Raw genomic sequence first — 53,866 nt, 5'->3', positions numbered from 1 at the left:
ATATACAAGGAAACTATGGTTTAGATATTTAAAGAGAAAAACGAAGAGGCGAGGGTTCACTTCATCCCCTACCTAAAGGAAGGGGTATTCGTGACCCTCTGCGCTCCCGTTGTAATAAACTTTTTTCTAACATTTCTATTTTCCATTAGCTGGAAAATAAGGAAATTTGTGAGAGGCAAAACTCAATTGAATTAATATAAAACCGTAAAAATATATCTAAATTGGACAATATAATTAATACCAACTCAAAAACATATTAAAATTAATAAGTCTATTCGCCTCTGTTCGCAATTTCCGGGCTAATTACTATCTAATTATGTGTTTTATTAACTTTCATGGATTGAAACTGAAAATTAAGTTTAATTGGCAACTGGATGCTAGAATTAAGAGTAAATAGGAGATGAAATAAGTGACCGTAGAAGAAAACCTGCAACTGATGGTAACCCTGGACGATGCATGGAACTCACAGGACTGGGATACCTTCAAGAAACGTCATGCTGAAGAGGTCGCCGTGTACTGGCCGGGTCAACCGGAGCCGACGAGAGGAAAAAAGGCGCACCATGAAGAAGCTGTACAATTTTTTAAGACTTTTCCAGACAACCATATCGAGAACAAACCATATAAGGTGCTTTTTGGCCAGGGCGACTGGACCTGTTCAGTAGCCACGTTCACAGGTACCATGAAAGGCCCTATGAAAGGAGCTGATGGAAAAGAAATTCCACCTACAAATAAGAAGTTTAAAGTGGAATTCTGTACAGTCGCTCACTGGAAAGATGGTGAGATCATCGAAGAGAAACTTTTCTATGACCTTGTGGGATTGATGAGACAGATTGGCCTGATGTGAGGGAAGAAATAATCAATTGTTCAAATCTACCATTAAAATCTACCTGGAGCTTTTGGTATCTTCTGTTTTTGATATTTTCTTCATTTTTTATTTCTCCTTTTTTGGCGGGTCCATTTTTTGCAAGTCCATTCAATTAAAGATATATATTTTCACAGTTCTCTTCCTTAATTAAGGGATAAAACAAATGGTAAACACACTCTCCCATCTGGGAATAGGACTTCTGATCGCACTGGCTCTCGGCTTCAGGGGAAAAAAGCGAAATACTCTGGCATTCCTGGCAATCCTTCCTGACCTGGATTTTATTCCATACGCTATATTTGCCCTGGTTGGCGGCAGCGTGAGCCACGAGGCGCGAAACCAGCTTTTCTACATGTTCGGCCACAGGGAGTTCATGCACTCAATCCTTTTCATCCTGCTTGTTACGCTTTTGATCTGGCTTAAAACAAAAGACCGCCTGTTCACAGCCGCCGGGCTTGCAGCCATCGTTTCCCACGTCTACCTCGATTATGTGACAAGCTGGAAAATGCGTCCCTTCTACCCCTTCAGCACCGAAACATCCACTCTCGGAGCCGTTCACTTTTTCGACCCGCTGGCAAACCTCATCCCCCTTCTGCCCGTTTTCATCGTACTTGTGGGATACCTGAAAAACCGGGGAAAGTGGAACGGAAAATTCGAGAATTTCTGCGCCTTTGTCACGAACAACCGGAGCAAATTTTATACAACCCTCGCAGTCGTGCTTGTTGTCTGGCTTATTGCAGTCCTGCCTGTGGGAAAACTATTTCTTGTGAAAAATGTTTCCGGCGCGGAAGGCGCAAAAATAAGCTATCAGGACACCTATCCCTCGTCTTTCGGGAAATTCATTACTGCATATCCGTATAACTCCACTCATTACAAAATCATGGAAGTGAGCTACTGGTCAGGCATCGAAAGAAGTGATTATATCGAAAAAACTAACGTGACCGGCGCCGTTCCCGATGCCTCCGCCTATGTCGAAAGAGCCGGAAAACTCTACAGCACAGCCGTTCCCCAGGAAATCGATTATCCTGTCTACAATGTTTCGGAAGAAAACGGCTCGGTAACTGTCATGCTGAGCGATGCAAGAAATCCCTATGTCAAATACTGGGCTTATTTTAAAACGGTTTACAGGTTCGTTTTTGATACTGAGAGCGGGGAATATGTGGCATATGCGAGTATGCAGGGGGGAAGGGAGAGGGAATTGGAGGAAAACTGGTTTGGATGAACCTTTCCGTAAAGCATAGGTGAAGTGTTTTTAGATTTCAATGAATTTTTTAATCTATTAAGATTTAAACAGTCAGACCTTTCGTTTTCTCGTCACAACAAGCAGCAAAACAAGAACTGCAATCGCTTCAAAAATACCAAATCCAGGAGACTCTCCAGTTCCAGTAGCCGTGGGGGTTTCCGATGGGACTCCGAGCGTTGGCGCTGTAGGTGTTTCGGTAGTCAATGCCGGTGTCAGAGGCAGGTAAGCGGTAGCAGTTGCGCCCGGAGTTACCGTAACGCTTGTGCTGCTGGTATTGTATCCGGTTGCGCTGGCTGTTACGGTATATGTGCCAGCATCTGTTTCTATAATGTAGTTGCCAGCGTAATCCGTAGTTGCTGTTACACTTCCTGCTGTTACCGTCGCACCAGGTATTGCTGCACGGGAATTGGCATCAGTAACCGTACCTGTTATTTTTCCAAGGGGAGCAGAAACCGGTGTAAGGGCCAGATTCCCGAAAGCAGTTGTGCCTGGAGTTACCGTAACATCTGTACTGCCCGAATTATACCCGTCTGCGCTGGCTGTTACGGTATATGTGCCGGCAGCGGCTTCTATGGTATAGCTGCCAGAGCTATCAGTAATTGCTGTTATGCCCCCTGCTGTTACCGTTGCTCCGGATATTGCTGCGCCTGAATAGGAATCGGTCACCGTGCCTGTTATTTTACCGATAGAAGAAGTCACTGGTGTAAGGGTAAAATACGCAGTAGCAGTTGCACCTGGGGTTACTGTAACGTCTGTGCTGCTTGAATTATATCCGCCTGCAATGGCTGTTACGGTATATGTACCAGCAGCAAGCTCTATAGTGTAAGTGCCCGAGAAATCCGTAGTTGCGGTTATGCCTCCTGCTGTCACAGACGCTCCAGGTATTGCTGCACGTGAAACGGCGTCAGTTACCGTGCCTGTAATTTTTCCGGGAGGAGCGGATACCGGTGTAAGAGCCAGGTTTCCGGGAACAGTTGTACCTGTAGCTACTGCAATGTTTATGCTGCCTGTATTGTATCCGTTTGCGCCGGCTGTTATGGTATATGTTCCGGAAGCAACTTCTACTGTGTAACTGCCAGAGTTATCAGTAGTTGTTGTTATGCTTCCTACTGTTACAGTTGCTCCGGGTATTACCGCGCCTGTATAGGAGTCAGTTACCGTACCTGTTATTATTCCGGTATCAATAGCACTCGCTGGCCATACCGCAGCCCCTGAAAGCAGCAGTACTAAAATCACAATTTTTATATTTTTAAAGCTATTCGATTCTTTAGTCATAACTACTCCCCCTTCCAGGAACCTATCCGAAAACAGTGTAACTCCTGGTTATCCGTTTCTATATTGGATATATAATTTCCATTATATAACGTCAGCTAAATACAAATATAGGGGATCGAAAGAAGCGATTATATCGAAAAAACTAACGTGACCGGCACCGTTCCCGATGCCTCCGTCTATATCGAAAGAGCCGGAAAACTCTACAGCACAGCCGTTCCCCAGGAAATCGATTATCCTGCTTACAATGTTTCGGAAGAAAACGGCTCGGTAACTGTCATGCTGAGTGATGCAAGAAACCCGTATGTCAAATACTGGGCTTATTTCAAAACGGCTTACAGGTTCGTTTTCGATACGGGGAGCGGGGAATATGTGGCTTATGCGAGTATGCAAGGGGGAAGGGAGAGGGAATTGGAGGAGAACTGGTTTGGATAAACTTCATATTTCAGAATCAGTTAACTCATAATTCCAGAACCAAGGTAGATCATCCACTGAGAAACCAATAAAGTCTTCATCACGAGAAATAGCTCCTATGTTTTGGGCTTCTTCCCAATATTCTTCTATCGCTTCGTAAAATTCCTGAAATATTTGCGGATTATATTTTATAATTCCAACTAACGCATAATTAATATTGGCACTTTCCTTGAATCTATGATTTCGTTTCAAAGAAGGTGAATCGATTCTCTCCCACAAGTGCTGTAAGCATCTTTCAATTTGGTAAATTAATAATTTCAATGCCTCTGAAGAAATTTCATCTTTTGGTTTATCATCATTGAGAAGTTTTGCAAATAGTGGATGATGAGCATTGTAAATGACGTCGCTAAACAGATTAGGATCTTCTGGCGGCCAATTAATATCTGGAGGGTGAACAAAAAGCGGTTCTTTTTCTATTTGGTCACCATGCATTCGGTACGTGAAGTTCGTATTATAACAGAGAGAAAAAGTACCTTCACTTATTTGATCACTGAATGATATAATTACTAATCCAGGAATGGAAGTGATATAAATATCAGAAAAACTTCCTAGTATTTTATCTAAGAAGTAATATCTTGGGAAACTACCTTTTTCTTCATCCATTAAAATAACTGTCTCTTCACCAACAAGGCGTGTAGTCTCTTTTAATATAACTGCATCAGGTATTTTCTCTTCCCAATCATTGATACCAACAATTGCTAAATTAACTTTATTCAAATTTTCCATCACTTTGTATGTCCTTTGTCCATCGTCAGAAATTGTCAATAAAGGCGCATAATTCAGAAAAATATACTCAATAAACTTTCGAACTTCTATCTCTTTGTAGACAAAGCCACCAATCCGATGTTTATCAGGAAAACTATGAATATTCACTTCCAATAATTTATTGACAATTTCAACATATTCACTAATTGAACTTGAATCTCTAAGCTTTTTTAAATATTTTTCATATGCCTGCATAATTCCTGATTGTATAATATCAATTAATTTTTCATACCTTTCATCCCTCACTATGTCCAATCTGTTTGGTGACAATGATAATTTAGATTGACCCGAGAGATTGATTGATGCTTGAATGTTAAAAAATAAATTTTCAGGTAAGAGTTTATCGCAAGGAATTGAAAATCCATTTTGTGCAAAAACACTGTATTCTGATTTACCAAAGATCGTATTAGAATTATCAATAGGTCCAAAAATTCGCAATTTTCCTTCAATGCCTTTTGTTTTATCATCGAATACGATTTCAAAGTATTCTTTGGTATCCTTTACATTATATATGTTCTCACCTGGTAAATAAGGCTTATATGTCACTGTTTTTTCGCTTGTCTCAATGATTATTGAGTACTCTATAAAAGGAGCAATCTCTGATATTTTTTCAACTAAATATATAGAAGAAAAAGGATGATTAGATTTCAGAGACAGGGTTATTTTAGTTCCGATCTCAACACGATAAGGAGGCCTTCTAACAAAGTAATCATAAGCAGTAGGAATTTCAACGTTTATTGGGGCAGGTGGATTTAGTGGATCTAATGGTTTTCTCCTGCTTTCTACTCTAAAACTGGAAGCGACCATAAAAATAGATAGAATACCTATTCCAAACTCACTGACTGGATCAATTTCTACTCCGCTTGAACAGCATTCTGAACTGTTGTAATAACTTTTTCCAATTTGCAAAAAGTAATTCTCGAAAATATACTCATCCATTCCAATTCCATTATCTTCAATGATAAGTTCTTGATCTTTCAAAGTAATTTTTATGAATGGTGAGAATGGATTCCCTTCATTCTTTTCCATCGATTCACGGTAACGAACAGCATCTACAGAGTTCTGCAAAAGTTCACGGAGAGTTAAAGTAGAGTCTCCATATAATTTCTCCCCCATCAAAAGATCAATAACTCGATGAAAATCAAGTTTGAAATGGAAATCTGAATATATGTATTCTTCATTTGACCTAATATTCTCTTTTGTAACTGGTTTTAAAAGATCTAGTCTATATATTTCTGCTAAGTCATCTTTATAGCGTGACGTTAAAAGGATGCTTTCTTTGCGCTCGGTTTCGATCATATCAATAAATTCTCGGAGTGCACGTTCATAGATAGGATGTTCGCATTCTGCTTCTATATTTATTTCTTCTGGAGATATTTTACATCCAATAATTGAAAGATGTTTTTTCCACTCCTTGATGCTTGTCTCATCCTTTGGGTTAATAAAATCAAGTAAGCATCTGGGTGTGCGTTCTGGATCAAGATCCAGAATGTCAGCTAAACGAAGAATAACAGATAAATACTGCACATTAACATTCTGATCTCCAACCAGAGCATTACGACGCCAATGTTTTGTATCGTAAAGATCTCTCACAGGCAAACCGTGACTATCGCAAACTGCTTGCACTAGTTTATAATAGGGAATCCCGTTCCATGATATGGGTGTTTCTTCTAACCTATACTTTTCTTTGATATCTTTGATATATTCGTGAGAACGTTCTACGTGATTTCTACGGAGAAATTCCGTAAACAGTTTATCTTCAATAAATGTCGCTGTACGATGATCCCCATTCTTTTTTGCTTCATCAAACTTAAGGCTCAGTTCTTCATCGAAAATTCGAAGTTTAGCAAATTCGGGGCTATTGGCAATGATTTTCTCTCTTTCGTCTCTTGAGGCTGTCATACCTATATCATGAAGGTATGCAGAGTAAATGAGTATCGAGAGTTCGATAATATTTAAGTGATCAAGAGTGTCTGAAGGTATTATTTTGCCCATCAGTTCAACCACTTTTGCACTATGGTTGGCATTATGCAAAGTGAACTCAGGCATGTTTTCAGGAATTCTTTCTAATAAAGGAGCAGTCTCACGAACAACTGAAATTATATTTTTTGAAATTTCGTGTTCTTCGAGTAAGTCTTCTTTCTCAAGAAGCTTTTGAAAAATAACTGTTTTCTTCAATCTTGCAATCGCAGTTTCAGGCATCTATTTGCTCCTTTCTCTTTGCGAATCCTTTTGACGTATCACCTGATTAATTTTTTGTTTTTAGTTCGGCATGTCAATCACGTACTTCTACTTTTTTTAGGTCTCCTCCGCCTGCTCCGCAGGCGTATACCTGCCCTGTTTTAAGAAGCATCAAAACTCAAACCGACCTTGAATAATGAAAATTCTGAAAAATTATTCCTTAAGCATCTAATTATTAAAAATATTCCAAAGTAGTCCGTTTTTTGGAAAATTTAATCTATGAGCACCTACATTTAAAATAATACAAAGGTGTTTTTGTGAATTATTTTACTGCATTCACGGATGTATTGCTGAAACCTTCAGAGTTTTTCAAAAGAATGCCTCGTGAGAATAATTTACTTCATGCTTTGATTTTCAGCATAGTGTTTCTGTTAATTACAGCATTAATCGGGAACTTTTTTGAAACCATCTATATAAGTCCATATCTAACAATCCCCGGAACGATCTTTATTAAAGAAGTTTTTGTGATTTTTACTGTTTATTTATTTGTTACGGTAGGTAATATTCTCTCTTTCACACTGCTTGGAGCCAAAGGAATATATAAAGACACTTTCATTATTTTTGCTTACTCAACCGCAGTTATGCCTCTCGAATTTTTACCTGTATTCCCAATAAATACAATAATGAGCATTTACTGGATACACGTTTGCATTCGAGGCGGACAGTTTGTTTATAATCTTAGCTATTGGAAGTCATGCCTTATTGTGTTGATAGGATCATTCATCTTTCCTATTCTGCTCGCCTTTCTAATAATTGACATCGTATACGCTCTGTGAAACCGGAAATGTTCATGTAGCTTGTCACTCCGACAGAAGTTAACTGACTTTTCTCAGAAGTTACAGGGAAAAGGCCAAAAGTTTTACTGCATTTTTAAACCTTACACTGCGATTTCACATTCATTTATAAAGAGTAGTAAAATACCAACGAAAGCTATATAACTAAACTTCCAGATCCGCAGCATAAGGCTCTAAAATTCTAAAAAAACCATACCTTCCGGTACTCAATCTCCCAAAAAGCCTATTCAAAAAACCCGCCCCGAAAAATAAGTCCCCGCCCGGCTCCCCTCCGGACTGAAACCCGCCGCCGGAAACCAATCCCCCAAAAATCTTTACTCCGGCAGCAGTTTGAGTGAAGAACTATTTTTCTTCACCCACGTAAGTTAATCAGTCTTCTTCAACTTCTTCAACTTCTTCAACTTCTTCGGCTTCATCCTCTTCTGCTTCTTCGGTTTCTTCTGCTTCTTCGGTAGCTTCGAGGTCTTCAAACTCGTCAGGCTCTTCAAAATCCTCGGTTTCGTCCTCCGGAAGCTCAACTTCCTCGCCGGATGCGGCTGCTTTTGCGGCTTGCAGGGCTCTGGAGGCTGTAAGTTTCAGTTCCTCTTCGGCTTTTCCGTTCTGGATCCTGGCAATGCCTGCGACTGTATCGCCGGATTTGAGATTAATGATTCTTACACCCTGGGTATTTCTGCCCTGGATTGAGATCTCTTTGGCCGGGATGCGGATAATGATGCCTTCGGCACTGGTGAAGATAAGTTCGTCATCTTCGGCTACGGATCTAACTCTCGAAACCGGGCCGTTCCTGATGTTGGTCACGATTGTAATCACACCTTTTCCGCCGCGGCGGTGGGGTGGGTACTGGCTGTATTCCGTACGCTTACCAAAGCCGTTTTCCGTCACCGTCAGGAGGGTCGTGGTTTCGTCGACAAGGTCCGTGCTTACTACCTCGTCGTCAGGGCCTTCGAGGGTCATGCCGCGAACTCCTCTCGCAGTTCTGCCCATAGGTCGGACGTCTTCTTCGGAAAAGCGGATAGCTTTGCCTTTCTTTGAGACCATGACCACTTCCTTTTTCCCGTCGGTCAGAAGAACTTTTACGAGCTCGTCGCCTTCGTCCAGGCTGACTGCAATTATGCCGGCTTTCCTCGGGTTCCTGAACTCGGAGAGAGGAGTCTTCTTGATTGTGCCTGCCCTTGTTGCCATAAGCAGGTACCTGTCTTCGGCAAACTCTTTTACCGGGATCATGGCATTGACCACTTCGCCTTCCTGGAGTTCCAGGAGGTTTACTATGGCTTTGCCTCTGGACTGCCTGGAGCCTTCCGGGATCTCATAGACTTTCTGCCAGTAGAGTCTGCCCCGGTTCGTAAAGAACAGGATATAGTCATGGGTTGAAGCAATGAAGAGATTTTCCACAAAGTCTTCTTCCTTCATCTCCATGCCGATAATACCCCTACCTCCACGGCGCTGCATAGTGTAAGTACTGAGAGGCAGGCGCTTTATGTAGCCTCCGTTCGTAATCGTGACCACAACTTCTTCTTCATGAATCAGATCTTCGTACTTAACCTCAGCAGCATCCTGCACAATTTTTGTCCTGCGGGCATCTCCGTACTTTTCCCTGAGCTCCAGGAGTTCGTTCCTGATTATTTCGTACTTGAGTTCATCGCTTTCAATAATTCTCCTGAGTTCGCCGATCAGCTTTGCAAGACCTTCAAGTTCATCAAGGACTTTCCTTGTCTCAAGCCCTGTCAGGCGCTGCAGGCGCATATCAAGGATAGCCTTTGACTGGACTTCGTCAAGGGCGAAGTTCTCCATAAGGCCCTGCTTTGCTTCATCCGCATTTGCCGAGCTCCTGATAAGAGCAACCACCTCGTCTATATTGTCCAGGGCAATTCTCAGCCCTTCAAGGATATGGGCTCTCTCCTCGCTCTTCCTCAGGTCATAAAGCGTCCGCTTCTGAACAATCTCAATCCTGTACTGCAGATAGATCTCAAGAAGTTCTTTCAGGTTCAGCTCTTTTGGCTTTCCGTCAACAAGAGCCAGATTGATTATCCCAAAGGTAGTTGCCATTTGCGTGTGCTTATAGAGCTGGTTTAAAACAACCTTTGGATTCGTGCCTCGAGAAAGCTCGATAACAACCCTGATCCCGTCCCTGTCGGACTCGTCCCTGAGGTCGGAAATTCCAATAATTGTCTTTTCCCGAACCAGCTGGGCAATATTCTCAATCATCCTGGCTTTATTCACCTGATAGGGAAGCTCGGTTACGATAATCTGCTGCCTGTCTTTCTTTAACTCCTGAATCTCGGCAACTGCCCGAATCTTTACAGAGCCTCTTCCGGTAAGATATGCCGATTTTGTACCTGCGGTCCCAATAATATGGGCACCTGTGGGGAAATCGGGCCCTTTGACTACATTCATGAGCTCGGGAACCGTAGATCCGGGGTTCTCGATAAGCATGAGGGTTCCGTCAATTACCTCCCCTATATTGTGGGGAGCCATGTTTGTTGCCATCCCGACTGCAATACCTGTAGACCCATTGATAAGGAGGTTCGGAAGTTTTGCAGGAAGGACCTCGGGCTCCTCCAGGGACCCGTCGTAATTGGGCCTGAAAGGCACGGTCTCCTTGTCGAGATCTGCCAGCATCTCCTCTGCGATCCTATCCATGCGGACTTCAGTGTAACGCATGGCAGCAGCCGAGTCCCCATCTATTGACCCGAAGTTTCCCTGTCCATCAATTAAAGGATAGCGAAGGGAGAAATCCTGGACCATACGCACGATACTGTCATAAACCGCAGAATCTCCGTGCGGGTGGTATTTACCGAGCACATCTCCTACTACACGGGCTGACTTCTTATAGGGCTTGTCATGCGTGATCCCTGCCTCTTTCATGGCAAAAAGGATCCTGCGGTGAACAGGCTTTAAGCCGTCCCGGGCATCAGGAAGAGCTCTTCCGACGATTACACTCATCGCATAATTGATGTACGAGCGTTTCATCTCATCATCGATAAGGATGGATGTTACTCCTTCTCTTTCGGGTTCCGGTTCTTCGCCCTCAAGCTCTTCAGGTGCAGGCTCTTCAGGTGCAGGCTCTTCAGATGCAGGATCGGATTGGGTTATTTCAGAATCCTCTTCCGACTCCTCGGGTGCAGGGTCGGGTGCAGCTTCCTGTTTTTCTACTTCGGGCTCTCCATCCGGCCCGTGAGGGATAAGAGTAGTTTGATAAAATTTTTTCATTTCAGTTTCGGATTTATTTTCGTCTTGGTCATTTGCCATTTTTAGCCACCTCAGATGTCCAGATCCACAACCTCTTTTGCATGCGTTTCTATGAAGTTCCGACGTGGCTCCACTTCATCTCCCATGAGGATCCGGAAGATTTCATCAGCCCGGATAGCGTCATCCAGGGTTACCTGTAAAAGGGTTCGGCTCTCAGGATTCATTGTGGTTTCCCAGAGCTGTTCAGGATTCATTTCTCCAAGACCTTTATAGCGCTGGATAGCGAGCCCCTTTTCTCCAATTTCTTTCTGCTTTTCAGCCAGTTCCCTATCCGAGTACACGTAGTACTCTGCCTTTCCCTTCTTTATGCGGTAAAGAGGCGGCTGGGCTATGTACACATACCCGGCATCAATTAAAGGCCGCATGTAACGGAAGAACAGCGTAAGGAGAAGAGTTCTTATGTGCGCTCCGTCCACATCGGCATCGGTCATAATGATTACCTTGTGGTAGCGTGCGTTCTCCAGGTCGAAGTCCTCGCTGACACCCGTGCCTATGGCTGTAACAAGGGAAACAATCTCATTGTTTTTCAGGATCTTTGCAAGCCTGGCTTTTTCCACGTTCAGGATCTTTCCCCGCAGAGGAAGAATCGCCTGAAAACCTCTGTCTCTACCCTGCTTTGCCGAACCGCCTGCGGAATCTCCTTCCACAACGTAAATCTCGCAGGCTGCCGGGTTCTTTTCCGAACAGTCCGCAAGTTTTCCCGGAAGGGTGCTGACTTCAAGGGCGTTCTTTCTCCGGGTGAGTTCTCTTGCTTTTTTTGCAGCTTCCCTGGCTCTCTGGGCAAGGAGGGCTTTTTCAAGGATAACGTTTGCTACCTTGGGATTTTCCTCAAAGTATTCTGCAAGCCCGTCGGTTACAAGTGAGTCCACAATTCCTTTGACATCACTATTTCCAAGCCTTGTCTTGGTCTGCCCCTCAAACTGGGGTTCCATGAGTTTGACGCTTATGATTGCAGTCAGCCCTTCCCTTACGTCGTCGCCTGTGAGCTTTATGTCCTCTTTTGAGAGCTTGTTAGCTTTGATATAGTCGTTTGCAACCCGTGTCAGGGCGGTCTTGAAACCGATAATGTGGGTTCCGCCTTCGTGAGTATTGATATTGTTTGCAAAAGAGTACACATTCTCTGCATAGCTATTCGTGTACTGCATTGCAATTTCGACTACCATGTCGTCCCTTTGCCTCTCGAAATAAATCGGCTTTTCGTGGAGAGGCTGCTTTTTCTTGTTCAGGTACTCAACGAATTCGACTATTCCGCCACTGTAAGTGAAAATCTCGGCCTGCCCGTCGGGGGTTCTTAAGTCCTTGAGGCTGATAGTAAGGCCCCGGTTCAGGAATGCGAGTTCTTTTAATCTGTTTGAGAGGATATCGTAATCGAAATCCATTGTCTCAAAAATTTTTGCATCCGGCTTAAAAGTTGTTTTTGTGCCTGTAGCCTCAGATATTCCGATTTCCTGGACATCAGCCTCAGGCTTTCCACGGGTGTAGCGCTGGAGATACTTTTTGCCCTCTCTTGACACCTCTACTTCGAGCCATTCCGAAAGTGCATTTACGACCGAAACCCCTACCCCATGCAGCCCCCCTGAGACTTTGTAGGTGTTTTTGTCGAATTTCCCTCCTGCATGCAGAACCGTCATCACGACTTCAAGGGCTGATTTTTTGTGAAATGGATGGGGATCGATAGGGATACCTCTCCCATTGTCCAGGACTGTCACACTCCCGTCCGGGTTGATCGTGACATCTACCCTGGTACAGAAACCTGCAAGGGCTTCATCAATACTGTTGTCTACTACCTCATAGACTAGGTGGTGGAGCCCGCGGCTATCCGTGCTCCCTATGTACATGCTGGGACGTTTCCGGACAGCTTCCAGGCCTTCCAGCACCTGGATGCGCGAAGCATCGTAAACCTGTTTATCACTCATCTTGGGTTATTCTCCGTAAAAATCTAATAAAGTTATTTAAACCATACAACATTCTGATCTTTTTTTAAAATTCGCGGGAAAACTTTTGTCAAAATAGGACTTTAGAAATCGTATCAAGTCTGTAAGCCTTCAATTTTTATTGAACAATTTTTATATTTAATCTTTATCTTTTCTACCACGAACCAAATTCAATATGCGCTCATACATTTTAAGCCTTTAGATTCCCTGAAAATTATACAAGATTTCTCGGTATCAATCCTCTCAAAACAAGGGGTTTTTAGCATAATTTTGCGCCCAAATATGCGCTTTTCATATTAATTTTTTAGTACGTCTTTAGTTTAAATAAATATTTTATGTTTCGCTCGGAAAAATTCGTCTCTCATAAGGATCAGGACAGGAGTCGCGGCATTTAGACGGATTTACAGCAGACCTTTACATCCTCAGTTATACTTTATTTTTCGACAGCTCAAAAAGTAATTCCCGATAAAAAAATCATCTCGAATATACCCTGCTTATCACAATGAAATAATCAGACATCCTGCTGTACCAAACAGATATCCTGCTGTACCAAACAGATATCTTGCTGTACCAAATCCTATAAAGACTTGCTTGCAGTTTACTTTAAAGCCCGGTCTTATATGAATAATTTACAATGTAACTATATAAACTTAACCAGTTTCAGTTCAGACTCCAAAATCATAGAAAACAACCACATAAAAAACCGAATGGCACAGAAAAACCTGCTTTAAATCCCGTAACTGCCAAAAGCACGGAAAAAGGTATCCATCGTCGCCTTACTCGATATTCTTCCCAGCCCTCAACAACTCATAGAACTTTTCATAAACTTCCCGCCTGAGCAAATTGAAAACAATTTATCTCACCCACGAGTCGACCCTCCTGGCTCAGCTAAATATCTTCATTATAATTCTACCATCTTGAGCTCACTTCAGTATCTTTATTATAAATTAGCCCTCTTGAGCGAACGAAGTGAGCGAAAAGGGCCGCGTACTCCCGAGGCGCAATTCGGGCGTTACACCATACCCAGTTCTTTGAGCCTGTCGGGCAGGTATACCTCGGTTACAAAATCAAGGCCTTTTCCGGCAAATGCCTGCTGTTCGGCCTTTTTCCCTATATCGAGCTGGAGCTGGATTTGCTCTTTCCAGTAATCGGATTCGAAACGCGGGTCGGAAAGTTCGCTCCGTAGTGCATTTATATCCTGTTCTGTAAGCTTGTCAGTCGAGAGTTCGTACTCGACTATATCCGAGGGCTGGAGGCCGAGAAATTTGGCTGCGGGTGTTGCCATGAATTCCGAGAGATGAGCACTTTTTATGGCCCCGTAGGCAACCGAAGCATAGATCCTGTAAGACCAGGGGTCGCCGTCCGTAAAAACGGCTACAGGGATACCCAGTTCTTCATTCATACGTTTGATAATCCTGCGGGTTGACCGCGCAGGCTGGCCTTTAAGGTGGACAAGGATCGCATTGTGGGCTTCATCAAACCCATTTTCCATCAAACGTGCATACATACCGCCGGTTTCTATGGCAATGATCATGCTTGCATCATGGGCTTTGAATTCGATATTTTCCACATTGAAGGGGATCTGGTATCCTCCTTCTCCCACATCTTTCTGGCAGTGGATATTCCGTTCTCCCCGTTTTGTCTGTTCTGAAATTTCAACAGGGCCGAACATAGTAGCTCCGTCTTCTTCAGGACGCATATGGAAAAACTCCCTCTGAAGAGCCGTAAGGAGCTCAAGGTCTTCGATCAGGCGGTCGCTCTCAGCCTGTTCTTTGAATTTCGCAGCTTCCCAGCCTTCCGAGATGTAGTAAAGTTCTCGAAGCGTTGAGCCGCGATTATGGGCCAGGTGCTCGTTTATAAGGAAGTCTGTCGCATAAGTGGTCTTCAGGAGCTGGAATGCCCCTTTTACGGTCTTTGCACTCCTTTCGCTTTCCCTATCCCCGTAGACCCAGACATCGCTCTCATCGGAATATTCTATGTTTGCTTTTGTTCGGCTTGGAAGGCTGACGCTTGGAATAACCTCATTTTCGAACTGGTTGTAAATCTTCTCTGCAAGCTCAAGCAGCTTTTCCCTTGCCAGGGCGTCTCCCTGAATTGTTTTGCTATTTGTCTCTCTGGCCATTTTATGCCCCCTTAAAGGCTTTTGCCCCGGTTACAAGCTCTTCTTCAAGCCCTTCCACAATCAGGTCAGGAAACTTTCCGAGTGCTGTGTCGGTTGCGGATTCTATCCTGTAGCTGAGCACCTTTGAAGACCCGACTGTTGCGGAGATGTCCCATACATAATCGTAATCATTGCCCAGATTCACAACCTTTGGCTCGGGCTTTGCCCTGCTGATTGTCCAGGGCAGCATTTCATGAACCCTGAAAGCGTATGCCGAGGTTCCGAAATTCTTGACCTTTATTACAATATCCGCAGTCCCATCCTCATTTCTTTTCACTTTCCGGTGTACGAGCAGGTTTCCCATAATTTTTGCAACAACAGGGTTGATGTCAGGGACATCTTTCTCCAGAATATTTGCAACCTTTGCAGCCATTTTAGGGAGCACCTTTGTAATGATAATTTCTTTTTCCCGGCGCTTTTTGAGGTTGCTCTGCTTGCTCAGATAGTGCTTAAGCTTCCTTGCGACATCTTTGATTGCAAGGTCTACCTCGTCTTTGATTACGGGAATATCGGCAATCGCGTCCTTTGATTCCGAGGTAAAGGGCACGTTGATAGAAGCAACATGGATAAGGAGGATAGCCGGGCCTGAAGGAATTCCCCCACCTGGCTGGTTTAAGCCATACTGCTTCCATTTGATGTCTTCTACCGCATGTGTGGTCACGCAGCCTCCCTGCTGGTAAAGCAAAGGCACACGGTTAGCGAAACGCATTATGCTGATTTTGTCCTCTTTTGAGAGGTTTCCCCCGTAGGCAAGCCCGACTTCTACTACAAAGGGGTTTCCGGAATATACGGCAGGTTTTCGTGTGCTCGTGGCAATAAAATCCACGTTTGTTTCTTTCTCAAGCCCCCTGTAGATCAGCTCTTCCCCAATTGGGGAAAGGCAGTCTGTGGGAGGAGCCATGATCTTTACCTTTTCAAAAGCCTCGATTAGCTTTCTTGCTTCATGGCGGCCCAGGACTTTCGGGTCAATTTCGGGGTCAAGCCCCGCAGCTTTGCAGATTTCCTCGGCAGTTAACAGACCTATTTTGCAGAAAGAGTATCGGAGGAACGGGGCAAGTTTCTGGCGCTCGGTGTAATGGAGCATTTTCATAAGAGTGCCAAGTTCTATGCCTTCAGGATGGGGCAGGATTTCTTCGGCTGGCTCAGGTATTTTATCCGTAGCCCTTTCAAAGACCTCCTCATTGCCATCAGGATCTATGAGGGTAATTCTTGCATGGGGATTCACAATTGCTGTAGCTTTGAGGTACTCGTAAATGGATTGCCTTCTTCCTTTTACGTAGGCAGCCTTCATCTCCAGCTCGATCTGGGTCCCATGCGGGCGGAACCAGTCCTTGATCTCGTCTTTCAGGATATCGGGCTCATTCGTGCTGGTATTGATCATAAGCTCGTAATAATGGGCAGGGGTACTGGAGCCGGTTTTGGAGAGAATTTTTGTATGCCTGCCCGCAGTCATCTGGGCATAAAGTACGGCTGCGGAAATCCCTATTCCCTGCTGTCCCCGGCTTTGCTTGAGGGCATGGAATCTGGAACCATAGAGAAGCTTTGCAAAGACTTTCGGAATTTGCTCTTTTACAATTCCGGGCCCGTTATCTTCTACGATCACAGTTACATAATCCTGCCCGGTTCTTTCGATCTGGACAAGAATGTCAGGCAAAATACCTGCTTCTTCGCAGGCATCCAGGGCATTGTCAACAGCTTCTTTTACGGTTGTTATAAGGCTTCGAGGAGCCGAGTCAAAACCCAGGATCTGCCTGTTTTTTTCAAAAAATTCTGCGACACTTATTGATTTTTGGTTTTTGGCAAGTTCTTCTGCAATGGTGAATTCCATGAAATTTTACCTCAGGTTGAAAAATCAATGTAACTTTATATTATTTTACGGGTAATTAGAGCAAGAATTTTTGCTTTTTAAGTGGCAAGTTTTAGTCATTATATTTTCTTGGAACGTCCTTCAACGCATAAGAAACATTTCGCAGCTCGAAAATTAATTTTATAATACAGGAAAATCGTTTTACGATATAAAAAAATATCTTTATATCACAGCAAAAAAGTTAATAACAGGAAAATTTTCATTCTTACGTTTATTATTTCAAACGGAATCAATTAAAATCTTTAAACAGCTAATCTAGCGATTTCCGTGTTTCAAAAAGGTTAAGGTCTAAAGTCCGCGCCTGCTAAAACCATCAGGTCATTACATTTTTGTTTTATGATATAACTTTGTTAGTTTTGACTCTGCCAGTTTAAAGTTCTGCCCCGACAATTGTCCTGGTGGCTTTTACGGTTTCGCTTTGCCTGATCCTATCTACCACGTCATTGAGGTCATTCAGGTCTTCAACATCTATAATTATTACAAAATCATATTCCCCAAAGACATGATAAACGTCCTTAATCCCTTCGATATTCTTCATTTCCCTGTATGCTGCCTTTTCATAACCTGGCAGCACATTTATCATTGTGACTCCTATTACCATAATACCTATTATCAGGTAACGGCTACAAGTTATTTATTTTTATCCGATAATGGAAAAGATGGGCAAATTGATTGAGTTTCTTTCACTTTATAATTTATTTTTCCCCTCCTTTACAGTCGGGGACTCAGTTACTTTTAATAAACTGTATAGTTATTGTATGCCCAGATTATTCAATTTTTTTAATATGGATGTCAAAAAATGACATCTTATTGGAGTGGTTATAAAATGATGGAAGTAAGCACTAGCGCATCTTATGTAAAGAATCCAGAGATTTCAAATGATAAAGTGTATTTCATTGCTGTAGTTTCAAATGTTTCTCAACTTCTACAAATGTTATTACAGAAGTTAAATCAATTGTTAGAAATGAATACAACTCTTTAAGGAATAATAAGTTCGTTAACATTGACGTTGAAAATATGACCATAGCGGCAATGATGTTTGTCTCTGAGAGGACTAAAATTAACGTGAATATTCAGAAGATTGATGGGTTCATGAAAAAGATATTCCCTAACAGCAAAGACTATCAGATGAGTTCAATATCCATTCAAAAACAGTACAAACGGATTTCAGAGAAGTATAAAAGATGCTGACATTGAAGGATTGAAAGTCAGTAATAAAACTGTTAAAATTATGGGTATACAGTAAATTTCTATTTACTTCTGTTACTTTTTTAGATTTAATAACTCTTTTTTGTAATCTTCGATGTCTTTTGCTATTTTCTTCTTTAAGTCTACATAATATTTGCATTTGGTATTGTCTTGTATAATACCTGATTGGTCTTTTGGTGGACATTCACTGTAATGCTTGCAGTAGTCTAAATTCTGTGGACATTTATCATACTGGTAATGGCAACCGCTCTTGTAATCTTCGCATACCGTAAAGCCTTTGGGTTTATTGCTGTATTTGTCTTGACATGTGATTTCTTTTGTCTCTCTACAATTTGATTCTATATATGTCTCGTATGCTTTGTATGTTTCTTTATCTGCTAGGTAGCTGTATTTTCTAAGGTCTTTGAGCCCAATATAATTAGCTGGTGGCCATCCATTTATTGTTTGTTCACGATTTTTTTTCAATTTGCCGTTTATTATGTCTTCTGCTGGTATGTAGAAAAACTCAAGTCGTTTCTCAATGTCCCTTATTCTTTGTTCATCTTGAAGCTGTTTTTGTTGCTTTTCTGATTGTTTTAAGGCATCCTGTGCTGAAGATAAACTAAGTGCTGAGAAAATGATAAGACCTAAAGTAAGCATTGTGTTAACGAATATGCTTACAAAATCTGATGAATTTTGATTAACAAAAGAAGTCATATTTACGAGCGTACAGTTCTGATTTGAATCGTAGACAAAAGGAAGAAGAATAAAATAGGATAAAAGTATTGCAAGTACTACTATTACTACTGTAAGAAATAAAAATGCAACAAATGCCAAAAGAAAATGGTCATTTATCCTTTTTTTGAGATTTGAGATATTAATAGAAAATTTCAATAAAAATCCCTTGTTTTATCGAGTTATATTCTGACACTTAATTTCCAAGTTTGTTGCGTTAGAATTTAGATAGCTTGCTTATAAACCCAAGATTTCTTTCTTTTTTGTTTGGAATAAAGTCTCAGTTGAAGGATTGTTTAGTATTTTAAATAAATATTAATCTACCGTTTTTCATCTATTGGATAAATTTTGCTTCTATATCGTTATCCTTTGACTTAAATGGCAATGTTTATTTTAGTTCACTGTTGATTAAGCACAGATAAATTTTTGTGGCAAAGGACAGAGATTATGAAATTAAGTGAAGAGATGAAACAATTTTACAAAAATATCATCAAAGATTTAAATCTACTTTATGAAAAAATAAAACTGTACCCATTAATTAGCTTACTTTTCATAATCGCTGTACTCTTAATAATTTTACTTCCACACTGGCAAGTGTCTGGAATACACAATGTTACAGAAAAAGTCACTCAAGAAAATGAGTCACGTGCTACTCTAGCTCAAGTATTAGGTGGCGTTGCTATTGGGATTGGCCTTTACTATACATGGCGTAGAATTACCATTGCTGAAGAGAATCTAAAGGTTTCACAGGAAGGCCAGATTACTGAACGTTTTACTAGAGCAGTTGATCAGTTAGGAGCTATTGATCATTTAGGAAATCCAGCAATAGAGATTCGGTTAGGTGGAATATATGCTCTTGAAAGAATTGCAAATGAATCTGAAAAAGATTACTGGCCCATTATGGAAATTCTAACGGCTTATATTAGAAAGAATACAAGTGCTGGAATAGTTGAAAATAAAAAAGTTACGCACATAGCTACAGATATACAAACGAATGGAAATATTATGGATGAATTTTCAGAGCCAAAAGAGTTATCATTGGATATCCAAGCAATTCTTTCAGTTATCGGGAAACGTAGATATTCATTTAATAATGGAGAAGATAGTTGTTTAAATTTGGGCATGACTCACCTTGAATGGGCTGACCTTAATAGTTCTCATCTTGAAAATGCTGACCTTGGTGGTGCTTTTCTTAAATATGCTGACCTTGGTGGTGTTCACCTTGAATGGGCTAACCTTCCATATTCACATCTTGAATTCGCAGACATTCATCATGCTCATCTTGAAAATGCTGGCTTTGCCTTTGCCCACCTTGAATGGGCTGACCTTAATAGTTCTCATCTTGAAGAGGCTTACTTAAGAGGTGCTCATCTTAAAGGGGTTGACTTTTCTGATTCTCACCTTGAAGGGACAGATCTTCATGAAGCTGATTTAATAGGAGCCAAGAACTTAACAGTTGACCAGCTTTCCAAAGTGAAAACTCTTTACAATGCCAAATTAGATCTAGAGTTAGAAGAAGAATTAAGATCGAAAGGCTATTCCCACCTTTTAGATGATGAACCTTGATCATCTAGGTGTCACCAGTTAGGGCACCTAACAGGGATAACAACCCATGTAAGAACCTGACATCTCTATTTTTTATCTGAGGCATCAGAAATGAGAAATTTTGAGATTACCTATAGATCTTATCTATAAATATTTGGATCATAAATATAAGAAAATGAGTATAAGTAAAAATTGGTTTCTCCAAATCTACTGTAAGAGTCCTTTATAGCGGTAGAACTTCTACTTCTGGGCAATCACTTACATCTATAAAAGCTTTTCCTGTTGATGAGTAGTAGTTTCCGATACCTAAAGGAGTTCCATCCATCATCTTTGCACAAACAGATACATTAGGATTTGATATTCCAGATTCTTCTGCCAATGATTCAGATAATATCACTATATTGGCTATGTTATTATTAAGAACAGTTTTAGTTGGAGTTGTGTCTATATAATAATCAATTGATAACAGACTATTTGATGACGTGTTTGAGGGTGGAATAAAAATGACTTCTGCTTCCTTTGCATGATAAAGTTCTGTCATATATCTAACTAATTCTTCCTTTTTATTATCAGAAAAATGTATTGTTGTTTCAAATGAACTTGTATTCGCTGATGTAAGTTCTTGTGGTGTCTTTATAGTAATCCATGTTGGTCTAGTTTGTGCAATCTCAGATTTAGTTGACCCTCTTAATAATGCATTTTTATAGCTCCTAATCGCCACATCAATTTCATCTTTAGATGAGATTGACATTAGATTATAGTTACTCATGTCTGAAGCTATTTGCAACTTTTTGACTTGGACATTACAAAATAGAAGTAGTCTTAATTTGATCAGTAGATCAAGTTCTCTACTTCGTTTCCTTCCAAACTTTAGCCTTATGAACAAATTTTCATACTCAACAATTAGTTTAAAAACATACATATATGGTACTGAGATTATAGAACAAACTATGGGGAGTAAAAAAGCCTTTAAAGTACTTATGTTTCCAATTGAATGTATCTCATTAATGGTTCTGTATAAAGAATAAATCAATATAAAGAGCCCAAAGAAAGACATAATATTGCTTGTTAACTTTTCAGCAGGTTTATACTCCTTGTAGTGCCCGGAAAATGTATTTACTGCTACTATAAGTGTTATAATTGGAACTAAGAATAATTCAGCAATTAATGAAAAAGTAAAAGAACTGATAATAAATTCTACCAGCACGACTAATTTCAAATTATCCAGAACTATACTTTTCCAATAACCACTTTTTAATTTGTTTGTAGCAACAAAGACTCCAATCGGTAACCCAGAGAACATGAACCATATTATGATGTCTTTAAGGTTGTTTATATCCCACCATCCTAAGTAGTGCAGAATCAAATGGAAGTAAAACAAGTAAAGGAAAATATATAAAAGAATTTTTATATTTAACAAACTTTTTATAATGTTAAGGAAAGAATTTCTTACTTGTTTTCTGAACAAGGCATATGTAGTAATTAATGCAATCCAGATAATTATTGCTATTTCTCTATTTGTAAAAATGTCATCCATGTTTTAAAATTAACTTCCTTGTAATTTTATATAAAGATAACATTTTAACTATATATAGCTTTTTTAATATTGTTATATTGAGGCGAAAAGGAACAAAAACTGAAGAAAACCTAAAGATGAACCTTGAATCATTTAGGTGTCACCAGTTAGGACAACTGGCAGGGATAATAACCCATGTTTGTTGAGTTCCTCGCATCTTTAAATTAATTTTACTACAGTCCAGAAAATTATCTGTGCAATAATTTTTATAAAGATTCCGTTTTCTGAAGTTAGCGATTATTTTAATATTATCAGTGTATAATACAAGCGCATGCCCTCAGAGTCGCACAGGGACGAAGATCTCTTCGAATCCCAGTATATTGATAAATACCTGAGCGAGTATGCGAGTGTTTCGTCAATAGTACGTGAGGCTCTGCCTTTTGAACTTATTGCTACTGTGGGGGGAGTGGTTGCAGGGATAATCTTTTCGGGAATGACAGCCGAACTTGAGATGATTCCGGGACTGCTCGTGATTTATCCCGGTGTGCTCGGGCTCAGGGGAAATATTTCGTCTACCCTCGGCTCAAGGCTTGGCAGTGCAATTCACCTTGGGCTAATTACGGATCTCGACAGGCATAATCCCGAACTCATGAATAACATCTCCGGCTCCCTGATCCTGAGTGTTATTGTCGCTGTAATACTCGGATTTCTCGGGCACTTCGTAACCCTCGCTCTGGGCTTCGAAAGTGCCGGTGCCTTCACGCTTATCCTTATCTGTGTAATCTCAGCGTTTACGTCCGGGGTAATTCTCTCTTTTGTTGCGGCTCTGCTGGCTATAGGAATGTTCAGATTCGGTTTTGATCCTGATAATGTTGTAACGCCCTCGATCGCAACCCTCGGGGATATCGTCTCCATGCTCATGCTTTTCTTCTCGGCAAAAATGGTGGTGATGTTCTGAGGAAAACAGGGCATCAGACCCCTTATTATACAGTCAACGGTATCATTCAGCGCGGGCTTCCGGTACTTTTGATCACATGTATTATGGGAATTCTTGTAGGGCAGATCCTGAACTCAAGAGAAGAAAGCCTTATATCCATGCCAGCGATACTGATTCTTATTCCTTCCCTTATCAAGATCGGAGGAGATACCGGCAGTATGCTTGGAGCCAGGCTCTCGTCGGCTTTCCATATGGGGCTCGGGGATAACCTCAGGAGTAACCCGGTAGTGCATAACAGCGTTATTGCGGCTTCAATTGTGGGGTTTGTTTCGTCAATTTCCGTCAGCATACTGGTCTTTCTGGCAAGCAATTTCCTGGGATTCGGGATGCCTTTTCTCACCCTTCTGGAAATTAGCCTCATAGCCGTCATCATAGAACTTTCTGTTGTATATTCTGCAACGGTTGCCATTGCTTTTGCTTCCCACCGGTTCGGGATCGACCCGGATGATACTGTCATACCTTTCATAGCAAGCCTTGGAGATCTGGTAGGAGTTACAGGAATTCTCATAGCCCTGCACCTGCTTAATATTCTATAAACAGTATTATAATTAAAAGCCAGTTGTACTATTATTTAATTTTATTATATTTGATCCAGGCTCTTAAGCGCCTGAATAATTCAAAAATTAATAATTACTATGAAGTATATACTCATACACACCAGCATAAGGTAGAGTTGATATAGAGACCATGTTCCCTAAAGAATTCAGATACAGTCCAAAGAACCTTAAGGATCTTTTGACTGAGATGAAGGACACTTCCGAACTCATGGTAGACCTTGCGTACTCTGCAATGATCTATGATGATGAGGACGTTGCAGAAGAGGTACTCAATCTTGAAGATAAGATGGATACCCTCGACTACCACATTAAGATGGCTGCGATGTTAAGCACACGCAGGGTTGACGAGGCCGAAGGACTCCTCGGAGTTTTACAGGTTGCTGCGTGTTCGGAAAATATTGCAAATGCCGCAGGTGATATTGCCAAAATAGTTCTCATGAATATGGGCATTCCGATGGAGCTGAAAGTTGCTCTCAGGGAAGCAGAGGAAACCGTAGTCAGGGCAACAATCGCTGCAGAATCTTTAATGGCAGGAAGTACTCTTGGTGATCTCGAACTTGATCTCGAGACAGGCATGTGGGTCATTGCTATCCGGAGAAATGAAGACTGGATTTATGACCCTGACAAAGAGACCCGCCTCCGCCAGGGAGATGTTTTGATTGCCAGAGGGCATGACGAAGGAGTCCACCTTTTCTTCGAGATGGCCACGACAAGAAAATTCATTCCAAGGGAAATCGAGCACAATAAGCTTTTAAAAGACCTTGAACACGCTGTGGATATTATCGTAGATATGAAGAATATGTCCGAACTGTCGGTAGGGCTTGCATATTCGGCTATTCTTTTTGACAACGAAGATATTGCATATGAAGTCAGCGCCCTTGAATCCGAAATGGATTCCATGAAATATGAACTTCAGCACTGGGTGCTTGAAACCGCAAAGCATGTCGAAGATGTAAACCTGCTCAGGGGAATTCTGCATCTTGCAAGTGCCTCTGAAGGTATTTCCGACGCGGCCTACGGAATTGCGGATACCGTGCTCAGGGATATAGAACTTCACCCTATTATCACCCTTGCAGTCAGGAATTCCGAAGAGGTTATCACCAGGCTCCAGGTCGAGAAATGTTCTCCTATAGTCGGAAAGACTTTCTTTGAATTGAAGCTTGAGACCGAAACCGGGCTGCATGTAATGGCAATCAAGAGAGCTGACCGCTGGGTCTATGCTCCAAAAGGCAATACGGTTGTCCAGGCAGGAGATATGCTTATTGCCCGGGGCTCAAGGATCGGGGAAGGGGCGCTTATAGAAATGTGTGAGTGCAAACTGAACCAGTAATCTCCATAGCTGACAACTTTTTGTAACAAACCCGTTCCGGCAGGTTGGTGCGGGCCTATTTACTGAAAGAAAAATCCGCAATCACAGTTTGCAGGCCAAAACTGCTTTGACGGGTAATGCTGCTTATTTATAGGAAATATACTCCGGAATACTCCGAAATGACAGGTTCCGGTCAGCTTATACTTTTTTGAAAGCTCGCAATATTCCAGATTTTTATATATCTGGCTACATATTACTATGTGGGAGTTTTGAGTATGGTAGTTGTTGGGCTTTCAAGAAACAAAGATACTCTGGAATCCGTAAGAGCGGCAGTGGAACTTGCAGGAGGGCTTGGGATCAAAGAAGGGTCCACTGTACTGATCCGTCCGAATGCAAATACCGCAGACAGGCCCCCTGGCTCGACAAATCCCGAGGTACTGAAGGGAGCTATACGGGAAGCAAGAAAATGCAGCCCGGAAAAAATTATTGTGGCCGAAAAGTCAATGACTACGCTGGATACCGAGATGGTGCTCAGGAGGCTAGGGCTCTGGCAGGCGGCTGAGGCCGAAGGAGCGGATGAAATCCTTACCTTTGACCATATGAAGCGCTCTTATATGAAGCCTGATGGCGCTTTTTCCTGGCCTGAAGGGTTTTATGTTCCCGAGTTTCTGGCTTCGGTAGACTACGTGATTGCGCTTCCTGTAATTAAGACTCACTGGACTGCAACGTTTACTATGGGCTTGAAATCCCAGATCAGCATAACCGCAGACCGTGACAGGAGGCAGCTTCCTCATGGTCAGCACAGGGACGTGCTTTTCGGGAATATGATTGCCGAATCAAACCTTGTTTACAGGCCCGATTTCTATATCTCGGACGCTACGAAATGCTTTGTGACCGGCGGCCCTGACCTTGGTACCCTGAGAGAGCCTGGTATTGTACTGGCAAGCCCGGATGTAATTGCAAATGATGCTGTGGGTCTTGCCCTGTTGAAAACCCTCGGTACGGTTCCGAAAATCCAGGAACATTCGGTCTGGGCCCAGCCCCAGATCAAAAGAGCGGTGGAACTTGGGTTAGGGGTACATGGCAGGGAAGAAATAACCGTAAAAGGTTCAGGAATTGAGGAAATCGAAGAGATCCTTGCCAATCTTGCTTGACGGCATTTCGGAAAGCTATTAAGATCGGAAAACGCAAATTCAGGCATTAAAAAGCCTGAATTCCTGCGCCTCAAATTTAAAAACTTTTTGCTTCTTAAAATATAAGTTTTCAAAACAAACATTCTCAAAATAAAATACTCAAATAAAACCCTTCAAAATAAAGAATTCTTATACAAAAAGCCTCAAAATAAAAAGCTCTCCAATAGAAAATCCTCATATATATAAAGTTAACAGGTCTTCGCAGTTTTACAGCTATTTTACGGGAATTTAGGGCAATTTTATCTCATTCGGTTTTCAGATTTTTCCGCTTTTACTTCTCTTTTTTCAAGACTGTGAAAATATGCTCACATATCACCATAATTTATTTATTTTCGACTTCCCCATAGATTATGGGGGAATTTTGAATGAAATGTGAAGCTTGTGGAGCAGAAAGTGAAGATAAATACTGCATGGAATGCGGCAATGTTATGAATGAGGTCGTAAGAAGGGTAGGGGAAAAACGCTGGGCTGCAATTGATGACTGCTCGTTTATCTATCCGCTTGTCCAGCGTGTAGCCAGAGGAGAGGCTACGGTCAACGATATAATTCAGGCTCTTGAAGTGGAAGACTGATTCCTATTTTCTATCGGGATATCAGTTTACGGCTTCCTGAGACGGCTGTAAGGGCCTTTTCTTCTGATACTTCCTTCCGGCAGGTACGGTTAGCGAGGAGCTTGCCGGGTGCCTGCCGAATCTCTAGTTGGGAGTTTAACATGTCTGAGTTAAATCTTAAATCAAAACTCGAAGTGCATTCTAAGGCTCGGTTTTTTGGGATTAAATTTTAGCGCATGCTATGTACCCGTGCCTTAAGGTTATATCTCTTTAGCTTTAATATTACATTGTTAAGCAGTTTTCCTGCTGTCAGTAGCTGGTGCCATATATGAACAGAAAGGCCGGCACAGTTGTTCTGATATTCTTGCTTGCAGGAATGCTTTTGATTTCGGGATGTATTCAAAACGAAAAAACAGAGACACCTGTAAATACTAAATCTCCCGAAGCCGGCAAAGGGGATGAGAACATGGATATTCAGAATATAAAGGTTTCTAGCAGCGCATTTGCAGCTAACGGTAGTATTCCGGGAAAGTACACCTGTGACGGGGCGAATATAAATCCGCCTCTGGAATTCGAAGGAATTCCTGAAGAGGCAGAAAGTTTAGTGTTCATAGTAGACGACCCTGATGCTCCCATGAAAACTTTTACGCATTGGATTGTCTGGAATATAGAGCCTGTGGCGAAGATAGAAGAAGATACCATACCCGGAGTTGAGGGAGTAAACGATTTCAGGAAAATAGGGTATGGCGGGCCATGCCCCCCCTCGGGCACACACAGGTTTTTCTTCCGGGTCTATGCTCTGGACAGGCAGCTTGAGCTCAAAGCAGGGGCAGGGAGAAAAGATCTTGAAAATGAAATGATAGGGCATATTATTGCCGAAGGGGAATTGATGGGAAAATACAGCAAAAAATGATTTTTTCAAGGGGGCAAGAGAGTGGAAGAAAATCAAAAAGCTGAAATGAATCCGGATTTTTTCGAAAATCCCGGGAGCGACCTGGAAAAAGCAACCTTTGCTGCGGGTTGCTTCTGGGGTATTGAAGAGGCTTTCAGACAGGTCAAAGGTGTGGTTGCAACTGCCGTTGGCTACAGCGGCGGGCACTTTGAACGCCCTACCTATGAACAGGTCTGTACCCTTGACACCGGGCACGCCGAAGCAGTCAGAGTAATTTTCGACCCGAAAGTGGTGTCTTACGAGACCTTACTTGACATCTTCTGGAAAATCCATGATCCGACGACGAAAAACAGGCAGGGCCCCGATGTCGGAAAACAATACCGATCAGTCATATTTTACCATAACGAGGAGCAAAAAGCTGCTGCCCTGGCCTTAAAAGAAAAGCTTGAAAAATCAGGGGCTTTTAAAAACCCGATAGTGACCGAGATTGTGCCCGTTTCGGAGTTCTATATGGCTGAGGAATATCACCAGCAGTATTTTGAAAAGAAAGGTTTTCTGCAGAATGTACTCCGAAGCCTGAAAAAATAAGTTATTAAAAAGATAAGTTATTAAAAAGTGAAGAGACTGATATCGCGCTTAAACTGGTGCTGCCTGTTACTTTGTAGTATATTTTTTACTTTTTTTCAACTTCTAAACTATATTAAGTAACTTTGATATATGACCTACTAAATATAGATACCTAACCTTTTAATTTTTGGACCAATGTTATGCGTTTTAATATTCTAGCCGTTGCAATGTTAATTTTGCTGGGAATTATGGTTTTTTCAGCCGGTTCTGATTCCAATACTGATAGTATACCGGCTGAAAAAAATACAATTCATAGAATAGAGGTTAATAACAGCAGTTTTCCTGAAGTTTCAGAAGATTGGAATGGTTTTGAAACAGTCGTTGTAAACGACAGTAAATTCAGGAAAGCCACAGATAATGAAAGTGCAGCAAAAAGTGTGTCAGAAGCTGGTGAAAATAATATATTTGAAGAAATAAAACTTGATGACAGCTCCATTAAAGCTCCTGAATCATGTGATCACTTTGAAATTGTAGTGGTGAATCCTGCAAAATTCAAAGAATTAGCCTCGAACGGAACTGTAAACCTGAGCCTCATGGGAGAAGATTATGAACTTAAACTCCAAGAAAGAGGGACTCGAAAGCTAAATGTAATTTCTTATTCAGGATACATTGTAGGAAAGCCACAAAGCAGTGTTTTTTTCACAGCAAAAAATGATTCAATCGAGGGTTGCATTAATGTGGATTTTTACACACTATCATATGGAATCGCTTCTACGGATGAGAAATATGATGGAAAAATTGTCCATCTTCTGTGGAGGTACTATAACGAAGGAGCGGAAGAAGAACTTAAGAAACGGTATTCGTTAGATCCATTGAGATTTTCCCTGAATAATAATGATAAAGAAACCCATGAAGCTTGTATTGAACTTCTCAACTTTTATAATCAAACAATGTTTAAGCAAACCTATACACTGAATTCTGGATATGGAATTTCCTCGCCAATGATAAATGCTGAACCGGGAATATATAGGTACGAGATTACTCTGGATAATGAATTTACATACGAACAGAAAGTAAGAGCAGACTATGCTGCTGAACTGGGTTCTTCAGAAAAACTATATATTTACATTACTGATGATCCGGATAACCCTATTATGTTTGGAATGGAAATTTCCTGATTGAATTCCTATTTCTTTCTTCTGCTATAGTTAAGAGAGCTTTATGCCTGACGCAAAACTTCTTTTATTCAGGATTCCGGGATAATTATTTACTCTCCTTTGTCCTATTTTTCTTATGATTTTTGACCCTATCACTGTCTGTAACCTGGAGCTCCAGAACCGTTTTGTAAGGTCCGCAACTCACGAATTTCTGGCAGAAGAAGACGGGACTCCCACTCCGCGGCTCGGAGACCTTTATGAAGAGCTTGCAAAAAACGAAGTCGGACTTATCATAACCGGCTATTCCTATGTTCTTCCGGGCGGGCAGAGCGATGTCTACCAGCAGGGCATCTATGATGATCGTTTTATTGAACCTTACTGCAGGATAACCGAAAGGGTGCACAGGTACGGAAGCAAAATAGTGCTCCAGATCGTACACGGAGGGCGGCAGGCAAGCCTTTCGGACGAATATCCCGTTCCTATGGCCCCTTCGGAAGTGAAAGACGGGCATTCGGCAGTTGTGTCTAGAGAAATGACCGAGCAGGAAATTCTGGAAGTGATCGAAGCTTTTACAAAAGCGGCTGTCAGGGCAAAAAAAGCAGGTTTTGACGGGGTGCAGCTCCACTGTGCCCACGGCTTCCTCTTAAGTAATTTCATCTCTCCCTATACCAACAGAAGGACCGACCGCTGGGGAGGCTCGGTGGAAAACCGGGCAAGAATAGTTCTGGAAATTGTCAGGCGCATAAAAGAGGAAACCGAAAATTCTTTTCCCGTGCTGGTCAAACTGAATTCGACCGATGGTTTCCAGCCTGGCTGTTCAAAGGCTGAACTGGGACTTGACATTTTCCAGGCTGTAGAAATTGCAAAGCTTCTGGAGAAAGCCGGAGTCTGTGCAATTGAGGTCAGCGGAGGAATAGGTGAGACAGGTGGGGTCACTATAAGGACCGCAATCAACGCTCCTGCCAAAGAAGCATATTTCAGGGATTGTTCTAAAACAATAAAAAGTGCAGTGAATATTCCAATCATTCTCGTAGGCGGCATCAGGTCGCTTCAGGTTATTAATTACCTGCTTGAAAACGGGTTTGCAGATCTGATTTCAATGAGCAGGGTATTTATCAGCGAACCTGACATTGTTTTGAAGTTCAAATCCGGAGAGGTTAAAAAGGCAAGGTGCGTATCCTGTAACCTCTGTTTTGATCCTGAGGGCATAAGTTGCAACTTTCAATTTGAGTAAAAGGTCAGATCTACTACCTTTTTTAATCTCTTCTCTATCTTTTTATGTGCTTTTCACTTACTTTTCATCTCTTATTTACTTGCTTATTATCTATTTTTACATGCTTTTTATCTATTTTCTACCCGTTTTGCTGTCTTTCTCCTACATATCTGGACTTCATGCTGAAAACCCTGGCGTGATCACAGGCCTTTTCAAAAAAGGCTTGATCGCAAACCTTTTCAAAAAAAGCTTGATCGCAAACCTTTTTGGAAAAGGTTTGATCGAAAACCCCTGGCAACGGCGTGATCAAACGGCGCAACGCAAACCTTTTCCAAAAAGGTTTGATCGAAAACCCCTGGCAACGGCGTGATAAACCGGCGCAACGGTTTCGGCCCAACGGTTTCGGCCCAACGGTTGAAAGCGAACCTTAACGTATATTTTTTATAATAGATAGATGCAAAAGAGATAAGCCTTAAAGGCTATCAACAGGATTCTGGTTTATATTTTTCTGCCGGGTCCGCTACCCTAGAGAATTTGTGAGGAAACTGAAAAATGTCAGAAGAGAACCGTGTCGGTAGTAAGATACGCCAGCTTAGAGAAGCCAAGGAAATGACCGTTGAAGAACTGGCTGAAGCCAGTCAGAGCAGCGAGGAACTAATCCAGCAGCTAGAAAACGGAGCCCTGGTTCCGTCCTTAACGCCTCTTTTAAAGATTGCCCGGGCTTTAGGCGTCCGCCTCGGTACTTTTCTGGACGATATGCCCCAGAGCGGACCTGTAATTGTCAGGGCAGGGCGATCAGAGAATGTAGTCCGTTTTTCGGGCAAGACTGAGAGGCCGAAAAAGAGTGCTCTTGAGTTTTACTCTCTTGCCTCGGATAAAGCAGACCGCCATATGGAGCCTTTTATTATAGATATTCATCCTTCCCCCAACGAAAGCCACAAGCTCTCTTCTCACGAAGGAGAAGAATTCATCTATGTCATGTCAGGAGAAATCGAGATCTTCTATGGAAAGGATATTCAGAGGCTGAACGAAGGAGACAGCATTTACTATGACTCGATTGTCCCGCACGATGTTCATGCAGCAGGAGAAGGAGATGCAAGAATTCTGGCTGTAGTCTATGCTCCCCTTTAAAGTCGCAGTCAGGTAGAGAAAAAAGAGTAAGAACTTAGCTTAAACTGGCGGGAAGTTCTGAATTTAAAAATATATACAAGTATTTCAGAGTTAAGGGAATCCAAAATGTTCAGTACGATTGTTACTCCGCGCTTTGGGGACATAGACGGGCTTGGGCATGTGAATAATACTGTTCTCCCGGTCTGGTTCGAAATTGGAAGAAACTCCATATTCCGGCTTTTTTCACCGGATCTTGATCTTAGCCCCGATGTATGGCACCTCATTCTGGTCAGGACGGAATTTGATTTCCTGCGCCAGATGTATTTCAGATCTGATGTAGAGATCAGAACTTTTATTGCAAAGATCGGAAACAGTTCCTTTACTGTAGGGCACGAAGCCTGGCAGGAGGGAGAGCTTAAGGTCAAGGGCCAGGCGGTGCTGGTCTATTACGACTTCAAGCTCCAGAAAGCACTCCCCCTTCCGGATTCGGTCCGGGATGTTCTGAAAGCGCATATGCTTCCTGCACTGGATACTGCTGAAATGGATACGGATTCTCCCTGCTCGATCTGAATATACTTGCCTCCCGCAAACGGGCTTTGAGGTTAAATGCCTCAGTTCGTAAGCCAACGGTTTCTAAAAGATAGATAATGCAAGTGAGAGGCTGAAACTATGCATCTTATAGAAGACTCCCTCGGTGAGTACTTTGAAAAACAGGTGGCTGTAGATCCTGACCACGAGTTTATAATTTACCCGGATAGGAATCTCCGTTTTACTTATGGGCAATTCAATGAAAGGGTCAATAACCTTGCAAAAGGGCTGCTAGCTATAGGAATAAAAAAAGGAGACCATGTAGGAATCTGGGCAAAAAATGTCCCTGACTGGCTTACCTTCATGTTTGCCACAGCAAAGATAGGAGCAGTGCTTGTTACTGTAAATACTGCCTACAAGAGCCACGAGGTCGAATACGTACTTAAACAGTCCGATATGAAAGCCCTGGCTCTTATTGATAGCTTCCGGGATGTTGATTATCTTGAAATAATCAATGAACTGGTTCCCGAGCTCAAGAGTTCTGAAAGAGGGCGCCTGAAAAGCAAAAACTTTCCCTATCTTAAGAGTGTAATCTATGTAGGGCAGGAAAAGCACAGAGGTATGTATAACACCAGTGAGCTTATGCTTCTTGGCAGCCATTACCCCGACGACGGGCTCAGGGAGATCCTGGCTGGTGTTACCGGAGACGATGTTGTCAATATGCAGTACACTTCAGGAACTACGGGTTTCCCGAAAGGGGTTATGCTGACCAGCAAAAATATCCTGAACAACGGGCTCTCAATAGGCGACCGCCAGAAGTTCACCTACGAAGATCGGCTCTGCCTGCCTGTGCCTCTTTTTCACTGTTTCGGGATCGTGCTCGGAGTTATGGCGATTCTGACTCACAGGGCAACGCTTGTTATGCTCGAAGTTTTCGATCCCCTGCTTGTGCTTGCAGCAGTCCAGAAAGAGAAATGTACGGCTCTTTACGGAGTGCCTACGATGTTTATTGCAGAGTACACGCACCCGATGTTCGATATGTTCGACCTTTCCTCCCTGAGAACCGGAATCATGGCTGGCTCGACCTGCCCTGTAGAAGCCATGAAAAAGGTCGTAAAAGATATGCACTGCTCTCAGATCACGAGTGTGTACGGGCTTACGGAAGCTTCTCCTGGCATGACTCAGACGACTGTGGATGATCCTGTCGAACTGAGGGTCGAAACTGTGGGAAAATGTTTCCCCGGAGTCGAGGTCAGGGTGGTAGACCCGAATACCAATGAGCCGGTCCCTCCAAACACCGTTGGAGAAATTTGCTGTCGCGGATACAACATTATGAAAGGTTACTATAAAATGTCCGAAGAGACAAAAAAAGTAATTGATAAAGGTGGCTGGCTGCATAGCGGAGACCTTGGGACCTGCGACGAGAACGGTTATTACAGGATTACAGGCAGGATTAAGGATATGATCATCCGGGGAGGGGAAAATGTCTACCCTCGGGAGATTGAAGAATTCCTGCATGCCATGCCAGGAGTCAAAGATGCCCAGGTTGTGGGAATCCCTGATAAGAAATACGGGGAAATCGTAGGGGCTTTTGTGATTCTAGAAAAGGGCGCAGACATTACCGAAGCCGATATAAGGGATTATGCCGTAGGCAGGATCGCCCGCTATAAGGTTCCGAAACATGTCTTCATCGTGGACGAATATCCACTGACGGCAAGCGGTAAGATTCAAAAGTACAGACTAAGGGAGCTGTCTGTGGAACTTCTTAAAAAACGGAATGAAAACACAGTTGATTAAAGAAAGCAATTGATTGAAGATAGCAATTGATTGAAGATAGCAATTGATTAAAGACAGCTATTGATCAAATATTATTACCACTCAGGTAGTATTAATCGGCCATTCAGGTCGATTTTCTTTTTTCATTATATTTTAATTCGTTAATTCTTTTGCTTTAAAATTTAAAGCCATTGAAAAATTAGATGCCCGCATATTTTAACGATTTATTATGTTTTTGAAGCGTGTTGTAAATTGTTCCGCTACTCAAAAGTTTATTGTAATACAAAAACGATAGGCAATTGAATATTTGACGTAATTTATTATATATACAATTTCAGCATTAGAAGGATGTAGTTGTAAGAGAAGCGCAATAGTGTACTCTTGTGCATAGCGTATGGGGAGTTTTTTGTAGGGGTTTCATCCGATTGAGAGCTCAGGGATCACATAAGGAGCTCTCAATCAATCACCACAACCAATCACAACCAATTGGATGTCTGCAATGTTTCTCTTACGACTATATGAAGAATATATGGGAGTATTCTTCAAGGGGGGGTTTCACCGATTGAGAGCTCAAAGGGGTCATCAAACAGGGCTCTCAATCAATTACCACTCTCAATAATTACCAATCTTTAACTTTAAAGACTTTTAATCCAATGCTTTTTTAATTAAACTTTTAGCATAAATTATTTACTCAGGTAGAAGGTATCAGCCTTCTAATGAAGGTATCAACATTCTAATTTTTGTCACAGTTTAGTCAAAGTCAAACTTCTTACTTTAAGTTTTTCCCAACCCTTATCTTCACTAAATCTTTCAAACAATCAATAACTGTCCTATTGTATTTAAGTCCTTTGATGAGTCACTTTTGTTGGTATGGACACTAACAAAAACCAATTTATTACGTAATAAAGGTGTTTTTATACCATAAATTTTTTGCACTGTAATTCGCAAAACCGGCTAATTAAGCTTTCTTAACTTTTATAAAAATTGTGTATTTAATCACGTATGCAGTAGCAAAAAATTACTATCAATGATCCCCTTTTTTTTCAAAGCCCTGGTTTATTAGAGCAAGCTGACAAGATTCTTGTTCCAGATTCCTATCAAAAATACAATTTCTATAATTACAGATCCCTGAATATATTACATAAGAATAAACCATGAAACTTGTTATTATTTGTTATTATATCTTATGATTATGTTCGCAAAATATGGTTTATGGGCGCCTATTTAAAAGTAACCTGTTTCTTCCCGGTATTCTCTATTATTACTCCGTGCTGTGTCGTCAGAAACCTGTTCCGATACCAGGCACTCGGATGTTAAACTTACTCACATAACTATTGCGCCGGAGCTGAATAGCCTCAGGCGGCTCAAAGATACTTCATAACTCTAATTTGATTCCGATTAAAACAAACTTTTGACATCTATTTGATAAATTTGACAGAATGGAAAAAATAGTTAGCTTGCGATATTTCAAGCGAGCTTTTTCCCCTTTTTTCGCCGGATGGGAATAACACAGTTTTCCTATCGGATAGGACTGGTTCAATATCCGGACCCTGAATTTTTCAGGAATACATCTGGAATATTAGTAAATTCCGCAGTTTCGGAAAAATCAGAAACGATATACTTACCTGGTTTACTTACAGAAAAGTGGGAGGAGCTGTATAAACTGGCAGAATCCGGAATGCAGGGCGAAGTTTGTAAAAGTCGGAGCCTCAAACTTAATTTCGTCCGGTTACCTGGGGAATTATATCAGCCCTATCATATCAGCCCTATCAGTACTACGCCGACTCCCATGAGAGCCACACAGCCCACGGCCGCAAAGTCCACCTTATTCCAGACAAGCCTGTCCTTTTCCACGCTGTGTTTGCTCCTGTACCCTCTCATATCCATTGTCAGGCCGAGTACCTGGGTTCTTCCTAGGGAATTTGCTACCAGGGGCACAAGAAGCGGCTTTACACTCCTTATCTTCCCACTGAGGCCTTTTCCGGGATTGTAGCCTCTTGCAAGCTGGGCTTCATGGATACGCTGGCCCTCGACCTGCAGGCTCGGGATGAAGCGAAGGGCAATTACGAACATGAGCACATAATCCACAGGAATATGGATTGCGAGAAGGGCTTTCATAAGGTCACTGGGCCTTGTAGTGACTACAAGAAGCTGGAAGGCGAAGAGCATCGCAAAGAACCTCAGGGAAAGCACTACCCCAAAATCCAGAGCTCCGGTTGTAATAGGGAAGATCCCGCTGGCAGTAAGGGTTCCGGGCGGGATAAGGAAACCCAGAGTTACTCCGCTTTTCATGGTAAGAACAGTTAGCAGGATCAGACTTACACTCAGGAAAACGAGGAGTTTGAGCTGCCTGAGAAGTTCATGGTGGAGTCCGGCTTTGAGGGACGCCAGAAAAATTCCCAGCACCATCAGGGCCAGAACTATGGAATTCGTTGTAAAAACGCTCAGAATTATAATTCCTGCAACAGCCGCAATTTTGGAGAGTGGGTTCATGCTGTGTAAAAAGCTATCCCGGTTGATATACTGCATAATCTCTTTCATGCACAAGCGCCTCCAATTTGTTCTCTGCTCATATGTTCTCCACCTGAATATCCTCTGTTACCGCTATCTTCGACGATTTTTCCGGCCTCCATTCGAATAATCCTCTCGGCGTGGTCTTTTACGATCTGCATATTGTGGGTTACCATGACTATTGTATGCCCTTCCTGCTGGAGTTTTCTTATGAGCTGCATCATACTGTCCGATTCTTCGGCGTCAAGGCCGGTTGTAGGTTCATCGAGTACGATTAATTCGGGCCTCATGGCAATTACGCAGGCTACTGCCAGCCTCTGCCTTTCTCCCCTGCTCAGGTGACGGGGAAAAACTCTCAGTTTTTCGCTCAGGTTTACAAGTTTAAGGGAATCGGAGATTGCTTTCTCAGCTTGAGGCCCTTCTACGTTAATGTTATTTAATCCGAAAGTGATTTCTGCCTCGACCGTATCCTCAAAAAGCATGTTGTCAGGGTTCTGGAAGACCAGGCCGGTATTTTTTACAAGCTCGTTTACAGGAGCTTTTGAAGTCTCCATACCTTTTACAGTTACATTCCCGGAGTAAGGGCGTAAGAGGCCGTTAAAGTGCTTGACAAGTGTTGTCTTGCCTGAACCGTTCTCACCCAGCACGGCAATGAGCTCCCCGGGATAAATCTCGAGGTCTATGCTGTCGAGTGCAAGGACTTCTCCGTAACGCTGTGTAAGATTTCTTACGGAAATAATGGACTGTTCTTTCCCCTTATTATGAGGTATGTGAAGGGCCTGTCTGGCAGGTTCGGGAATTCCAGGTTCGGAAGCAAGCGAGGATGCTGCAAAATCGGCCGGATTTTTTATAGCTTTTATTTTGCCCTTTTCAAGCAACACGACTCTATCCCCGATTTCGAGGAAGTCTTCTATGTTGTGATCTATGATTATGATCGTCTTTCCGGCTTCTTTCAGCCGTTTCAGGACTGAAAAGATTCTTCTTACGGCTTTTGTATCCAGTTCGGCTGTAGCTTCGTCAAGGATAAGAATTTCAGTATCAAGGGCAAGAGTTGCTGCAAGGGCGACTTTCTGTTTCTGCCCGCCAGAAAGGGCATGTGGAGCCCGGTTTCTCAGGTGGCTGATTTCACAGAACTCCATTACTTCTTCCAGCCTGCGCATCAACTCTTTTTTAGAATAGCCCCGGTTTTCGAGTCCCGAACGGATTTCCTCTTCAACACTAGTGAAGATAAGCTGTGATTCCGCATCATCAAAAACCATCCCTACATGCCGGCTCAATTCCTTCATGCCGTCAAAATCTTTTATATTCCGGCTCTTGAAAACAATTTCTCCTTCGATCCTGCCTCCGATTTCGTGATGCAGAATACCTGCCATTGCAAGGGCAAGCGTGGTTTTTCCGGCTGCACTGTGCCCGGTAACCAGGAGCAATTCTCCCTGCCGGACCTCAAGGTTGACTTTTTTCAGGACAGGGTTTTCGGCTGTGCTGTAGGTATATGAAAAATCTTTCAGTTCTATCATGCTGTCCCCCTTGCAAGCACTCTTGAGGCAGGCATGTAGAGTATCTGGACAATGATGGCATTGGCGATTGCAGTTAATACTACGATCGGGATGACAGCAGCTGCAAAAGCCCCCATGGTAGTGAATTTAGACAGGATTGCAGGGGCAATCAGAACCATTGCAACGATTACAAAGGTTGATCCGCTGACAAGGGTTCCTATCAGGGTTGAAGGCGCGGGGGCGAGTGAAAAATTATTCCTCAGGGCTTTGTAAGTGACCAGGCAGGCAACTGCACCCACAGGCTCACTGATAAGGTTTGCAGGCGGAAATATGGAGTGACTGAGAAGTGCGCATACTATGCCTGCTACAATCCCGATACCTATAACTTCCGTAAATGTGGGTATTACAAGTATAATAGCAAGGCAGTAAAAGGCTATTACGAGATTCGATACTATCGGGCCCGGAATTACTAGGGATAAGTAGCGCACAATTGCACCGACTGCGAGCAAAATTCCAACAATGGCAATATCCTGAGATTTCATTAAAACCCACATCCTGTAAGCATTTTCGGGAAATTTTCCTGTGATCTGAATTACTGTGATTATAAACTCAACAACTCAATTCTACAATATAGTACAATAGAGCATAATAATGTACATTGGTATATATACTTTATGCTTCAGCCGTTTATTCTATATTTTTCCGGATCGTGTGCCTGAGGACAGCAGGGCTGAAGGGCAAGCCGGAGAATGATTTCGATCGGAAAACTAATCTGGAGTAAGGACATAGGATTAACAAGGACTATTGTGGGGTCTGGTACATCGTCGGTAAATGAAAATGAGCTTGATGAAGTCAGGACTATCGAAGAAGGGTTCAAAAAAGCGTATAGTGAGGATCTGAAAGGAACAGTAGAAGCCATTGACAAACTCAGGGATTTCGCGTTCCAGCTGATTCACCTGGATGCCGATGCTGAAAACGAGCTGGATATAAAAGCCCTCATTATCTCAATAGGGGATATAGCCAGGGTTGCTGCTGAAAAGAGAATGGAACAGGCGTGTGCAGTTTCAGGCCGCGCTCTTGGGGATATAGCGTTTGAGGCTGCCGGTCAAAAACGGGAGCCTCTTGCTATAAAGGCTTTATCTGTTCTCGGAAGCCTTGCCCTGGAGTTTGCGGGAAAAGGCTTGAATACAGCGGTGAAAGGCGCAGCCGAATCGCTTGGGAATTGTGGAAAGCTCTCTTCAAGAATAAAAATGGAAACCCTGGTAAGCCTTTCTGAGATTTATCTTATGCAGGTAGCCCTGAAATCAATGGAAAAAGGTCTTCATGATAGCGGAATCGTCGCTGCAGGCTTTCTTGGGGAGGTAGGAGTTGCTTCAGCCGAACAGGCAATCGAAACCAGTACTCTGGAAGCCGCAGTTATCCTTGAAGATCTGGGCAATGCCGCTGTAAGGGAGAATAGCGAGGCCCATGCAAAGGCCGTAATTGAGGCACTTGAAAACCTGGGCACGGCGGTCTCTCAGCGTGGCATGAAAAACATACTCGTCCAGATTGCATGGTCTCTGGAAATGATCCGGGTGCTTACTCTGGAGCGGGGCTTGAAAGGAGCTTGCTTTGCCGCGAAGGCTGCGCTTGAATCCGTTAACACGGCAGGCCTGCTTGACGAAGCACAGAACCTGGAAAAAATACGGGAAATAAAAGAGTTCCATTCTCTTATCCTGAAAAGGAGTTAAGGACGGAATCGGAAATACCTGACTACATAAGAATCCGGGAAACCCAACAAGCCATCACAAGAGCTTGAAAATCCAGTCCCCAGGTTTTCAAGAAAGGGTCGTTACAGAAGAAAAAAGATCATTATAAAGAAAAATCATTGTAAAGAAAAGCCATTATAAAGAAAAAAGCCAGTATAAAAACAATTGCAAAAAAATCGCTTTAGAAAAGAAGTTTGATGTAAGAAATTGAATATGGTGCTCCGGCCGGGATTCGAACCCGAGTCTTCGGCTCGAAAGGCCGGAATGATTGGCCGGACTACACTACCGGAGCACATCGCATCTCACAGCGAGACCTTCAATAGATGCTACTGCTATATAAATCTGTCCCCTATCGACCCTTTCCGGAGTAATCTATTAACCAGATAAAGTTTTATCTAAGAACTACTCAAAAGAATTTCTATTGCCTTTTATAGATACGGCGCAACTCATTGAAAAAAACTTTTTATAAAACTTCGAAAAAGTTTCTAAAAAAGCCAGGTTGAAAATCAGGGAATCCGGGCGGGCAAGGCATAATCCGTGGACTTTGCGCTCGACTTCGTACCGGCAACTGAAATCACTAATTTTGCAAAGTTGTGCGTTAAAATAGGCGTGAGCATTCTAAGAGAAAGCAAAAGAACAATTTAGCCCGTGCATCCTTAAAATGTACCTTATGTAAAAAGAATATGGTGCTCCGGCCGGGATTCGAACCCGAGTCTTCGGCTCGAAAGGCCGGAATGATTGGCCGGACTACACTACCGGAGCATTTGTTGTATCTATTTTTCCCTTATTGAAGGGGTTCTTCAATAAGGGGCTCTTCTATATATAATTAGCGGTTGCCGTTACTTTCGAGGATGTTACAGGTTGTCGGACTTGGAAATCCCTTTTTCAGATTTCCTCTTCAACTTCTTCCTCATCTCCAATATCGGCATTGATTTCGCCGGTCTCTTCCGATCTCTCAGCTTCTTGAATCAGGCTTCCGATCCATTCGCTGAGTCTCCCGCAGTATTCGGGTTGACAGTCGCCGGTGCAGCCTGTACAGGCCGAAAACAAGGCTCCTGCAAGCAGGAGGTCGTATTTTTCCTTAACCTCTTCCTTTGCTTTCAGTAGGTATGTTCTTGCCCCGTTTGAAACTCCAACCTCTCGTATAATAAGGTCTTTGTCCAGAAGCTTTTTTATGATTCTGGAACATTTTCTGCTATCGATGTCCAGCTCTTTCCAGATAACGTTCTGGAAAACGCCTTCTTTATGTCTCTTTATTATGTTGTACGCTTCTTCTTCAAGATCCATGCTTCCACACTAATAATATTCCTTATGAAGTTTTATTCTTCGACAGGAGTGATCAGTATGATGTTATTACCCCGAAGCACTACTGAACCAAGGGAACGGACTTTTTCTCCTTTTACAATCTCCATGGTGTCCACGAGATGAAGGTTCATGTAGTCATCCACACTCTTAAGAGTGCCTTCAAGCAGATTAAGGTCGCCTTTCATTTCAACCTGGATCCTTGATCCAACAATTTTCTGAACTTTTTTATTTGGGAACAAATTTAAACCCTCGCTGATTTATTCTGAATTTTCCCCGTACACCCGGGTTCCTTTTTCTTACGTCCCAAGCCGGTGCGGGGCAAGCCGCGTCATAGCCGCATCCACACCTGCGGTCCGCTTGCTGCCTGTATCAGCCGCTTCCTGCCAGCAGCTGAGAAATTCTTCCGTATCGTCACTCCACCGGCTTTTAAGAAAACTGAAAATTACATACCCTTTACAGAGATATATAACCATCGATCTCCAGAGCTCTCAAAAGACTTCCGGAATCAAGTAGCTCCTTCCGGACGCCACGATTCAAGCCTTCCGATTTACCAGAATTTACAGGATACTATCCGGATCAGATATAAGGGTCAGATATAACCCTGAATATCCGTACTTTCGTCAACAGGCTTTGCAGGTTCTTTTTTTAGTCTTGGGATTGCTCTTGCAATGGGCCCGAAAACGGATTCGTATTCATTTATATGCTGGGTCAGCCAGCGGGAAAGCTCAAGTGCAGCAACCGGAGAGAGTATTACTTCGGTCTCTACCCGCCTCTGGATAACCCTTGACTCGGAGGCGTCACCGAACATTTTTGGAGTGTCGTTGTAAAAACCGATCCTGAAATCATAGGGGCTGTGCCCGCCTGCAGCTCCGATAGCATATACCTGCCTGAAGTTTTCAGGTTTCACGAATTCGATTGTAATACTTTTTTTAGCTTTTTTGGAAGCCGTACTTTCGATATTTTCCCTGGATTCAACATCCTCGGTCATAAAATTACCTCTATCTTATTCTTAGATTATCCTGTTGTCAAGTTCTGATCTCATATACTGGCCGATATTTGAAAAAACCGGTCAGCCCTATCACATAAACGATGCATTATTCAAACATCAGGAACATTTTCACTCATTATACAATATTATCTGCAAAAACATTTTTGATCTTTTAACCCTGAACCTTCTTTTTAAGCTTTTTTGCTTCTTCTGCCACTCCCTTTTTGGAGTGTACCTTTGCTATAAGTTCCACGGCATCAAGATTGCGGACTGCATTATCCAGGTAGCCGAAAACGTCGCCCTGGTATGCAGAAATCCCGTATTTGTCTTCAAGTTTCTTTACAATCTGCACAGGATCAAGTGCTTCGGTACGCAGCTTGATAATTTTCTCCGAGAATTTCTGCTCTGCGCAGCCGCAGTAAGGTGAATCTTTGCATGTACAGGTTAAAAAGTCCGAAGCAAAGTTCAACATGAGTTCCCGGATTTTCGCATCAAGCTGGGAAAGAGATTCGCCGTCAAAGATTATATCAAGGGTGGCCCCCTGAAAAATCCTTGAAGGCATATTCACATGCAAAGAACTTCCTATCTGGTTTGAGTACTTGAAATATGCTGCATCAAAGAATTCCAGGTTTGTTACGATTTTCAGAGGCTCATTCTCTTCAAGCACCGCATCTCGAATCAGGAAAGCTTTCGATACCGGGAGGAAATGGGCAGCAATAATTTTTCCAAAACGCGTGAGTGCTATCCGATTTCCCTTCTTATCGAGAAAGCGATAGCTCTGAAGGCGCAGAATCAGTTTCTCCAGGTCGTAGCTTCCGAACATCAGGTTATGGACCATCCTTAGGTCCTGCACCGAAGAGGTGACTGCAACCGATGCAAGTACTTCCTCAAGCTGCTCGGCTTCTCCGTAATGTACGCCTGCTGAGAGCATTTCTCCCTGGAGCAGTTTGATTGCAACCTCTTCTTCGGTATCGGACTGGGAGCCTGAATAGGACTTTCCAGGCACTGGCATAAGCACGACAATTCCCCGGTCGTGGTAGTCAGGCCTGCCTGCTCTCCCGCTCATCTGCAGGAAGTCCTGGACTGAAATCCAGTCTATTCCCATTGCCAGGGACTCAAAGATCACCTGGGAAGCCGGAAAATCCACACCTGCCGCAAGAGCAGCCGTGGTCACGACTACCGGTAGCTCTCCTTTTGCAAAGCGGGTTTCAACTTTCTTTCTCTCGTACTGGGAAAGTCCGGCATGATAAGGAGCCGCCTGAATCGAAAGGGCTCCTGCAAGCTTGTGGCAGTTTCGGCGGGAGTTTGTAAAAACAATTGTCTGTCCCCTGTGCTTTTTGGAAGAGAGCATTGAATACTCCTCTTTCGCAAGCTGGGAAATCAGCTTCGCCTTTTCGTTTTCCTGGCAGAAAAGGAGATGCCTGTCAATAGGAACCGGCCTGTGCTCGTAACGGATAAGCCGGGCTCCGAGTTTCTTTGCATAGCCTTCGGGATTTGCAACGGTTGCGGAGAGGTAGATGAATTGAGCTTCAGGTGCCACGTACCTCAGCCTACCTATCAGCCCGTCCAGCCTGTGCCCTCTTTCCTGGTCTTCGAGGGTATGGACTTCGTCCACAACTACGGTCCCGATTTTGCCCAGAAAATCGGCATTTCCCGACCGAAGCATATGGTCTATGCCCTCGTAAGTCCCTACAATTATATCCGCACCCGGGCTGGTCTGCATTTTCACGCGCTGAGAGGTTTTTATGAGAATTGCACCAATCTTTATTGAAGTAGTGAGCCCGAGCTTTGAATAGCGCTCTTTGAACTGGTCGTACTTCTGGTTTGCGAGTGCGACCAGGGGAACCAGGTAGAGCATTTTCCCTTTTTTGTTAAGAAGGTTCTGGACCCCTGCCATCTCCCCTATAAGGGTCTTTCCGGTTGCTGTCGCCGAGACTACAAACTGGTTTTTTCCTTCCAGAAGCCCGGCTTCAATCGATAAGGCCTGGACAGGCAGCAGGGTCTCGGATTTCTGGAGCAGCATTTCCTTAAATTTCTTTTGAAGAGGCAGGGTCTTTATCCTGACTGCAGAACTGGCAGGATTTGTCCTTATAGTATCGTAACGTGTGAACTCAGGGTCCAGCCTTTCAGGGGTCAGCATCCGGATAGTCCTGTCCAGATCCCTGGTTTTCAAGAGCACCTGCTCAAGGAAATCTATGGATTTTTCCCCATACGGCACATCAGCCGAACGGACTGCACGCAAAAGTTCTTCTTTTGCACAGTCCAGGCAGATGAGTTCACTGTGGTATTTGATGGATTTACTATTTACAAAGTTAAAACGTTTATTTATCCAGCAGTGTTTGCAGATTTTAACTTTGTCGGCACTAAGTTGAAAACCTTTGAGCATTTCCAGAAAAACAGCCTCGTTTGCAGGATCCCCTCCTTCTGCAAGCATTATCCGGTTTGCACTGCGTAAGAGCTCTATGAACTGCTGGGGAGGGATGAATTCTTCTTTCTTGCCGGTAAGAAGCCTTATTTTATGAGGGCGAGGCCCTTTGTAACTATCCTTTACATGGAGCTCGGCCATATAAACCGGCTGTTTCATCCGGTCCTTTATAGCCATGACTCTTATCTTCGATTTTTCAGCGTAGCCTAGGACCCAGAGCGTCATTGTTTATCCTGATATATGAATGGTATAAGTAAGCTTCCTTTCAAAGCCTGTGAACTTCCTTCGAAATTTAAACCCCAAAGTTTGAAAAGTAAATAATTATGCTTTCCTCTTAATCTCTAGCAGCATAATCTTATGTTTACGGTGAAAATCTATTCAAGTCTGTTAAATTTGTTAAATTCTACCAAAGTGTACTATCTACACTTTCGGCATTGTCTGGTGAGCACCATTTTATTTTACTCTTTCTGAGCGCACCCACCGTATCTATCTTTTATCTCGTTTGCAATCTCATCTTATAGGTAACTATCATATAAATATTTTATCACTTATTTATTATATAAATAAAAATATTTACTTTTTCCGGAGGTCGGCAGGTATTGAATCTGCCATTGAAAACTGTTTAATAACTTATTTGATGGGAAGGTATCAAGATGCATTTGAGAAACCATTTAAGTGAATATTTAAGGGAATTATTGGAGAAATCATTTAAAGTAAGTATTAAAGTAAGTACTTAATGTAAGTACTTAATGCAAGTGTTAAAGGAAGTAACGGAAGTATTAAATGAAAACACTAAAGGAAATATCTAAAGAAAATCCCATATCAGGGGCTCTATTTATATTAATATGATTTATATAGACGCTGTTTTTCTGCCATCTCTTTAAAAAAAGATTTTATAGACCGGCTCCTTCCTTTGCTTTTTCTTTTTGTTCAACCTTTTTGTTAAAAAGATTGTAGTTTTATAAGCAGGCCCCTTCCCTTGCAAACCTGCATCTGCAGTTTCGGATTTCCCGGAGGTTTTCTATCGTAACCGAAATAATTTCAAAGATTGCATCCTGGGCTTTTCCCACGACCTCAGTAACTTCATCGGCTGTCAGTTTCTGTGTGGTCATTCCGCAGGCCTGATTTGTGATAATGGCAAGAGAAGCGTAACAGAGGCTGAGTTCTTTTGCAAGGATTACTTCAGGCACACCGGTCATGCCCACAACGTCTGCAAACTGGCTCATCATGCGGATTTCGGCTCTGGTTTCAAAACGCGGGCCTTCCGTGCAGGCATAAATTCCTTCGGTATAGGAGAGCCCCTGCTTTTCCAGGGCACCTCTAAGGGCTGTCCTGATTTCGGGGCAGTAAGGCTCAGAAACATCGACATGTACCGTCCTGTCGTCATAAAAGGTAGATGGTCTGTTCCGCGTAAAATCTATGAAATCGTCAAGCACTATAAAACTGCCCACCGGATGCCCTCGCATTGATCCTACAGAATTTGTGGAGATTACACGCTTTGCTCCGATGGCATATACGGCCCAGATATTGGCCCTGTAATTAATCCTGTGCGGTGGGATATGGTTTTCTCCTGCGTGCCTCGGGATTACTGCGACTCTTTTTCCTCTTATAGTAGTGAGGTAAGCGGTAACTCCTCCATAGGGAGTATGTACTGGCTGGCTTTCGAATTCCTGGTACGAATTAAAACCGACGCCACCCAGCACTGCAATTTCGACGTTTTCAGTTGCTTTTTCCATTTTTATCCCCCTGGTGGTTTTACTGCTACCCTTTTTTTGATTTCGCCCGGGACTTACCGTACCTTAATTCTCTGGCAATCAACCTGCGGTCAGGCGAGTTTTTTCTTTCTTCTACCCCTTTCTCGATCTCCGTTTTCGGAAGCCTGGTTTGATACGCTGTATTTTATGCCTGCAAGGGCGATCAGGATTGCAACCGTGACCGAATACACAAAGTACTGGAGGGCAAGGGCTGCATTATTAGTAATGCCTTCCGAAAGGGAAGCTGTCGCTAAAATATATGTGCTTGCGCCCCAGAAGAGCAGCCCGGTTGCGATCACAAACAGGGAAATCGCGACATTTTTATAAATGGGTTTGTCTTCCATCCGTAGATCGAAGATTTTTCCAAGATCCGCAAGCAGCAGGGCTCCTGCATACCACCAGACTGAAGCATTGATAAATACCGACACAAGCGTAAGGGTTCCGTGATACCAGACCCCTTCTCCCGAATAAAGTTTCCATACTTCCATAGCTCCGTATGCGGTTGCTACAAGGGTAGTAAGCAGGGCAGCCGTATAGCTGATAAAAACCATCCTCTGTTCCAGGAAAGCATCCCAGAGCCTTTCTTTTTCAAGGGCGACAAGGTCATCCAGCCCAAAGCCCCTGTATAACATGTAAAGCCCTACAGCTGCGAGAATTCCCACAACTGCACCTTCGGGATAGCGGGCAAGCAGGAATATTGCATAAATTAGAAAGGCAAGCCCCAAAGGTACAAAGAAAGTCTGTGAGATCTTCGGGTCGCTGAAGACATGTTTCAGAATGTAATATGTACTTTCCAGGTTTTCGCTTTGCATTACTACGATTCTTTTTACGGAGTCAATTTTCATACGGGATTGGACAATAGGCACAAGCGTTTCGTCCTCTGCCCCATCCGAGACAAAGATTGCTCTCTGCACATTATTCATATTGAGGAAAGTTTCGAGCTGGTCGGCAATTTTCTGGTCTGAGATCACTCCGACGTTTTTGTCTCCTGCAAAAGAAACTATCTCAGCATCGGCTCCTTTTGCCCGCAATTCATCAAGAATCCTGATTCCGCCGAAAATAGTATTGGTATCAGAGTCTTCCGGATCTGCGATCCCAAGTGCGACGGCAGCCTGAACATTTGCCTCCCGTCCCACTATTGGGGTTTCGAGTTTTGCTTTTTCGCCCAGATCGTTGTCTCTGTCTATGCATATAACTAAGGTCTGCATATCTCCTCTATAGCCTTCAATGGCTTACTCTATCGCAGAAAGCTGATTTTTCCTGAATACGATATCCTGATCAGGCTCTTATATCTTTCCTGCCGGAGTTTTCCATAAACTCTTTTAATCAGTTAAGTTGCCTTACTTTTTACAAGCATACTATTTTAATTTATACTTTATAAGCTTGTAGCGTAACAATAATTCGTTTTTAACACAGCAGTATTTTTTCAAACCCGGCTTTGACAGTTGAGGGCTTTAAAGCTCACAGCTTGAAATCAAGCTTAATCTCAGTATAATCCTCTTTTATATTTTGGATATTCATTCTATTTTTTGGATGTATCTTCTATATTTTCAGGCATCAGACTCTATAAATTCATATTGTATCTCGCCCTTTTATTACAAAATTATATTTTAAGCAATTCAGGCCTTAACTTTTAAGGATAATTTTATAATTCCTAAAGTCAATAGTAAATATCTAAAAAAACAGGCTCTTTATCTAAGAAAAATCCATTATCTTTATTAAATATATAAAGGGGTTTATATGGCACAAACAATTGAAAATGAAAGTAAAGGAACAGAAACGGGAAAAAAGAGTTCCAAAATTCAGGAAAAAGTTGGAAAGCTTGGGAACGATATCGATACTCTTGCAAAGAAGACAGGGGGTGAAGCCTCTAAACTTGCAAAGAGTATAAACTCAGAAATAAAATCTCTCTCGGAAGAAATAAAATCGATCGACGTAAAGGATGAAGTAAAGAGCATCACTGGCAGGGTTGAAAGACTCGTCGATACATCAGGCGACAGTGCAAAAAAACTTGCCTCCGAGCTCAAGACCGATGTAAAGAAACTGGTAGAGAAGATCGAAAGCCCTATCTCAAAGAAAAAATGAAAGCGGAAAGTGGCAGATTCGAAGGTAGGAATCTTCCGGGCGAGAATGTAAATCTCTCATTCTAACCTTCTCTTTTATTATCTGCTGTTTTTCAAGAACATGTCTTCACAAAATTGTTCGAATTCCATATTCTGTGCCATCAATGTTTTTTTCGTCTGGCATTGATCCGTAATTTTACACTTGAATATCTTTTTCGTCTGGCATTGATCAATAATTTTGCATTCGACTACAGGTTATGCCTGCCGCCCTGTACATAAGCGGACTCGGTAACCTCATAGCCTGCAATTGTAACCGTCGCTCTCGCCGCATCAATTAAGGAAATATCTTTTTCAGAAACCGGATCAAATTCCTAGACAAATTGCCAGCAGAAGGTATAGTTGAGAGGTCCGGTCTCAATAAGAACCGGTCCGGTCAGATTACAGTATGTAAGAATCAGGATTTCTTAGAGGCTGTCTTAAAATTAAATAATCCTTGTAACCTGATTGTTTGTTAATGTCAAAACGGTCTAGAAGACTTCCTTATCCCAGTGATTTATCCGATAAAGAATGGGAAGTAATTAAGCCTCATATCCCGAATCTCCGAAGTAATCGCGGTCGAAAACGCGTTTATTCATATCGGGAAATATTGAATGCCATCTTCTATTTGATACGTTCTGGTTGTTCCTGGCGAATGTTACCGCACGAATTTCCACCATGGAAAACTGTTTACCATTATTTCCGCCTTTGGCGGCTTAAAGGAATTTGGGAATATATCAATACTGTACTGAGAACGGAACTAAGAATCGCAAATGGCAGAGAACCTGAGCCTAGTGCTGCAATTTTAGATAGCCAGTCAGTTAAAACTACAGAAACACCTGGGATACGAGGTTATGACGCTGGAAAGAAAGTAAAAGGGAGAAAGCGCCACATTCTGGTGGATACAACAGGGCTACTGTTGATGGTTATAGTTCATGCAGCAAATATTCAGGATAGAGATGGGGCTAAACTTGTTCTGGAAAAAGTTTAGGGAAAATTTTCTCGATTGAAACTTATTTGGGCTGATGCTGGTTATTCTGGTCAACTGATTGATTGGGTCAAAATAACATGTGGCTGGGTGCTGGAAATAGTGAAGCGTAGCGATGATGTCAAGGGGTTTAAAGTACTTCCCCATAGATGGGTAGTAGAACGGACATTTGGATGGTTGGGTCGATATAGACGTTTGAGTAAAGATTACGAAGGATTGACAGAATCAAGCCAAGCATTAATTTATGCTGCTATGATCAGAATAATGGTAAAAAGAATGGCTAATATCAAGAACTAAAGAGGATAAGGATAATTTTAAGACACGCTCTTAGAAAATCCTGAACAATCTGCCGGCTTCTTCCAGACTGATCACCTTCGGGGCAGAATAACTGAGATCTTTTACGGTTGATTGAGCTGATATTCAGTTTCGGGAATTGGGATTTAAATTCTTCTATTTGGTTTATAGAGTTAGTTTTATTATTCAGCACTGTCTATGTATAAAATAACTTGGAGGGAACAGAACGCAACAATACTCCGGCTTTTTCAGGAGGTTTATAGCCTCGATAATCGATATTTTTGTAATCACTCTGCTTTTTGTGTTTGTCCAGTTAATCGCAGAAACCCTGGATGAGACCTTTTTCTACGTTCTGTTCTTTCTAACGATGTGGATTTATTTTGCCTTCCAGGAGAGTTCTACTCGAAGGGGGACAGTGGGCAAGCAAGCTATGAACCTCATTGTTACTGACCTTAAAGGAAACAGAATTTCCTTTATGCAGGCAACAAAGCGCTTTGTTATGAAAATTCTCGCTGCAATTCCCTTCTTTACAGGATTTCTCTTGATCTTTTTTACTTCAAAAAAGCAGGCCTTTCACGATATCGTTGCAAAGACCGTGGTGATTATTCAGGAGGACTGATTTTAACTTAATTCTTTTCTCTCTTTTTTCCTTTATTCTTTTTCTTTGGCTCTTTCCTTTATTCTTTTTCTCCTTTCTTCTCCTTCCCTCTCACTTCATACACCATACTAATTTTTTTACTATGAGTACTTTTTTTTATTATGATACCTTAATGATTAATGGGAAGTCATTTGCCGCCAGAGCAATTAAGGGAAGTTTATTATGCCTGTTTCTTTCAATCCATACAATTCTATCCAGAATAATCCGGTAAGCTTTCAAAGAACTCTCTCCAGCCATTCGCCTGATATCTCTTTTTCTCTCGGGCCTGTCGAAGAAATAAAACTATTTCTCGATATGGATGGAGTCCTTACGGATTTTACCGGCGCCTGTGAAAAACTGGGTGACGATATGATGTTCTGGTACAGCAACGATAGAGAACTTTTCTGGAAAAAAATTACATTTGCGGGAATCGAGTTCTGGTCGGAGATGTCCTGGATGCCCGGAGGGAGGGAACTGCATGGATTTCTTAGAAATTCGGGCCTCTGTCCGACAATCCTTTCTGCACTCCCCGGCCCTGAGAGAAAAAAAGCCTTAACCAATGCTAGAGAGGGAAAAATCAAATGGCTCAGGAAAGAACTGGGGTCCTCTTACGCAGAAACTGCAATTCTCTGTTACCGCCCGGAAAAAGCCTTACAATCAGGGGTTTCAAGGGTACTTATTGATGATAACTCCGAAAACATCCGCGAATGGGAGGAAGCAGGAGGTACCGGAATTTTGCATAAGAATACCAGCCGGACAATCAGGTGTTTCGGTAAGATTCTTGAAGTCGAGCAAAAGTTTTGATAGATCGAATTTTACAGGAAATTTTATTATCCACGTATTCAAGCTGAAAAGTATTAGTTTCAGAAGCCCTGAATCCTGGTAGTAGTGTTTTCAGACTCAAAATAAAAAAACGATAATGGTTTCAGGATAAGAGCTTCCGGAATCTATTGAAAAAATTTAAGCTTCTTGCTTACAGGCAACGATAAGAGCCACAAGGTTTTGCCTGTGGTTTTTGATAGCTTCTCCTTCCGCACTCTTTAACCATTTTTTTCCGCCGTGGATTGCATGATCTCCGCAGATAAAGAAAATCGTTCCTTTTTCCGCGTTCCGGTAAATCTCACCAAGATTTTCATCGATGGCTTTTGCAGCCTTTTTAAGTTCGTCCCAGCTTTCTGCCCTGTGGGAAAAACGGTCAAGTGCCCTGAGATGAACTGCCAGGACATCGGGCTTTTCCTTAAGGGCAAGTACCGCATAATTCGTGATTTGAAGGTCATAATCCAGGATATCTTCGGAATTCGGAACTCCATAAAAGTCCTTTATCCTTCCCCTGAAACTTTCCGCACCCTCGGACTCTATAACCGCAGACGCTTTCATGCCTGCCCTGTAAGCCCATTCCATCACGCTTTTCAGTCTCGGGTTTTCCGAATCTTTTGCCCTTTCGGTATAAATGTCCGCTGTCGAGTAAATATTATGCTCTTCCGGCAGGTATCCTGTAAAGATTGATGCAATAGCAGGGGATGTTATGGTTGCCGGAGACCTGCACCTGAACAGGAGCCCTTTTTCGGCAATTTTACTCAAATTTTTCATTAATGGAGAAAAATATTTGTAAAGAGAGTATCCAAGACTATCTACCACAATAATTACTGCTCGCTTGCAGCCTCTTTCCTTTGCGTAGCGCTCTACTTCCTGAATTGGCTTGCCAGCAGGCGGAACCATAGGGATTTTCAACAGTCTCGAGATTGTAGGCGCAATATCAATGGTGCTGCACTCTAAAATTTTCATATGCTCTCCAATATATTATCTGGCAAGCCGGCTTATATTTGTTTCCCGTACTGCCTGTTTTAAACTCAGATCTTCTATAAATTATACCGTTTAGATATCAGGATTCGAGGGAAAAAATGGATACTGAAAAAGAAGCGTTCTCTGAAGCAGAATCCCCTGAAAAAGGGGAAGAGTTTTCAGAATTGATCCGGTATACTGTGCCAGGTTACCTTTTAGGGCTTCTGGCAGGAATTTTTCTGGACTCTCAGGGATTGCAGCGAAGCCCTTTAGGGCAGTGGTTTGTCCGGACGCTTGCAGGTGAAGGAGAAAGCATCTTTGAAGGAATTTTTTCGATACGGAAGCGCCTCAGTCGAGCTGAAGGGAGTATGGCAGAAGCTTATGGCTGGGGCAAATTTTTCGGAATTTCCATTCCCTGGATAATCGATCTCATCAGCCGGATAGTCGGAGTAGATGTCTACGGAGTTGAGGGTTTCTATATCCCTTACTTTTATGCCCTGAGTGACCAGATCGGAGCTAATATTTCAGGCCTGCTTTTCCTGCAGCGCAAAGAGGGGTCCTGGAAAGCAGGCATCAGGCAGTATATTCGCCATCCTGTTATGCTGGCAAGCCTCTTTGTGATTACGCTTGTCCCTCTAGGGCTGCTTGGAGCCAGGATTCTTGGCTTCAGCCCGACAACCCAGACCTTTACAGCCCTTGAAACTATTGCTGCAAACCTGTGCTGGATCCCTCCGCTTGTAGGGTGGGCAAATGAGAAGTACCGTTAAATTTTCGTGAAAGCTAGCAGTACCTGCCATAAATTATATATCTTCACACAAACTACATATGTAGTATAAATGCTACATATGGTGTGGTAACCGGCTTTTACAGTCGTTATAATTGATACATTCGATTACGTTTGATTACAGGCGTAAACAAAGTAAAAAATAGGCGTGAAGGTGCAAGGTATGAGAAAAGCGATAATAGCAATTCTCCTGGGAATACTGCTTATAGGTGCTTCCGGGGCAGCGGTCGTCAGTGCAGTTGCTTCGGATAATGCAGGGGCGAACTACGGATTTGGGTCAATGCACAGGTGGGCTGCAAGAGGCACGGGTATGGGCCCACGTGAAGGAAATTTCTCCTATTGCCCTTATTTCAACTCAAGTAATACAGCTGAACTTGAGGTTGAAACTGTAGATGAAGCACTCGAAATCGCGAGGAAAGAAATCGATAGCGATGTCTCCAAAGAGGACATTTCTCAGATGCGTCGCTGGTGGATTGTTTCCTATGAGGATGGGGATGGGGTTTACAGTCAGGCAAGAATTGATGCTGTCAGCGGTAAAGTGTTTACCGATTACCCTGCTTGCGCAGGAGCACAGGCAGGCGGCAGGCACGGCAGGGGTCAGGGCTATTGCAGGGCATATGCCTATTGAGAGCAATGATTACCGGTTGAATGCTGAATCCATCCCTTAAAACCATCTTTTTATTTATTTCCTCAGGTTAAATTTCCAGACTGCAGGTTAAATCTCCAGTTTATTACCCTTTTATCAAAACATCTTTATCGGGTGTTTTATATCCGCAGTTACCTCTCTACCGGATATTCTTTTATATTTATGGTTAACAATATCTGAGGAAAAAGTCGATGGAATAAGGAAAGCGGATAATATCAAGAAAACCTGTTTTTTTCGAGGTGGAAAGCTTGAATGGTATGGGATACGGCATGATTGGCTCTTTCTGGGGATTTCTCCTGAATCTTCTACTTATCCTTCTTATAGTGGGTGCTGTAGTAGTGATGCTGAACAGGTCCGGGTACGCAGCTCCAAGGGATAATGAGCGAATTGTGAAAATGGAAAAAGATATCGAAGAAATCAAAAAAACGGTAGAAGAAATAAAATCCAAGCTGGAAGAAATCTAAAGTTTTATGCCTGCCGCAGGCTCTGGGAATCTTCCAGATCAGGTGAAACCAGAAATACGTGAGGACATTCCGTATGGCAAAATCACTTCAACAAATAGTGGAGATCGGCGAAGCCCTCTCTCATCCTGTAAGGCTAAAACTGCTCTACCTGCTGGCCGAGAGGGAGAGGTATGTATATGAACTCGCCAAGGATCTGGACCTCTCAAGGCAGGTAGTAAACCTTCATTTAAAACGCCTGGAAAAAGCCGG

The 53,866-nt window shown here is 42.5% G+C and carries 45 protein-coding genes, 2 tRNA genes and 3 pseudogenes (1 of these 50 only partly in view); 28 read left to right on the top strand and 22 right to left on the bottom strand.

Annotated features, from left to right (window positions below):
• Positions 1-409: 409 nt before the first annotated feature.
• Together ACPK8D_RS05860 and ACPK8D_RS05855 are read left to right on the top strand one after the other, a co-directional pair.
• Complete coding sequence (locus tag ACPK8D_RS05860) at positions 410-844, top strand: ester cyclase (RefSeq protein WP_424716905.1); 435 nt, start codon at positions 410-412, stop codon at positions 842-844.
• A gap of 184 nt (positions 845-1,028) precedes the next feature.
• Positions 1,029-2,084: a metal-dependent hydrolase gene (locus ACPK8D_RS05855; RefSeq protein ID WP_424716904.1), complete on the top strand. Its 1,056-nt coding sequence runs from the start codon at positions 1,029-1,031 to the stop codon at positions 2,082-2,084.
• Between the two features lie 72 nt (positions 2,085-2,156).
• Here ACPK8D_RS05855 and ACPK8D_RS05850 read toward each other — a convergent pair whose 3' ends face one another.
• Positions 2,157-3,380 (bottom strand): carboxypeptidase regulatory-like domain-containing protein, encoded by a 1,224-nt coding sequence (locus ACPK8D_RS05850; protein ID WP_424716903.1) that lies wholly within the window; start codon positions 3,378-3,380, stop codon positions 2,157-2,159.
• Between the two features lie 111 nt (positions 3,381-3,491).
• On the opposite strand from ACPK8D_RS05850, the pseudogene ACPK8D_RS05845 reads away from it, so the two are divergent.
• Positions 3,492-3,812, top strand: a pseudogene (locus ACPK8D_RS05845) (metal-dependent hydrolase); the annotation flags it as partial.
• Positions 3,813-3,815: 3 nt separating this feature from the next.
• On the opposite strand, the gene ACPK8D_RS05840 reads toward ACPK8D_RS05845, so the two are convergent.
• Entirely contained in the window at positions 3,816-6,818 is a 3,003-nt protein-coding gene (locus tag ACPK8D_RS05840) for an HD domain-containing protein (RefSeq protein ID WP_424716902.1), read from the bottom strand.
• A 296-nt stretch (positions 6,819-7,114) separates the two neighbouring features.
• Here ACPK8D_RS05840 and ACPK8D_RS05835 point away from each other — a divergent pair, with 296 nt between their 5' ends.
• Positions 7,115-7,633, top strand: coding sequence for a YIP1 family protein (locus tag ACPK8D_RS05835; protein ID WP_424716901.1), 519 nt, complete (start codon positions 7,115-7,117; stop codon positions 7,631-7,633).
• A gap of 387 nt (positions 7,634-8,020) precedes the next feature.
• Here ACPK8D_RS05835 and gyrA read toward each other — a convergent pair whose 3' ends face one another.
• From gyrA to ACPK8D_RS05810, 5 genes are all read right to left on the bottom strand, one after another.
• Entirely contained in the window at positions 8,021-10,900 is a 2,880-nt protein-coding gene (gene gyrA, locus ACPK8D_RS05830; RefSeq protein ID WP_424716900.1) for a DNA gyrase subunit A, read from the bottom strand.
• 11 nt (positions 10,901-10,911) lie between these two features.
• Entirely contained in the window at positions 10,912-12,816 is a 1,905-nt protein-coding gene (gene gyrB, locus ACPK8D_RS05825; RefSeq protein WP_424716899.1) for a DNA topoisomerase (ATP-hydrolyzing) subunit B, read from the bottom strand.
• A 1,030-nt stretch (positions 12,817-13,846) separates the two neighbouring features.
• Positions 13,847-14,956, bottom strand: a complete 1,110-nt coding sequence (locus tag ACPK8D_RS05820; protein WP_424716898.1) for a DNA topoisomerase IV subunit A — start codon at positions 14,954-14,956, stop codon at positions 13,847-13,849.
• 1 nt (position 14,957) lies between these two features.
• On the bottom strand, positions 14,958-16,823 hold the full coding sequence (locus ACPK8D_RS05815; protein ID WP_424716897.1) for a DNA topoisomerase VI subunit B: 1,866 nt from the start codon (positions 16,821-16,823) through the stop codon (positions 14,958-14,960).
• 409 nt (positions 16,824-17,232) lie between these two features.
• Complete coding sequence (locus tag ACPK8D_RS05810; RefSeq protein WP_424716896.1) at positions 17,233-17,463, bottom strand: Lrp/AsnC ligand binding domain-containing protein; 231 nt, start codon at positions 17,461-17,463, stop codon at positions 17,233-17,235.
• A gap of 416 nt (positions 17,464-17,879) precedes the next feature.
• Here ACPK8D_RS05810 and ACPK8D_RS05805 point away from each other — a divergent pair, with 416 nt between their 5' ends.
• Positions 17,880-18,053 (top strand): hypothetical protein, encoded by a 174-nt coding sequence (locus ACPK8D_RS05805; RefSeq protein WP_424716895.1) that lies wholly within the window; start codon positions 17,880-17,882, stop codon positions 18,051-18,053.
• Positions 18,054-18,125: 72 nt separating this feature from the next.
• Here the strand turns inward: ACPK8D_RS05805 and ACPK8D_RS05800 are convergent, their stop codons facing one another.
• A complete protein-coding gene (locus ACPK8D_RS05800) occupies positions 18,126-18,887 on the bottom strand; it encodes a hypothetical protein (protein ID WP_424716894.1) in 762 nt (253 codons plus the stop codon).
• Between the two features lie 345 nt (positions 18,888-19,232).
• Between ACPK8D_RS05800 and ACPK8D_RS05795 the strand changes: the two genes are divergently transcribed.
• Positions 19,233-20,351 (top strand): pentapeptide repeat-containing protein, encoded by a 1,119-nt coding sequence (locus tag ACPK8D_RS05795; protein ID WP_424716893.1) that lies wholly within the window; start codon positions 19,233-19,235, stop codon positions 20,349-20,351.
• A gap of 202 nt (positions 20,352-20,553) precedes the next feature.
• On the opposite strand, the gene ACPK8D_RS05790 is transcribed toward ACPK8D_RS05795, so the two are convergent.
• A complete protein-coding gene (locus ACPK8D_RS05790) occupies positions 20,554-21,867 on the bottom strand; it encodes a hypothetical protein (RefSeq protein WP_424716892.1) in 1,314 nt (437 codons plus the stop codon).
• Between the two features lie 310 nt (positions 21,868-22,177).
• Between ACPK8D_RS05790 and ACPK8D_RS05785 the strand changes: the two genes are divergently transcribed.
• The 13 genes from ACPK8D_RS05785 to ACPK8D_RS05725 all read left to right on the top strand — a co-directional run bounded on the left by ACPK8D_RS05785 (position 22,178) and on the right by ACPK8D_RS05725 (position 33,717).
• Positions 22,178-22,804, top strand: coding sequence for a magnesium transporter (locus ACPK8D_RS05785; RefSeq protein WP_424716891.1), 627 nt, complete (start codon positions 22,178-22,180; stop codon positions 22,802-22,804).
• On the top strand, positions 22,801-23,379 hold the full coding sequence (locus ACPK8D_RS05780; protein ID WP_424716916.1) for a magnesium transporter: 579 nt from the start codon (positions 22,801-22,803) through the stop codon (positions 23,377-23,379). The genes ACPK8D_RS05785 and ACPK8D_RS05780 overlap by 4 nt, the downstream gene beginning before the upstream one ends.
• Before the next feature lie 151 nt (positions 23,380-23,530).
• Complete coding sequence (locus tag ACPK8D_RS05775; protein WP_424716890.1) at positions 23,531-24,730, top strand: potassium channel family protein; 1,200 nt, start codon at positions 23,531-23,533, stop codon at positions 24,728-24,730.
• Between the two features lie 254 nt (positions 24,731-24,984).
• Positions 24,985-25,863 carry a DUF362 domain-containing protein gene (locus ACPK8D_RS05770; RefSeq protein ID WP_424716889.1) on the top strand — a complete coding sequence of 293 codons (879 nt, stop codon included), beginning with the start codon at positions 24,985-24,987 and terminating at the stop codon, positions 25,861-25,863.
• Between the two features lie 404 nt (positions 25,864-26,267).
• Positions 26,268-26,474 carry a hypothetical protein gene (locus ACPK8D_RS05765; RefSeq protein WP_424716888.1) on the top strand — a complete coding sequence of 69 codons (207 nt, stop codon included), beginning with the start codon at positions 26,268-26,270 and terminating at the stop codon, positions 26,472-26,474.
• Positions 26,475-26,781: 307 nt separating this feature from the next.
• A complete protein-coding gene (locus tag ACPK8D_RS05760; protein ID WP_424716887.1) occupies positions 26,782-27,366 on the top strand; it encodes a YbhB/YbcL family Raf kinase inhibitor-like protein in 585 nt (194 codons plus the stop codon).
• A gap of 45 nt (positions 27,367-27,411) precedes the next feature.
• The gene (gene msrA, locus ACPK8D_RS05755; RefSeq protein ID WP_424716915.1) at positions 27,412-27,933 is read left to right on the top strand and encodes a peptide-methionine (S)-S-oxide reductase MsrA; all 522 of its coding nucleotides are present in this window, start codon (positions 27,412-27,414) and stop codon (positions 27,931-27,933) included.
• 179 nt (positions 27,934-28,112) lie between these two features.
• On the top strand, positions 28,113-29,090 hold the full coding sequence (locus ACPK8D_RS05750; RefSeq protein WP_424716886.1) for a hypothetical protein: 978 nt from the start codon (positions 28,113-28,115) through the stop codon (positions 29,088-29,090).
• 115 nt (positions 29,091-29,205) lie between these two features.
• On the top strand, positions 29,206-30,303 hold the full coding sequence (locus tag ACPK8D_RS05745; RefSeq protein ID WP_424716885.1) for an NADH:flavin oxidoreductase: 1,098 nt from the start codon (positions 29,206-29,208) through the stop codon (positions 30,301-30,303).
• 127 nt (positions 30,304-30,430) lie between these two features.
• Positions 30,431-30,652: a hypothetical protein gene (locus tag ACPK8D_RS05740; RefSeq protein WP_424716884.1), complete on the top strand. Its 222-nt coding sequence runs from the start codon at positions 30,431-30,433 to the stop codon at positions 30,650-30,652.
• Between the two features lie 182 nt (positions 30,653-30,834).
• Complete coding sequence (locus tag ACPK8D_RS05735; RefSeq protein ID WP_424716883.1) at positions 30,835-31,413, top strand: helix-turn-helix domain-containing protein; 579 nt, start codon at positions 30,835-30,837, stop codon at positions 31,411-31,413.
• Between the two features lie 105 nt (positions 31,414-31,518).
• Entirely contained in the window at positions 31,519-31,962 is a 444-nt protein-coding gene (locus ACPK8D_RS05730; RefSeq protein ID WP_424716882.1) for an acyl-CoA thioesterase, read from the top strand.
• 99 nt (positions 31,963-32,061) lie between these two features.
• Positions 32,062-33,717, top strand: coding sequence for an AMP-binding protein (locus ACPK8D_RS05725; RefSeq protein ID WP_424716881.1), 1,656 nt, complete (start codon positions 32,062-32,064; stop codon positions 33,715-33,717).
• A gap of 1,734 nt (positions 33,718-35,451) precedes the next feature.
• Here the strand turns inward: ACPK8D_RS05725 and ACPK8D_RS05720 are convergent.
• The 3 genes from ACPK8D_RS05720 to ACPK8D_RS05710 are packed head-to-tail and all read right to left on the bottom strand — an operon-like array spanning position 35,452 to position 38,245.
• Positions 35,452-36,237 carry an energy-coupling factor transporter transmembrane component T family protein gene (locus tag ACPK8D_RS05720; RefSeq protein ID WP_424716880.1) on the bottom strand — a complete coding sequence of 262 codons (786 nt, stop codon included), beginning with the start codon at positions 36,235-36,237 and terminating at the stop codon, positions 35,452-35,454.
• Complete coding sequence (locus tag ACPK8D_RS05715; RefSeq protein ID WP_424716879.1) at positions 36,234-37,724, bottom strand: ABC transporter ATP-binding protein; 1,491 nt, start codon at positions 37,722-37,724, stop codon at positions 36,234-36,236. The genes ACPK8D_RS05720 and ACPK8D_RS05715 overlap by 4 nt, the downstream gene beginning before the upstream one ends.
• Positions 37,721-38,245, bottom strand: a complete 525-nt coding sequence (locus ACPK8D_RS05710) for a tryptophan transporter (RefSeq protein ID WP_424716878.1) — start codon at positions 38,243-38,245, stop codon at positions 37,721-37,723. The genes ACPK8D_RS05715 and ACPK8D_RS05710 overlap by 4 nt, the downstream gene beginning before the upstream one ends.
• Positions 38,246-38,509: 264 nt before the next feature.
• Here ACPK8D_RS05710 and ACPK8D_RS05705 point away from each other — a divergent pair, with 264 nt between their 5' ends.
• Complete coding sequence (locus ACPK8D_RS05705) at positions 38,510-39,433, top strand: hypothetical protein (RefSeq protein ID WP_424716877.1); 924 nt, start codon at positions 38,510-38,512, stop codon at positions 39,431-39,433.
• Between the two features lie 232 nt (positions 39,434-39,665).
• On the opposite strand, the gene ACPK8D_RS05700 is transcribed toward ACPK8D_RS05705, so the two are convergent.
• The 9 genes from ACPK8D_RS05700 to ACPK8D_RS05660 form a co-directional block, all read right to left on the bottom strand.
• Positions 39,666-39,743 (bottom strand) — tRNA-Glu (locus tag ACPK8D_RS05700).
• A gap of 392 nt (positions 39,744-40,135) precedes the next feature.
• Positions 40,136-40,213: transfer RNA gene (locus ACPK8D_RS05695), tRNA-Glu, on the bottom strand.
• A 123-nt stretch (positions 40,214-40,336) separates the two neighbouring features.
• Entirely contained in the window at positions 40,337-40,738 is a 402-nt protein-coding gene (locus tag ACPK8D_RS05690; RefSeq protein WP_424716876.1) for a helix-turn-helix transcriptional regulator, read from the bottom strand.
• A 32-nt stretch (positions 40,739-40,770) separates the two neighbouring features.
• On the bottom strand, positions 40,771-40,995 hold the full coding sequence (locus ACPK8D_RS05685) for an LSM domain-containing protein (protein WP_048107204.1): 225 nt from the start codon (positions 40,993-40,995) through the stop codon (positions 40,771-40,773).
• Positions 40,996-41,052: 57 nt separating this feature from the next.
• Entirely contained in the window at positions 41,053-41,229 is a 177-nt protein-coding gene (locus tag ACPK8D_RS05680; protein WP_424716875.1) for a hypothetical protein, read from the bottom strand.
• Positions 41,230-41,345: 116 nt separating this feature from the next.
• Positions 41,346-41,744 (bottom strand): DUF3467 domain-containing protein, encoded by a 399-nt coding sequence (locus tag ACPK8D_RS05675; protein ID WP_424716874.1) that lies wholly within the window; start codon positions 41,742-41,744, stop codon positions 41,346-41,348.
• A 172-nt stretch (positions 41,745-41,916) separates the two neighbouring features.
• A complete protein-coding gene (locus ACPK8D_RS05670; protein ID WP_424716873.1) occupies positions 41,917-44,394 on the bottom strand; it encodes a DUF5814 domain-containing protein in 2,478 nt (825 codons plus the stop codon).
• 734 nt (positions 44,395-45,128) lie between these two features.
• Complete coding sequence (mtnP, locus tag ACPK8D_RS05665; protein WP_424716872.1) at positions 45,129-45,905, bottom strand: S-methyl-5'-thioadenosine phosphorylase; 777 nt, start codon at positions 45,903-45,905, stop codon at positions 45,129-45,131.
• Positions 45,906-45,994: 89 nt separating this feature from the next.
• Complete coding sequence (locus ACPK8D_RS05660; protein WP_424716871.1) at positions 45,995-47,131, bottom strand: DUF373 family protein; 1,137 nt, start codon at positions 47,129-47,131, stop codon at positions 45,995-45,997.
• Positions 47,132-47,663: 532 nt separating this feature from the next.
• Between ACPK8D_RS05660 and ACPK8D_RS05655 the strand changes: the two genes are divergently transcribed.
• The 4 genes and pseudogenes from ACPK8D_RS05655 (at position 47,664) to ACPK8D_RS05640 (ending at position 50,745) form a co-directional block, all read left to right on the top strand.
• The gene (locus ACPK8D_RS05655; RefSeq protein WP_424716870.1) at positions 47,664-48,008 is read left to right on the top strand and encodes a hypothetical protein; all 345 of its coding nucleotides are present in this window, start codon (positions 47,664-47,666) and stop codon (positions 48,006-48,008) included.
• Positions 48,009-48,500: 492 nt separating this feature from the next.
• A pseudogene (locus tag ACPK8D_RS05650) lies at positions 48,501-49,307 on the top strand (IS5 family transposase).
• Positions 49,308-49,551: 244 nt separating this feature from the next.
• Positions 49,552-49,923, top strand: a pseudogene (locus ACPK8D_RS05645) (RDD family protein); the annotation flags it as partial.
• Between the two features lie 201 nt (positions 49,924-50,124).
• Positions 50,125-50,745, top strand: coding sequence for a hypothetical protein (locus tag ACPK8D_RS05640; RefSeq protein WP_424716869.1), 621 nt, complete (start codon positions 50,125-50,127; stop codon positions 50,743-50,745).
• A gap of 156 nt (positions 50,746-50,901) precedes the next feature.
• Here the strand turns inward: ACPK8D_RS05640 and ACPK8D_RS05635 are convergent, their stop codons facing one another.
• A complete protein-coding gene (locus ACPK8D_RS05635; protein WP_424716868.1) occupies positions 50,902-51,726 on the bottom strand; it encodes an alkaline phosphatase family protein in 825 nt (274 codons plus the stop codon).
• Positions 51,727-51,842: 116 nt separating this feature from the next.
• On the opposite strand from ACPK8D_RS05635, the gene ACPK8D_RS05630 reads away from it, so the two are divergent.
• The 4 genes from ACPK8D_RS05630 to ACPK8D_RS05615 all read left to right on the top strand — a co-directional run.
• Entirely contained in the window at positions 51,843-52,490 is a 648-nt protein-coding gene (locus tag ACPK8D_RS05630) for a hypothetical protein (protein WP_424716867.1), read from the top strand.
• 180 nt (positions 52,491-52,670) lie between these two features.
• Positions 52,671-53,135 (top strand): hypothetical protein, encoded by a 465-nt coding sequence (locus tag ACPK8D_RS05625; RefSeq protein WP_424716866.1) that lies wholly within the window; start codon positions 52,671-52,673, stop codon positions 53,133-53,135.
• Positions 53,136-53,401: 266 nt separating this feature from the next.
• Positions 53,402-53,617, top strand: a complete 216-nt coding sequence (locus tag ACPK8D_RS05620) for a hypothetical protein (protein WP_424716914.1) — start codon at positions 53,402-53,404, stop codon at positions 53,615-53,617.
• Between the two features lie 73 nt (positions 53,618-53,690).
• Positions 53,691-53,866, top strand: the 5' portion of a protein-coding gene (locus ACPK8D_RS05615) for an ArsR/SmtB family transcription factor (protein ID WP_424716865.1). 118 nt of this gene lie beyond the right edge of the window; 176 of the gene's 294 nt are visible here — the first part of the coding sequence; it begins with the start codon at positions 53,691-53,693; its stop codon lies beyond the right edge, outside the window.

Origin of the sequence: Methanosarcina sp. (genome assembly GCF_049706645.1) — an archaeon.
Lineage (GTDB): Archaea > Halobacteriota > Methanosarcinia > Methanosarcinales > Methanosarcinaceae > Methanosarcina.
The sequence above is the reverse complement of the archived record's forward strand: the minus strand, read 5'-3'. Positions and strand labels throughout refer to the sequence as shown.

Coding starts and splice junctions, on each gene's coding strand:
- ACPK8D_RS05745 (WP_424716885.1), top strand. CDS start 29,206: ATGATTTTTGACCCTATCACTGTCTGTAACCTGGAGCTCCAGAACCGT.
- mtnP (WP_424716872.1), bottom strand. CDS start 45,905: ATGGAAAAAGCAACTGAAAACGTCGAAATTGCAGTGCTGGGTGGCGTC.
- ACPK8D_RS05675 (WP_424716874.1), bottom strand. CDS start 41,744: ATGACCGAGGATGTTGAATCCAGGGAAAATATCGAAAGTACGGCTTCC.
- ACPK8D_RS05815 (WP_424716897.1), bottom strand. CDS start 16,823: ATGGAATTCACCATTGCAGAAGAACTTGCCAAAAACCAAAAATCAATA.
- ACPK8D_RS05715 (WP_424716879.1), bottom strand. CDS start 37,724: ATGATAGAACTGAAAGATTTTTCATATACCTACAGCACAGCCGAAAAC.
- ACPK8D_RS05795 (WP_424716893.1), top strand. CDS start 19,233: ATGAAATTAAGTGAAGAGATGAAACAATTTTACAAAAATATCATCAAA.
- ACPK8D_RS05630 (WP_424716867.1), top strand. CDS start 51,843: ATGGATACTGAAAAAGAAGCGTTCTCTGAAGCAGAATCCCCTGAAAAA.
- ACPK8D_RS05820 (WP_424716898.1), bottom strand. CDS start 14,956: ATGGCCAGAGAGACAAATAGCAAAACAATTCAGGGAGACGCCCTGGCA.
- ACPK8D_RS05660 (WP_424716871.1), bottom strand. CDS start 47,131: ATGCAGACCTTAGTTATATGCATAGACAGAGACAACGATCTGGGCGAA.
- ACPK8D_RS05710 (WP_424716878.1), bottom strand. CDS start 38,245: ATGAAATCTCAGGATATTGCCATTGTTGGAATTTTGCTCGCAGTCGGT.
- ACPK8D_RS05730 (WP_424716882.1), top strand. CDS start 31,519: ATGTTCAGTACGATTGTTACTCCGCGCTTTGGGGACATAGACGGGCTT.
- ACPK8D_RS05840 (WP_424716902.1), bottom strand. CDS start 6,818: ATGCCTGAAACTGCGATTGCAAGATTGAAGAAAACAGTTATTTTTCAA.
- ACPK8D_RS05760 (WP_424716887.1), top strand. CDS start 26,782: ATGAACAGAAAGGCCGGCACAGTTGTTCTGATATTCTTGCTTGCAGGA.
- ACPK8D_RS05770 (WP_424716889.1), top strand. CDS start 24,985: ATGGTAGTTGTTGGGCTTTCAAGAAACAAAGATACTCTGGAATCCGTA.
- ACPK8D_RS05640 (WP_424716869.1), top strand. CDS start 50,125: ATGCCTGTTTCTTTCAATCCATACAATTCTATCCAGAATAATCCGGTA.
- ACPK8D_RS05725 (WP_424716881.1), top strand. CDS start 32,062: ATGCATCTTATAGAAGACTCCCTCGGTGAGTACTTTGAAAAACAGGTG.
- ACPK8D_RS05720 (WP_424716880.1), bottom strand. CDS start 36,237: ATGAAAGAGATTATGCAGTATATCAACCGGGATAGCTTTTTACACAGC.
- msrA (WP_424716915.1), top strand. CDS start 27,412: ATGAATCCGGATTTTTTCGAAAATCCCGGGAGCGACCTGGAAAAAGCA.
- ACPK8D_RS05790 (WP_424716892.1), bottom strand. CDS start 21,867: ATGGATGACATTTTTACAAATAGAGAAATAGCAATAATTATCTGGATT.
- ACPK8D_RS05855 (WP_424716904.1), top strand. CDS start 1,029: ATGGTAAACACACTCTCCCATCTGGGAATAGGACTTCTGATCGCACTG.
- ACPK8D_RS05775 (WP_424716890.1), top strand. CDS start 23,531: ATGTTCCCTAAAGAATTCAGATACAGTCCAAAGAACCTTAAGGATCTT.
- ACPK8D_RS05810 (WP_424716896.1), bottom strand. CDS start 17,463: ATGGTAATAGGAGTCACAATGATAAATGTGCTGCCAGGTTATGAAAAG.
- ACPK8D_RS05785 (WP_424716891.1), top strand. CDS start 22,178: ATGCCCTCAGAGTCGCACAGGGACGAAGATCTCTTCGAATCCCAGTAT.
- ACPK8D_RS05670 (WP_424716873.1), bottom strand. CDS start 44,394: ATGACGCTCTGGGTCCTAGGCTACGCTGAAAAATCGAAGATAAGAGTC.
- ACPK8D_RS05850 (WP_424716903.1), bottom strand. CDS start 3,380: ATGACTAAAGAATCGAATAGCTTTAAAAATATAAAAATTGTGATTTTA.
- ACPK8D_RS05765 (WP_424716888.1), top strand. CDS start 26,268: ATGAAATGTGAAGCTTGTGGAGCAGAAAGTGAAGATAAATACTGCATG.
- ACPK8D_RS05750 (WP_424716886.1), top strand. CDS start 28,113: ATGCGTTTTAATATTCTAGCCGTTGCAATGTTAATTTTGCTGGGAATT.
- gyrA (WP_424716900.1), bottom strand. CDS start 10,900: ATGGCAAATGACCAAGACGAAAATAAATCCGAAACTGAAATGAAAAAA.
- ACPK8D_RS05635 (WP_424716868.1), bottom strand. CDS start 51,726: ATGAAAATTTTAGAGTGCAGCACCATTGATATTGCGCCTACAATCTCG.
- ACPK8D_RS05735 (WP_424716883.1), top strand. CDS start 30,835: ATGTCAGAAGAGAACCGTGTCGGTAGTAAGATACGCCAGCTTAGAGAA.
- ACPK8D_RS05655 (WP_424716870.1), top strand. CDS start 47,664: ATGGCACAAACAATTGAAAATGAAAGTAAAGGAACAGAAACGGGAAAA.
- ACPK8D_RS05690 (WP_424716876.1), bottom strand. CDS start 40,738: ATGGATCTTGAAGAAGAAGCGTACAACATAATAAAGAGACATAAAGAA.
- ACPK8D_RS05805 (WP_424716895.1), top strand. CDS start 17,880: ATGACCATAGCGGCAATGATGTTTGTCTCTGAGAGGACTAAAATTAAC.
- ACPK8D_RS05625 (WP_424716866.1), top strand. CDS start 52,671: ATGAGAAAAGCGATAATAGCAATTCTCCTGGGAATACTGCTTATAGGT.
- gyrB (WP_424716899.1), bottom strand. CDS start 12,816: ATGAGTGATAAACAGGTTTACGATGCTTCGCGCATCCAGGTGCTGGAA.
- ACPK8D_RS05680 (WP_424716875.1), bottom strand. CDS start 41,229: ATGGTTATATATCTCTGTAAAGGGTATGTAATTTTCAGTTTTCTTAAA.